General features: G+C 68.5%; 64 protein-coding genes, 1 tRNA gene, 2 other RNA genes and 1 pseudogene. 33 read left to right on the forward strand and 35 right to left on the reverse strand.

The features are described 5' to 3' along the window. Together ACFE71_RS04860 and ACFE71_RS04865 are read right to left on the reverse strand one after the other, a co-directional pair. Positions 1-91 (reverse strand): annotated as a pseudogene (locus ACFE71_RS04860) (ABC transporter); the annotation flags it as partial. Between the two features lie 155 nt (positions 92-246). Next, positions 247-1,491 (reverse strand): lipoprotein-releasing ABC transporter permease subunit, encoded by a 1,245-nt coding sequence (locus ACFE71_RS04865; RefSeq protein ID WP_375427690.1) that lies wholly within the window; start codon positions 1,489-1,491, stop codon positions 247-249. Positions 1,492-1,939: 448 nt separating this feature from the next. On the opposite strand from ACFE71_RS04865, the gene ACFE71_RS04870 reads away from it, so the two are divergent. Further along, the gene (locus ACFE71_RS04870) at positions 1,940-2,404 is read left to right on the forward strand and encodes an Hsp20 family protein (protein WP_375427691.1); all 465 of its coding nucleotides are present in this window, start codon (positions 1,940-1,942) and stop codon (positions 2,402-2,404) included. Between the two features lie 87 nt (positions 2,405-2,491). On the opposite strand, the gene ACFE71_RS04875 is transcribed toward ACFE71_RS04870, so the two are convergent. Both ACFE71_RS04875 and secG read right to left on the reverse strand, forming a co-directional pair. After that, positions 2,492-4,126 (reverse strand): CTP synthase, encoded by a 1,635-nt coding sequence (locus ACFE71_RS04875; protein WP_375427692.1) that lies wholly within the window; start codon positions 4,124-4,126, stop codon positions 2,492-2,494. A 65-nt stretch (positions 4,127-4,191) separates the two neighbouring features. Then, positions 4,192-4,599 carry a preprotein translocase subunit SecG gene (gene secG, locus ACFE71_RS04880; protein WP_375427693.1) on the reverse strand — a complete coding sequence of 136 codons (408 nt, stop codon included), beginning with the start codon at positions 4,597-4,599 and terminating at the stop codon, positions 4,192-4,194. A gap of 260 nt (positions 4,600-4,859) precedes the next feature. On the opposite strand from secG, the gene ACFE71_RS04885 reads away from it, so the two are divergent. The 7 genes from ACFE71_RS04885 to glk all read left to right on the forward strand — a co-directional run bounded on the left by ACFE71_RS04885 (position 4,860) and on the right by glk (position 9,892). Next, on the forward strand, positions 4,860-5,216 hold the full coding sequence (locus ACFE71_RS04885) for a MarR family transcriptional regulator (protein WP_375427748.1): 357 nt from the start codon (positions 4,860-4,862) through the stop codon (positions 5,214-5,216). 25 nt (positions 5,217-5,241) lie between these two features. Continuing rightward, the gene (locus tag ACFE71_RS04890) at positions 5,242-5,523 is read left to right on the forward strand and encodes an SH3 domain-containing protein (RefSeq protein WP_375427694.1); all 282 of its coding nucleotides are present in this window, start codon (positions 5,242-5,244) and stop codon (positions 5,521-5,523) included. Continuing rightward, the gene (argC, locus tag ACFE71_RS04895; protein ID WP_375427695.1) at positions 5,520-6,434 is read left to right on the forward strand and encodes an N-acetyl-gamma-glutamyl-phosphate reductase; all 915 of its coding nucleotides are present in this window, start codon (positions 5,520-5,522) and stop codon (positions 6,432-6,434) included. Before ACFE71_RS04890 ends, argC begins: the two co-directional genes overlap by 4 nt. A 14-nt stretch (positions 6,435-6,448) precedes the next feature. Next, positions 6,449-7,912, forward strand: coding sequence for a glucose-6-phosphate dehydrogenase (gene zwf / locus ACFE71_RS04900; RefSeq protein WP_375427696.1), 1,464 nt, complete (start codon positions 6,449-6,451; stop codon positions 7,910-7,912). A gap of 48 nt (positions 7,913-7,960) precedes the next feature. Beyond that, positions 7,961-8,665: a 6-phosphogluconolactonase gene (gene pgl / locus ACFE71_RS04905; RefSeq protein ID WP_375427697.1), complete on the forward strand. Its 705-nt coding sequence runs from the start codon at positions 7,961-7,963 to the stop codon at positions 8,663-8,665. Positions 8,666-8,780: 115 nt separating this feature from the next. After that, positions 8,781-8,927 carry a hypothetical protein gene (locus ACFE71_RS04910; RefSeq protein ID WP_375427698.1) on the forward strand — a complete coding sequence of 49 codons (147 nt, stop codon included), beginning with the start codon at positions 8,781-8,783 and terminating at the stop codon, positions 8,925-8,927. Further along, the gene (glk, locus tag ACFE71_RS04915; RefSeq protein WP_375427699.1) at positions 8,924-9,892 is read left to right on the forward strand and encodes a glucokinase; all 969 of its coding nucleotides are present in this window, start codon (positions 8,924-8,926) and stop codon (positions 9,890-9,892) included. The genes ACFE71_RS04910 and glk overlap by 4 nt, the downstream gene beginning before the upstream one ends. A 61-nt stretch (positions 9,893-9,953) precedes the next feature. On the opposite strand, the gene mltG is transcribed toward glk, so the two are convergent. The 6 genes from mltG to fabD form a co-directional block, all read right to left on the reverse strand. After that, entirely contained in the window at positions 9,954-10,925 is a 972-nt protein-coding gene (mltG, locus tag ACFE71_RS04920; protein WP_375427700.1) for an endolytic transglycosylase MltG, read from the reverse strand. Next, positions 10,922-12,187, reverse strand: a complete 1,266-nt coding sequence (gene fabF, locus ACFE71_RS04925) for a beta-ketoacyl-ACP synthase II (RefSeq protein ID WP_375427701.1) — start codon at positions 12,185-12,187, stop codon at positions 10,922-10,924. Before fabF ends, mltG begins: the two co-directional genes overlap by 4 nt. Positions 12,188-12,274: 87 nt before the next feature. Continuing rightward, complete coding sequence (locus ACFE71_RS04930) at positions 12,275-12,511, reverse strand: acyl carrier protein (protein WP_375427702.1); 237 nt, start codon at positions 12,509-12,511, stop codon at positions 12,275-12,277. Positions 12,512-12,605: 94 nt separating this feature from the next. Next, positions 12,606-13,346, reverse strand: coding sequence for a 3-oxoacyl-[acyl-carrier-protein] reductase (gene fabG / locus ACFE71_RS04935; protein ID WP_375427703.1), 741 nt, complete (start codon positions 13,344-13,346; stop codon positions 12,606-12,608). A gap of 9 nt (positions 13,347-13,355) precedes the next feature. Beyond that, the gene (locus ACFE71_RS04940) at positions 13,356-13,775 is read right to left on the reverse strand and encodes a GxxExxY protein (RefSeq protein WP_375427704.1); all 420 of its coding nucleotides are present in this window, start codon (positions 13,773-13,775) and stop codon (positions 13,356-13,358) included. A gap of 31 nt (positions 13,776-13,806) precedes the next feature. Beyond that, positions 13,807-14,766, reverse strand: coding sequence for an ACP S-malonyltransferase (gene fabD, locus ACFE71_RS04945; RefSeq protein WP_375427705.1), 960 nt, complete (start codon positions 14,764-14,766; stop codon positions 13,807-13,809). Between the two features lie 300 nt (positions 14,767-15,066). Here fabD and rpsF point away from each other — a divergent pair, with 300 nt between their 5' ends. From rpsF to rplI, 3 genes are read left to right on the forward strand one after another with little or no spacing between them, the layout of a single operon-like run. After that, positions 15,067-15,525 carry a 30S ribosomal protein S6 gene (gene rpsF, locus ACFE71_RS04950; RefSeq protein WP_375402390.1) on the forward strand — a complete coding sequence of 153 codons (459 nt, stop codon included), beginning with the start codon at positions 15,067-15,069 and terminating at the stop codon, positions 15,523-15,525. Then, a complete protein-coding gene (gene rpsR / locus ACFE71_RS04955) occupies positions 15,525-15,749 on the forward strand; it encodes a 30S ribosomal protein S18 (RefSeq protein WP_375402389.1) in 225 nt (74 codons plus the stop codon). Before rpsF ends, rpsR begins: the two co-directional genes overlap by 1 nt. 10 nt (positions 15,750-15,759) lie before the next feature. Then, positions 15,760-16,356, forward strand: coding sequence for a 50S ribosomal protein L9 (rplI, locus tag ACFE71_RS04960; protein WP_375427706.1), 597 nt, complete (start codon positions 15,760-15,762; stop codon positions 16,354-16,356). A gap of 292 nt (positions 16,357-16,648) precedes the next feature. Here rplI and mutL read toward each other — a convergent pair whose 3' ends face one another. Further along, entirely contained in the window at positions 16,649-18,433 is a 1,785-nt protein-coding gene (gene mutL / locus ACFE71_RS04965; RefSeq protein ID WP_375427707.1) for a DNA mismatch repair endonuclease MutL, read from the reverse strand. 160 nt (positions 18,434-18,593) lie between these two features. Between mutL and ACFE71_RS04970 the strand changes: the two genes are divergently transcribed. The 7 genes from ACFE71_RS04970 to ACFE71_RS05000 all read left to right on the forward strand — a co-directional run bounded on the left by ACFE71_RS04970 (position 18,594) and on the right by ACFE71_RS05000 (position 24,854). Next, entirely contained in the window at positions 18,594-19,637 is a 1,044-nt protein-coding gene (locus ACFE71_RS04970) for a rod shape-determining protein (RefSeq protein ID WP_375427708.1), read from the forward strand. Between the two features lie 18 nt (positions 19,638-19,655). Beyond that, positions 19,656-20,531, forward strand: a complete 876-nt coding sequence (mreC, locus tag ACFE71_RS04975) for a rod shape-determining protein MreC (protein WP_375427709.1) — start codon at positions 19,656-19,658, stop codon at positions 20,529-20,531. Continuing rightward, positions 20,528-21,064 carry a rod shape-determining protein MreD gene (gene mreD / locus ACFE71_RS04980; RefSeq protein WP_375427710.1) on the forward strand — a complete coding sequence of 179 codons (537 nt, stop codon included), beginning with the start codon at positions 20,528-20,530 and terminating at the stop codon, positions 21,062-21,064. Before mreC ends, mreD begins: the two co-directional genes overlap by 4 nt. Continuing rightward, positions 21,064-23,124 carry a penicillin-binding protein 2 gene (gene mrdA, locus ACFE71_RS04985; RefSeq protein ID WP_375427711.1) on the forward strand — a complete coding sequence of 687 codons (2,061 nt, stop codon included), beginning with the start codon at positions 21,064-21,066 and terminating at the stop codon, positions 23,122-23,124. The genes mreD and mrdA overlap by 1 nt, the downstream gene beginning before the upstream one ends. Positions 23,125-23,196: 72 nt before the next feature. Beyond that, positions 23,197-23,272 (forward strand) — tRNA-Lys (locus tag ACFE71_RS04990). Positions 23,273-23,315: 43 nt separating this feature from the next. Then, positions 23,316-23,840 (forward strand): gamma carbonic anhydrase family protein, encoded by a 525-nt coding sequence (locus ACFE71_RS04995; protein WP_375427712.1) that lies wholly within the window; start codon positions 23,316-23,318, stop codon positions 23,838-23,840. Positions 23,841-23,888: 48 nt separating this feature from the next. After that, positions 23,889-24,854, forward strand: coding sequence for an NAD(P)H-dependent flavin oxidoreductase (locus tag ACFE71_RS05000; RefSeq protein WP_375427713.1), 966 nt, complete (start codon positions 23,889-23,891; stop codon positions 24,852-24,854). Here ACFE71_RS05000 and ACFE71_RS05005 read toward each other — a convergent pair. Together ACFE71_RS05005 and ACFE71_RS05010 are read right to left on the reverse strand one after the other, a co-directional pair. After that, positions 24,851-25,294: a DUF1465 family protein gene (locus ACFE71_RS05005; protein WP_375427714.1), complete on the reverse strand. Its 444-nt coding sequence runs from the start codon at positions 25,292-25,294 to the stop codon at positions 24,851-24,853. The genes ACFE71_RS05000 and ACFE71_RS05005 overlap by 4 nt on opposite strands. A gap of 64 nt (positions 25,295-25,358) precedes the next feature. Further along, positions 25,359-25,556, reverse strand: a complete 198-nt coding sequence (locus ACFE71_RS05010) for a YdcH family protein (protein WP_375427715.1) — start codon at positions 25,554-25,556, stop codon at positions 25,359-25,361. A 152-nt stretch (positions 25,557-25,708) separates the two neighbouring features. Between ACFE71_RS05010 and ACFE71_RS05015 the strand changes: the two genes are divergently transcribed. Then, positions 25,709-25,864 carry a YdcH family protein gene (locus ACFE71_RS05015; protein ID WP_375427716.1) on the forward strand — a complete coding sequence of 52 codons (156 nt, stop codon included), beginning with the start codon at positions 25,709-25,711 and terminating at the stop codon, positions 25,862-25,864. A gap of 18 nt (positions 25,865-25,882) precedes the next feature. On the opposite strand, the gene ACFE71_RS05020 is transcribed toward ACFE71_RS05015, so the two are convergent. The 3 genes from ACFE71_RS05020 to pspF all read right to left on the reverse strand — a co-directional run bounded on the left by ACFE71_RS05020 (position 25,883) and on the right by pspF (position 28,102). Continuing rightward, positions 25,883-26,254 carry a PilZ domain-containing protein gene (locus ACFE71_RS05020; protein ID WP_375427717.1) on the reverse strand — a complete coding sequence of 124 codons (372 nt, stop codon included), beginning with the start codon at positions 26,252-26,254 and terminating at the stop codon, positions 25,883-25,885. Between the two features lie 50 nt (positions 26,255-26,304). Further along, positions 26,305-26,772: an RNA polymerase-binding protein DksA gene (gene dksA / locus ACFE71_RS05025; protein WP_375427718.1), complete on the reverse strand. Its 468-nt coding sequence runs from the start codon at positions 26,770-26,772 to the stop codon at positions 26,305-26,307. A gap of 292 nt (positions 26,773-27,064) precedes the next feature. Next, complete coding sequence (gene pspF, locus ACFE71_RS05030) at positions 27,065-28,102, reverse strand: phage shock protein operon transcriptional activator (RefSeq protein WP_375427719.1); 1,038 nt, start codon at positions 28,100-28,102, stop codon at positions 27,065-27,067. Positions 28,103-28,334: 232 nt separating this feature from the next. Here pspF and ACFE71_RS05035 point away from each other — a divergent pair, with 232 nt between their 5' ends. The 8 genes from ACFE71_RS05035 to ACFE71_RS05070 all read left to right on the forward strand — a co-directional run bounded on the left by ACFE71_RS05035 (position 28,335) and on the right by ACFE71_RS05070 (position 31,293). Next, positions 28,335-28,475 (forward strand): hypothetical protein, encoded by a 141-nt coding sequence (locus ACFE71_RS05035; protein WP_375427720.1) that lies wholly within the window; start codon positions 28,335-28,337, stop codon positions 28,473-28,475. Positions 28,476-28,499: 24 nt separating this feature from the next. Beyond that, positions 28,500-29,177, forward strand: coding sequence for a phage shock protein PspA (gene pspA / locus ACFE71_RS05040; RefSeq protein ID WP_375402829.1), 678 nt, complete (start codon positions 28,500-28,502; stop codon positions 29,175-29,177). A 2-nt stretch (positions 29,178-29,179) separates the two neighbouring features. Beyond that, positions 29,180-29,479 (forward strand): envelope stress response membrane protein PspB, encoded by a 300-nt coding sequence (gene pspB / locus ACFE71_RS05045; protein WP_375427721.1) that lies wholly within the window; start codon positions 29,180-29,182, stop codon positions 29,477-29,479. A gap of 1 nt (position 29,480) precedes the next feature. Beyond that, complete coding sequence (gene pspC, locus ACFE71_RS05050) at positions 29,481-29,861, forward strand: envelope stress response membrane protein PspC (protein ID WP_375427722.1); 381 nt, start codon at positions 29,481-29,483, stop codon at positions 29,859-29,861. Positions 29,862-29,894: 33 nt separating this feature from the next. Beyond that, a complete protein-coding gene (locus tag ACFE71_RS05055; RefSeq protein WP_375427723.1) occupies positions 29,895-30,161 on the forward strand; it encodes a hypothetical protein in 267 nt (88 codons plus the stop codon). Between the two features lie 51 nt (positions 30,162-30,212). After that, positions 30,213-30,440, forward strand: a complete 228-nt coding sequence (locus ACFE71_RS05060; protein WP_375427724.1) for a hypothetical protein — start codon at positions 30,213-30,215, stop codon at positions 30,438-30,440. Between the two features lie 11 nt (positions 30,441-30,451). Then, the gene (locus ACFE71_RS05065; protein WP_375427725.1) at positions 30,452-30,688 is read left to right on the forward strand and encodes a hypothetical protein; all 237 of its coding nucleotides are present in this window, start codon (positions 30,452-30,454) and stop codon (positions 30,686-30,688) included. A gap of 191 nt (positions 30,689-30,879) precedes the next feature. Further along, positions 30,880-31,293, forward strand: a complete 414-nt coding sequence (locus ACFE71_RS05070; protein ID WP_375427726.1) for a SufE family protein — start codon at positions 30,880-30,882, stop codon at positions 31,291-31,293. Here ACFE71_RS05070 and ACFE71_RS05075 read toward each other — a convergent pair. After that, positions 31,275-31,652, reverse strand: a complete 378-nt coding sequence (locus tag ACFE71_RS05075) for a (2Fe-2S) ferredoxin domain-containing protein (protein ID WP_375427727.1) — start codon at positions 31,650-31,652, stop codon at positions 31,275-31,277. The two genes, ACFE71_RS05070 and ACFE71_RS05075, sit on opposite strands and share 19 nt — an antisense overlap. Continuing rightward, on the reverse strand, positions 31,649-32,191 hold the full coding sequence (locus ACFE71_RS05080) for a J domain-containing protein (RefSeq protein WP_375427728.1): 543 nt from the start codon (positions 32,189-32,191) through the stop codon (positions 31,649-31,651). The genes ACFE71_RS05075 and ACFE71_RS05080 overlap by 4 nt, the downstream gene beginning before the upstream one ends. Positions 32,192-32,393: 202 nt before the next feature. Between ACFE71_RS05080 and ACFE71_RS05085 the strand changes: the two genes are divergently transcribed. Next, complete coding sequence (locus ACFE71_RS05085; RefSeq protein ID WP_375427729.1) at positions 32,394-33,974, forward strand: SulP family inorganic anion transporter; 1,581 nt, start codon at positions 32,394-32,396, stop codon at positions 33,972-33,974. Next, positions 33,971-34,654 carry a carbonic anhydrase gene (locus ACFE71_RS05090; RefSeq protein WP_375427730.1) on the forward strand — a complete coding sequence of 228 codons (684 nt, stop codon included), beginning with the start codon at positions 33,971-33,973 and terminating at the stop codon, positions 34,652-34,654. The genes ACFE71_RS05085 and ACFE71_RS05090 overlap by 4 nt, the downstream gene beginning before the upstream one ends. A gap of 73 nt (positions 34,655-34,727) precedes the next feature. On the opposite strand, the gene rnpB is transcribed toward ACFE71_RS05090, so the two are convergent. The 9 genes from rnpB to ACFE71_RS05135 form a co-directional block, all read right to left on the reverse strand. Then, positions 34,728-35,115: RNase P RNA component class A (gene rnpB / locus ACFE71_RS05095), an RNA gene on the reverse strand. Between the two features lie 87 nt (positions 35,116-35,202). Beyond that, a complete protein-coding gene (locus ACFE71_RS05100; protein WP_375427731.1) occupies positions 35,203-35,892 on the reverse strand; it encodes an N-acetylmuramoyl-L-alanine amidase in 690 nt (229 codons plus the stop codon). Positions 35,893-35,933: 41 nt separating this feature from the next. Continuing rightward, the gene (locus tag ACFE71_RS05105) at positions 35,934-36,758 is read right to left on the reverse strand and encodes a CheR family methyltransferase (protein ID WP_375427732.1); all 825 of its coding nucleotides are present in this window, start codon (positions 36,756-36,758) and stop codon (positions 35,934-35,936) included. After that, the gene (gene cheB, locus ACFE71_RS05110) at positions 36,755-37,867 is read right to left on the reverse strand and encodes a chemotaxis-specific protein-glutamate methyltransferase CheB (RefSeq protein ID WP_375427733.1); all 1,113 of its coding nucleotides are present in this window, start codon (positions 37,865-37,867) and stop codon (positions 36,755-36,757) included. Before cheB ends, ACFE71_RS05105 begins: the two co-directional genes overlap by 4 nt. A gap of 28 nt (positions 37,868-37,895) precedes the next feature. Then, the gene (locus ACFE71_RS05115; RefSeq protein ID WP_375402815.1) at positions 37,896-38,261 is read right to left on the reverse strand and encodes a response regulator; all 366 of its coding nucleotides are present in this window, start codon (positions 38,259-38,261) and stop codon (positions 37,896-37,898) included. Positions 38,262-38,317: 56 nt separating this feature from the next. After that, positions 38,318-38,782: a chemotaxis protein CheW gene (locus ACFE71_RS05120; protein WP_375427734.1), complete on the reverse strand. Its 465-nt coding sequence runs from the start codon at positions 38,780-38,782 to the stop codon at positions 38,318-38,320. Further along, complete coding sequence (locus tag ACFE71_RS05125; protein WP_375427735.1) at positions 38,779-41,121, reverse strand: chemotaxis protein CheA; 2,343 nt, start codon at positions 41,119-41,121, stop codon at positions 38,779-38,781. Before ACFE71_RS05125 ends, ACFE71_RS05120 begins: the two co-directional genes overlap by 4 nt. Before the next feature lie 53 nt (positions 41,122-41,174). Then, positions 41,175-41,828, reverse strand: coding sequence for a histidine phosphotransferase family protein (locus ACFE71_RS05130; protein WP_375427736.1), 654 nt, complete (start codon positions 41,826-41,828; stop codon positions 41,175-41,177). 9 nt (positions 41,829-41,837) lie between these two features. Next, positions 41,838-42,284, reverse strand: coding sequence for a M67 family metallopeptidase (locus ACFE71_RS05135; RefSeq protein WP_375427737.1), 447 nt, complete (start codon positions 42,282-42,284; stop codon positions 41,838-41,840). Between the two features lie 11 nt (positions 42,285-42,295). On the opposite strand from ACFE71_RS05135, the gene ACFE71_RS05140 reads away from it, so the two are divergent. Genes ACFE71_RS05140 through mtgA form a run of 3 tightly spaced genes read left to right on the forward strand, consistent with a single transcriptional unit; the run spans position 42,296 to position 44,933 of the window. Continuing rightward, on the forward strand, positions 42,296-43,237 hold the full coding sequence (locus ACFE71_RS05140; RefSeq protein ID WP_375427738.1) for an RluA family pseudouridine synthase: 942 nt from the start codon (positions 42,296-42,298) through the stop codon (positions 43,235-43,237). 59 nt (positions 43,238-43,296) lie between these two features. Continuing rightward, entirely contained in the window at positions 43,297-44,202 is a 906-nt protein-coding gene (gene rpoH / locus ACFE71_RS05145) for an RNA polymerase sigma factor RpoH (protein ID WP_375403616.1), read from the forward strand. Between the two features lie 53 nt (positions 44,203-44,255). Beyond that, positions 44,256-44,933, forward strand: a complete 678-nt coding sequence (gene mtgA, locus ACFE71_RS05150; RefSeq protein ID WP_375427739.1) for a monofunctional biosynthetic peptidoglycan transglycosylase — start codon at positions 44,256-44,258, stop codon at positions 44,931-44,933. Positions 44,934-44,971: 38 nt separating this feature from the next. Here the strand turns inward: mtgA and ACFE71_RS05155 are convergent, their stop codons facing one another. The 6 genes from ACFE71_RS05155 to ACFE71_RS05180 all read right to left on the reverse strand — a co-directional run bounded on the left by ACFE71_RS05155 (position 44,972) and on the right by ACFE71_RS05180 (position 49,780). Then, a complete protein-coding gene (locus ACFE71_RS05155; RefSeq protein ID WP_375427740.1) occupies positions 44,972-45,295 on the reverse strand; it encodes a YbaB/EbfC family nucleoid-associated protein in 324 nt (107 codons plus the stop codon). After that, positions 45,292-46,938, reverse strand: a complete 1,647-nt coding sequence (locus tag ACFE71_RS05160; RefSeq protein WP_375427741.1) for a DNA polymerase III subunit gamma/tau — start codon at positions 46,936-46,938, stop codon at positions 45,292-45,294. The genes ACFE71_RS05155 and ACFE71_RS05160 overlap by 4 nt, the downstream gene beginning before the upstream one ends. Before the next feature lie 228 nt (positions 46,939-47,166). Continuing rightward, an RNA gene (gene ffs / locus ACFE71_RS05165) (signal recognition particle sRNA small type) lies at positions 47,167-47,259 on the reverse strand. 48 nt (positions 47,260-47,307) lie between these two features. Further along, positions 47,308-47,613, reverse strand: a complete 306-nt coding sequence (locus ACFE71_RS05170) for a 2Fe-2S iron-sulfur cluster-binding protein (RefSeq protein ID WP_375427742.1) — start codon at positions 47,611-47,613, stop codon at positions 47,308-47,310. Continuing rightward, a complete protein-coding gene (locus tag ACFE71_RS05175; protein WP_375427743.1) occupies positions 47,610-48,707 on the reverse strand; it encodes a cysteine desulfurase family protein in 1,098 nt (365 codons plus the stop codon). The genes ACFE71_RS05170 and ACFE71_RS05175 overlap by 4 nt, the downstream gene beginning before the upstream one ends. Then, positions 48,704-49,780, reverse strand: a complete 1,077-nt coding sequence (locus ACFE71_RS05180) for a cysteine desulfurase family protein (RefSeq protein ID WP_375427744.1) — start codon at positions 49,778-49,780, stop codon at positions 48,704-48,706. Before ACFE71_RS05180 ends, ACFE71_RS05175 begins: the two co-directional genes overlap by 4 nt. A gap of 89 nt (positions 49,781-49,869) precedes the next feature. Between ACFE71_RS05180 and ACFE71_RS05185 the strand changes: the two genes are divergently transcribed. After that, the gene (locus ACFE71_RS05185; protein WP_375427745.1) at positions 49,870-50,526 is read left to right on the forward strand and encodes an alpha/beta hydrolase; all 657 of its coding nucleotides are present in this window, start codon (positions 49,870-49,872) and stop codon (positions 50,524-50,526) included. A gap of 117 nt (positions 50,527-50,643) precedes the next feature. Here ACFE71_RS05185 and ACFE71_RS05190 read toward each other — a convergent pair whose 3' ends face one another. Together ACFE71_RS05190 and ACFE71_RS05195 are read right to left on the reverse strand one after the other, a co-directional pair. After that, the gene (locus tag ACFE71_RS05190) at positions 50,644-50,823 is read right to left on the reverse strand and encodes a hypothetical protein (protein WP_375427746.1); all 180 of its coding nucleotides are present in this window, start codon (positions 50,821-50,823) and stop codon (positions 50,644-50,646) included. Continuing rightward, complete coding sequence (locus tag ACFE71_RS05195) at positions 50,820-51,782, reverse strand: threonine/serine dehydratase (protein WP_375427747.1); 963 nt, start codon at positions 51,780-51,782, stop codon at positions 50,820-50,822. Before ACFE71_RS05195 ends, ACFE71_RS05190 begins: the two co-directional genes overlap by 4 nt. Positions 51,783-51,884 lie beyond the last annotated feature (102 nt).

Raw genomic sequence — 51,884 nt, forward strand, 5'->3', positions numbered from 1 at the left:
CCTGGAGGTCGACGCCGCGCAGGACCTCGATCGTCTGGCCGCCCTGGGTGAAGCTACGCGCCAGGCCTGTAGTGTGGAGAACCGGGGTCATATGATATTTTCCTCCCTCGCGCAGCGGGGGAGGGGGACCATGCGAAGCATGGTGGAGGGAGGCGACGGGACGGTGATCATGCTCCCACCCCCTCCACCCCTCGGCTGCGCCGAGCGGTCCCCCTCCCCCGCTGCGCGAGGGAGGAAAAAGCTTCATCACTCATAGCGCAGCACTTGGACCGGATCCGTGCTCGCGGCCTTGAACGCCGGATAAAGCGTCGCGAGGAAGCTGAAGACGAGCGCCATCAGCGTGATCGCCACGATCTCGACGGGGTCGGTCTTGGACGGCAGCTCGGTCAGGTAGCGGATCGACGGGTCCCACAGGTTCTGGCCGGTGACGAGCTGGACGAAGTTCACGACCGCCTGGCGGTAGAAGAGGAAGATCGCGCCGAGCACGAGGCCCGCCAGCGTGCCGAGCGCGCCGATGGTGGTGCCGACCGTCACGAAGATGCGGAGCAGGCTGGTCCGAGTCGCGCCCATGGTGCGCAGGATGGCGATGTCGCGCGTCTTGGCGCGGACCAGCATGATGAGCGACGACAGGATGTTGAACACCGCGACGAGGATGATGATCGACAGCACCACGAACATGGCCACGCGCTCGACCGCCAGCGCCTCGAACAATTGCGCGTTCATGGTGCGCCAGTCCTGGACCACCGCGCGGCCGCCGACGCGCCGGCTTAGCGGGCGCAGGATCTCGCCGACCCGGTCGGGATCGACCGTCTGCACCTCGACCATGCCGACCGCGTCGCCGAGCAGGAGGAGGGTCTGCGCCTCCTCGAGCGGCATGACGACATAGGCCTTGTCGTAGTCATACACGCCGATCTCGAAGATCGCGCCGACGGTGTAGGCGACGATGCGCGGAACGGTGCCGAAAGGCGTAGTCTGCCCCTGCGGGCTGATGAGCGACACCTCCGAGCCGACCTGAGCGCCGAGCGCTTCGGCCAGGCGCGAGCCGATCGCGATGCGGCCGTTGCCGGGAACGACGCCGTTCAGCGTGCCCGACACGACCTGCCCGCCGACCGAACGGCGGATGTCGGCGACCGACTGGCCGCGGACGAGCACGGCCTCGACCCGGCCGTTATAGCTGGACATGAGCGGCTGTTCGATCAGCGGCACCGCGCTCGTCACGCCAGGCGTGGCGCGCGCGTCGCGGACGATGTCGCGCCAGTCCGGCAGGCGTCCGCCGAATCCCTGCACGACGGCGTGGCCGTTCAGCCCGGTGATCTTATCGAACAGTTCGGCGCGAAAGCCGTTCATGACGCTCATGACGATGACGAGGGCCGCGACGCCGAGCATCACCGCGACGAGGCTGATCGAGGCGACGAGGAAGATGAACCCCTCCCCCTTGCCCGGCAGCAGGTAGCGCCGGGCGATCATGCGTTCGTAAGGGGCGAGGATCATGTTCCGGCTCGCCTACCGGGACCAAGGTCGACTGGCAATCGCGCGCCCGCTGTTGCCGCGGGGCCACATAGCGACGCGATTCGTTTCGGAAGCCGCACGATATGCGTGACAAGCGGAGACGATCCGCTTAGCCGCGACGCACTGGCACACAGGCAACGGCCGTGGTTCGGGGACGGGTTCTTCATCGACGCAGCGACTTACGCGCGCGACGAAGGACCAGGAAAATGGGGGCTGACGAGCGATCGTCACGCAGGCGCCCGGGCTGGAAACGGCCCGGGCGTTTGCCGTTCCGCGCACCGAAAAAGTCGTAACTAGGACCGGTCCGGCCTCTTGACGTCGGATGGAGGTTCACCAGATCGGCGATGCGCGACGCCGTCAAGGGTCGCGCGAGGCTTGCACCGCGATGGTGCTCGGCTTCATCATCAACTCGCTTTTCGGAGGTTTTGATATGCGACTCGACCTGACCCCCTATCGCCGTTCGACGATCGGCTTCGACCAACTGTTCGACATGCTCGAGCAGAACACCAAGGCGGCGTCCGCCGAGAATTATCCGCCGTTCAACCTGGAGCGGATCGCCGATGATCGGTACCGCATAACGTTGGCGGTCGCGGGCTTCACGCGCGACGAGATCGAGATCACCGCGCAGCGGAACCTGCTGCTGGTGATCGGCCGGAAGGAGGAGCGCGCGGACGCGCAGTTCCTGCATTTAGGCATCGCGAACCGCAGCTTCGAGCGCCGCTTCGAACTGGCCGATTTCGTGCTGGTCGAGGATGCGCGGCTGAGCGATGGGCTGCTGGTGATCGACCTCGTTCGCGAAATCCCCGAGGCGATGAAGCCCAAGACGATCGCCATCAAAACGGGCGCGCCGCTGGCTGCCGTCGAGAATAGTGCCAACGAGGCGCAGGCCGCTTAAGGTCGTCGCGTAACCGGCTCGGCGTCCTTCCCTCCCTGAGAACGCTGTGGAGCGCCCGGGCCGTGACGGCCCGGGCGCTTCTTCATGTCACACCAACCGGCTTTGCTTCACGGCGGCCTCGATGAAGCTGGCGAAAAGGGGATGCGGGTCGAACGGCCTGGATTTAAGTTCCGGGTGGAACTGGACGCCGACGAACCAAGGATGGTCGGGACGCTCGACGATCTCGGGTAGCGTGCCGTCGGGCGACATGCCGCTGAACACCAGCCCGCCCTTCTCCAGCGCGTCGCGATAGCCGGTATTCACCTCGTAACGGTGGCGGTGGCGTTCGTGGATCGTGGTCGCGCCGTAGATGGCGGCAGCGACGCTGTTCCCGTCGAGCCTGGCCTCGTACGCGCCCAAGCGCATCGTACCGCCCAGATCGCCCTGCTCCTCGCGCTTCTCCAGGCCCTCGCGGCCCATCCATTCGGTTATCAGGCCGACTACGGGCTCGGGCGTGGGGCCGAACTCGGTGGACGAGGCCGCCGCGATCCCGGCGGCGTCGCGCGCCGCATCGATGCAGGCCATCTGCATGCCGAAACAGATGCCGAAATACGGGACGCCCCGCTCGCGCGCGAAGCGGACGGAGGCGATCTTGCCCTCCGCGCCGCGCTCGCCGAACGCGCCGGGGACGAGGATGGCGTCGCACGGCTCGAGGCTGGCGGCGATGTCGGCGGCCGTTTCCTCGAACAGCTCGGCGTCGATCCACCGGATGTTGACGCGCACGCGGTTGGCGATGCCGCCATGCACGAGCGCCTCGTTCAGCGACTTGTACGCATCCTGCAGGCCGACATACTTGCCGACCACGCCGATCGTCACCTCGCCCTCCGGATTGGTGAGCCGGTCGACGATCTCGGCCCAGCGCGACAGGTCGGGCGCGTCTCCCGGATCGATGCCGAAGGCGCGCAGGACCTCGGCGTCCAGTCCTTCGGCATGGTATTGGAGCGGGACGGCGTAGATGCTCCTGGCGTCGAGCGCGGGGATGACCGCGCTTTCGGCGACGTTGCAGAATAGCGCGATCTTGGCGCGCTCGGAGGGCGGGAGCGGTTGTTCGCAGCGGCAGACGAGCACGTCGGGCTGGACGCCGAGCGCGGCGAGCTCGCGGACGGAGTGCTGCGTCGGCTTGGTCTTGAGCTCGCCCGCGGCGGCGATGAAGGGGACGAGGGTGACGTGGATCGATACCGAATTGGATCGGCCGACCTCGTTCCTGAGCTGGCGGATGGCTTCGATGAAGGGGAGCGATTCGATATCGCCGACGGTGCCACCGATCTCGCACAGGACGAAGTCGAGGTCGTCGGTCTCCGCCTTCGCGAACGCCTTGATGGCGTCGGTGACGTGGGGGATGACCTGCACGGTGGCGCCGAGATAGTCGCCGCGGCGTTCGCGCTGGATAATCTGTTGGTAGATGCGGCCGGAGGTGACGTTGTCCGACTGGCGCGCGGAAACGCCGGTGAAGCGTTCGTAATGGCCGAGATCGAGGTCGGTCTCCGCGCCGTCGTCGGTGACGTAGACCTCGCCGTGCTGGTACGGGCTCATCGTGCCCGGGTCGACATTCAGGTAGGGATCGAACTTGCGGATGCGTACGCTGTGCCCGCGCGCCTGGAGCAAGGCCGCGAGCGCGGCCGCCATGAGACCCTTGCCGAGCGACGAGACCACGCCGCCGGTGATGAAGATGTACCGCGCCATGGGAGGAGTCGCCTAGCGTCTAACGGGCTTGCGGGACAAGCACCCGCTTGCGCCGTGCGGCAATCTCAACGGGCGAGCGGAACCGAGCCGTTGTCGGCGGGCATGGCGGGCTGGGCGCGGTCCGCGGCGGCGGCACCCGCCGCGGAGGCGAAGGGCGCGTCGTCGGCCTGGGCGGGGCGGGTCGGACGGATCGGGGGAACAGCCGTCGAACCCGGCGTACGGGCGAGCGAGGTGTCCACCGTCGCGGTCTGGCGAGTCGCGGCGAACACCGCGAGCACCACGGCCATCACCACGAACGCGGTGCCGAGCACGGAGGTGGCGCGCGTCAGAAAGTCCGCCGCGCCGCGCGCCGACATCAACCCCGACGGGCTGCCGCCCATGCCGAGCCCGCCGCCCTCCGATTTCTGCATGAGGATCACGGCGACGAGCGCGGCCGCGATGAGCGCGTGGATGACGAGCAGGAATGCGAACATAGGGTTTGGGACGATCCGCGAGGTAAGGGTCGCGCGGCACATAGGCCGGGAATCCGACCCGATCAACCGAGCCGCCCTACTGGTCGGACGGAACGGGCAGACCGTTTCGGATGCGGCAACCATGCCGATCCCACCGCGTTAAGGATTCAGCAAGCACGATTTCCGGGGCGAGGCTTCGGAACAGCCAAGTGGAACCTTCCGTGGCCACAGCCGCCTACCCTTCGCGCGCCCCCTCCGGCCCTTCCGCCCTGTCGACCTGGATGGCGACGCTGGTCGACTATGTCCGATCGGGCGAACCCGATCTGACCAACCGGCAGATGGCGCTGTTGCTGGTCGTCTACCTCAATCCGGGGCCGCATACGGTGCGGGGCCTGGCGCGGGTGCTGAACGTGTCCAAGCCCGTGGTGACGCGCGCCTTGAACAGGCTGGGCGGGCTCGGCTATCTGCGCCGCCAACGCGACGACAGCGACAAGCGCAACATCTTCGTCGCGCGCACATCCGAAGGGGCGGAATTTCTTGAAGAGTTCGGGCAGTTCATCGGCGATGGGGACTGCGTCGCGGGTGGAGGTCCGGTCCACCCCGCCGGGGCAGCCGGTCGAGCAGTCGGGCGGGCGTAGGCGCTTTGCGCTGACCGGTCGATCCGTGCGGCTGGACCCGACCACCCACGCCGTTCGCGGCGACCTGGCCGACGCGCGGTTGGCGGACCGGGTGTTCGCGCCGCATTACGCGGCCCCCACCCTTCGCATCGTCGTCCGGTCGACACCGCTTCTGGCGGCGCGTCATGGCGACGGCGCCCCGATGACGACGCTGGAGGTCGGGGCAATGTTCGAGGTCGTGGAGTTCGCGGGCGGGCGGGCCTGGGGCGTCGCGCCGGGATGCGGGCTCGTCGGCTATGTCGACGCGCAGGCGCTGGGGTCCGCATGACCACCGTCTTCATCGACGGGGCGGCCGGCACCACCGGGCTGGAAATCCGCGAACGGTTGGCCGGCCGTTCGGAACTGACGATCATCATGCTCGACGAGGCCCGGCGCAAGGACGTGGACGCGCGCGCCGAAGCATTGAACGACGCGGATTTCGTGATCCTCTGCCTACCCGACGAAGCGGCGCGCGAGGCGGTCGGGTTGGTCCGAAACGACCGCACCCGGATCATCGACGCGTCGAGCGCGCACCGGGTCGCCGATGGTTGGACGTACGGCTTTCCCGAACTGGGTTTCGACGTCGCGGGCGCGTCCCGCGTGTCCAACCCCGGATGCTACCCGACCGGCTTCCTGGCGCTCGTCGCGCCGATGGTGCGAGCCGGCCTGATCCCGTCCGATTGGCCCTACACGGTGAACGCCGTGTCCGGCTATTCGGGGGGCGGCAAGGCGCTGATCGAGCGGTTCGAGAACGCCCCCGACCTGGCGTTCCGCGCTTACGGCTTCGCGCTCGCGCACAAGCACGTCCCCGAGATGCAGCGATATGCGGGGCTGTCGCACCCTCCGGTGTTCGCGCCCAGCGTGGCGCGCGCGCATCGCGGCATGATCGTCGAGATCCCGCTCGCGCTGTCGGCCATGCCGGGCGCGCCGACGCGCGACGCGCTCCTGTCCGAACTCGCGACGACGTTCGAGACGCGACCGCTTGTCCGGGTGCACCACGAACAGCCCGACGAACTGCTGCTCGACCGACACGGCGCGCCGTGCGATGCCCTGCAGCTGTATGTTCTCGCGGACCCGGCAAGCCGCCAGGCGCGGCTGGTCGCGACGCTGGACAATTTGGGCAAAGGGGCCGCAGGCGCGGCGATCCAAAGCCTGAACCTGATGGCGGGGCTCGACCCCCTCGCCGGCCTCATCGTCTGATCGGAATTTCGACCATGGCCCGTAATCCAGTCGACAAGCTCCTACTGTTCGGCGCGACCGGCGATCTCGCGCAGCGCATGCTACTGCCGTCGCTGTATGGCCTTCACGCCGACGGACTGTTGGCCGAGGGCGTGACGATCATCGGCGCGGCGCGATCGGAGCATGATGACGAGAGCTATCGCGCGTTCGCGAAGACGGCGCTCGAGAAATACCTGTCCAAGGAGCGCAACGACGCGGACACGATCGCGTCGTTCCTGAAACGCCTGGCCTATCAGGCGATGGACCTGTCCGACGCCGCCGCTTTCGCGCCACTGGCCGACAAGGTCGGCGACGTGTCGGGCGGGCTCGCGATCTTCCTGTCGACCGCGCCGTCGCTGTTCGAGCCCGCGATCAAGGGATTGGCCTCGATCGGGTTGACGGGCGAGACCGTCCGCATCGGCCTGGAGAAGCCGCTCGGTTACGACCTAGAGTCAAGTCGCAAGATCAACGAGGCGGTGTTCGCCGCCTTTCCCGAGCCGCGCACGTTCCGGATCGACCATTATCTGGGCAAGGAAACGGTCCAGAACATCCTGGCTCTCCGTTTCGGGAACTCGTTCTTCGAGCCGATCTGGAACGCGCGCGGGATCGCCAGCGTGCAGATCACGATTTCGGAGACGGTCGGGCTGGAGGACCGGGCGGGCTATTATGACGGCATGGGCGCGCTGCGCGACATGGTGCAGAACCACATGCTGCAACTGCTGGCGCTGATCGCGATGGAACCGCCCGCGCGGTTCGACGGCACGTCGGTGCGCGACGAGAAGTCCAAGCTGTTCCACTCGCTGCGCCAGATCGGCGCGGACGAGGTCGCGCACCATACGGTCGTCGGGCAATATGTCGGCGGCGCGTCGGACGGGAAGATCGTGAAGGGTTACGTCGACGAGCTCGGCCAGCCGTCGGACACCGAGACCTTCGTCGCGATCAAGGCGCATATCGATAATTGGCGGTGGCAGGGCGTCCCGTTCTACCTGCGCACGGGCAAGCGGATGGCGACGCGGCGATCGGAGATCGCGATCGAATTCAAGCCGGTGCCGCATTCGATGTTCGAGTCGCGCGGCGGGCGGTTGCAGCCCAACATGCTCGTGATCCGCTTGCAGCCGGAGGAGTATGTCCAGCTGCTGGTCATGGCCAAGGAGCCGGGGCTCGACCGCGACGGGGTACGCCTGCGCGAGGTGCCGCTCAACCTGAGCATGGACGCCGAGTTCGCGGGGTCCCGGCGACGGATCGCCTATGAACGGCTGCTGCTCGACTTGATCGAGGGCGACCAGACGCTGTTCGTGCGGCGCGACGAGGTGGAGGCGCAATGGCGCTGGATCGACGCGATCCGCCAAGGTTGGGCCGAGACGCGGATGAAGCCGAAAAGCTATCCGACCGGGACCTGGGGTCCGTCGGCGGCGATCGCGCTGACCGAACGCGACGGGGTGACGTGGCACGACGAGTAGGGGCTTTACCCTCTCCCGCGAAAGCGGGAGAGGGGTATGGAGTATGACATGACCGAGATCGAATGGTGGGATTATGACGACGCGGCCGAGATGGCGGGCGCGGTCGCGGGCGACGTGCAGTTCGTCATCGAGAGCGCGATCGAGGCGCGCGGGGCGGCGGTGATCGCGCTGTCCGGCGGCAAGACGCCCGTGCCGATCTACGACAAGCTGGCCGTGGCGAAGCTCGATTGGAAGCGCGTGACGATCGTGCCGACCGATGAGCGCGTCGTGCCACTCGGCGACGCGATGAGCAACGTCACCATGATCGCCAAGGCGTTCCTCCCAAAGGGCGCGCGCGTGATGCCCGTCGTGCCGAACGCCACGGCGGACTACAAGGCGGCGGGGCGATCGGCGGATGCCTTGATGCAGGACCTGCACTGGCCGCTCGATCTGTGCCTGCTGGGCGTGGGCGGCGACGGGCATACCGCATCGATCTTTCCCGGCCCCGATTACGAAGAGGCCCTGAGCGGCCCGCGCGAGCGCCGCGCGCTGGGCGTGATGCCCGACCCGCTACCGCCCGAGGCTCCGGTCGCGCGCGTGTCGCTCAGCCGGCAGGGCATCGTCACCGCGCGCGCGCTGATGATCGCGTGCACGGGAACCGACAAGCGCCGGGTGATCGAGCGCGCGATCGAGCAGGGGCCGTCCTCACCCCACCCGATCGGGCGCGTGCTCGCCGATGTCGAGCTGCCGGTCGACATTCATTGGGCTCCGTGAGCCCATATTCACCTTTCCCATGCTTCCGTCACCCCGGGATTGCCCCGGCATCCCGTTGCGTTTCACTCGCGGGAGAAGAAGCGGGATCCCGGCTCAGGGTGGGGGTGACGAGGTGGTGACGGCGACGATCCACCCTGCTCGCGCCACCTTCATCGGCCGGACGGTGGAGCTGTCCGGGTCGACGCGGCATCGCTATTCAGACCTGATCGAGCGCGAACGGGAGAGCGCCCGCGTCGAGGTGTCGTCGGGGGCCGGGCCGTGACCGAGATCGTCGCGGCCGATATCGGCGGTACGCACGCGCGCTTCGCGATCGCGGAGGTCGAGGGCGGGCGCGTCGTCGGCCTGGGCAAGCCGATCACGCTGAAAGCGGCCGAGTTCGCGAGCCTGCAAACGGCATGGGCCGCATTCGGGGAACGGATCGGCCGCCCCCTGCCCGCCGCCGCCGGGATCGCGGTCGCGTCGCCGATCACGGGCGACGTGATCCGGATGACGAATAATCCCTGGATCATTCGACCGTCGCTGATCCCGGATCGGTTGGGCGTGGACAGCCACGTCCTGATCAACGATTTCGGCGCGGTCGGGCACGCGGTCGCGCAAGCTTCCGACGACGAGCTGGTCCATCTATGCGGCCCGAGCATACCGCTTCCCGTCGAGGGAATGACGACCATCTGCGGTCCGGGCACGGGGCTCGGCGTCGGCGCGGTCCTGAAGCGGCGCGGCGGATACCATGTGATCGAGACCGAGGGCGGGCATATGGATTACGCCCCGCTCGACGGGATCGAGGATGCGATCCTCCAGCGTTTGCGGCGGACCTTCACGCGGGTATCGGCGGAGCGGATCTGCTCGGGACCCGGGATCGTCGCGATCTACGAGATGCTTGCCGAGATCGAGGGCCGTCCGGTGCATCGCCTGGACGACAAGGCGATCTGGGCGGAGGCGTTGGATGGCTCCGACCCGCTCGCGCTCGCCGCGCTCGATCGGTTCTGCCTGGCGCTTGGCGCGGTCGCGGGCGATCTGGCGTTGGCGCAGGGCGGCAAGGGCGTGGTGATCGCGGGCGGGCTGGGGCTTAGGCTCAAGGACAAGCTGCTCCGATCGGGGTTCGAGGGTCGCTTCATCGCGAAGGGACGGTTCCAGGCGATGATGGCGACGATCCCGGTCAAGCTGATCACCCATCCGCAACCGGGCCTGTTCGGGGCCGCGGCGGCGTTCGCTCAAAGGTTCTCATGATCGCCATCGACGATGTCATGTGATCAAGGGTGATGCCGTTTCCGCCCGAGGGGCTGATCGGCTACATCTCACCGCGCGCCTTTCGGATCGCGTACCACCGCCGGACATTCGCGTTATGCTCGGCGAGCGTGTCCGCGAATACGTGGCCGCCCGTCCCGTCCGCGACGAAATACAGCGCCTTGGACGGAGCCGGATCGAGCACCGCGTCGATCGACGCGCGGCCGGGGTTGGCGATCGGGCCGACAGGCAGGCCCGACCGCGCATAGGTGTTGTAACCATTTTCCGAGTCGTCCAGCTCCGACCGTAGGATGCGGCGACCGAGCGGGCGGCCCTTGGTGATGGGATAGATGACGGTCGGGTCGGCCTGGAGCGGCATGCCGATACGCAGGCGGTTCCCGTAGACGGCGGCGATCGTCCGGCGCTCGGACGCCTTGCCCGTCTCCTTTTCGACGATCGATGCGAGCGTGATCGCTTGTGCGGGCGACGCGACCGCAATCCCGGGTTTCCGCTTCCTCCAAGCCTTGGCCAAATAATCGCGCATCGCATGTTGCATGCGCTCGACCACTTCCGCGCGGGTCTGGCCTCGTTCGAACGCGTAGCTGTCGGGGAGGATCGACCCCTCAGCTGGTAGTGGCGCGTCGCCGATCAGGCCGTTTGCGCGCTGGACGGCGTCGTAGACCATGACCGACGGATAGCCCTCCGGTACCGCGACCAGGCGTTGGAGCGCCTTGCCCGCCTGCAGCAGCTCGAGGATCGCGGAAGGGCTCGCCTTTGCGGGAAGGGCGTATTCGCCCGCCTTGATCGACTCGCCCGATCCCAGGACGCGCGCGAACAGGCGAAAGCGCGAGGCGGAGCGGATCGCGCCCACCTGCTCCAGCCGCGTCGCCGCCCCGGCGAGGCTCGACCCCTCGCGGATCTGGACGGTGAGCGGGCGTTCGGCGGGCCCATCGCCGCTCCAGCTTCGCGACAGCCACACGGCGGCGAGCAGCAGAGCCAGGCCGACCGCCCCGCCGAGCCGGCCGAGGCGTCTCACGCCGCCACCGGCCTCATGACCAGGCTCGCGTTGGTGCCGCCGAAACCGAAGCTGTTGTTGAGGATGGCGCGGACGCGACGGTCCTTGGCGACGTGCGGGACCAAGTCGACACCGACGCAATTGTCGCTCGGATTGTCCAGGTTGAGCGTCGGCGGCACGACCTGATCGCGCATCGCCAGGATGCAGAAGATCGACTCGACCGCGCCCGCGCCGCCGAGCAGGTGGCCGATCGCCGATTTGGTCGAGCTCATCGATATGTCGCCCAGCGCATCGCCGAACAAGCGCCGGACCGCGCCCAGTTCCAGCTCGTCGCCGAGCGGGGTCGAAGTGCCGTGGGCGTTGATATAGTCGATATCCTCAAGCGCGAGGCCCGATTTCCGCATCGCCATCTGCATCGACCGGAAGGCGCCCGACCCCTCCGGATGTGGCGCGGTGACGTGGTAGGCATCGCCCGACAGCCCGTAACCGATCACCTCCGCATACATCTTCGCGCCGCGCGCGCGGGCGTGTTCGTACTCCTCCAGCACCAGCACGCCCGCGCCCTCGCCCATGACGAATCCGTCCCGGTCGCGGTCATAGGGACGCGAGGCGCGCTCCGGCTCGTCGTTGAAGTTCGTCGACAGCGCGCGGGCTTGGGCGAACCCGGCGATGCCGAGCGGGCAGATCGCCCCCTCCGCGCCGCCCGCGAGCATCACGTCCGCGTCATCCATCGCGATCATCCGCGCGGCGTCGCCGATCGCGTGCGCGCCCGTCGAGCAGGCGGTGACGACGGCGTGGTTCGGACCCATCAAGCCGTATTTGATCGAGACCTGGCCGGAGATGAGGTTGATCAGCCGCCCGTGGACGAAATGCGGCGAGACGCGGCGCGGACCCTTTTCGTGCCGGACGATCGACTCGCTCTCGATCCCCGGCAGCCCGCCGATGCCCGACCCGATTGTGCAGCCCGCGCGGAAACGCTCCTCCTCCGACATATCGATAAGCCCGGCATCCTCGAGCGCCTGGCCGGCGGCGTCGATGCCGAAGATGATGAAGGGGTCGACCTGGCGCTGGACCTTGTGGTCGACGCGCAAGGCCGGGTCGAAGCCGTATTCGTGACCGGCGGGCTTCACCTCGCAGGCGATCCGGCAGGCATAGCCGGTCGGGTCGAAGCGGGTGATCGGCCCCGCCCCGGACTTGCCGGCGAGCAGGTTGCTCCAGGCGCGCTCGACCTCCGCGCCGAGCGGCGTCACGAGGCCCAATCCGGTTACGACGACACGCCGCATGTCACTATCCTTACGTCAGACACGAAAACGGCTCCCGGCCGGCGATCCGGGCGGGAGCCGCTGATACTTGCTCGCGAGCGGTTGGGCTCAGGCCTGATGCTCGTCGATGTAGGTGATCGCGTCCTTGACGGTCGTGATCTTCTCGGCCGCGTCGTCGGGGATCTCGACGCCGAACTCCTCCTCGAACGCCATGACCAGCTCGACGATGTCGAGGCTGTCCGCGCCCAGGTCGTCGATGAAGCTGGCGTCCTCGGTCACCTTGTCGGCCTCGACGCCGAGGTGCTCGACGACGATCTTCTTCACGCGGTCGGCGGTCTCGCTCATGCTTCTTCCCTTTGGCCGTGAGTTTGGGTGTTCCTGAACGCACGTAGAACGGGGTCTTGCCCTACGCAAGCTTCAGATCCCCTTAGCGGAGCGATCAGATCATCGCCATGCCGCCGTTCACATGGATCGTCTGGCCGGTGACGTAGCCCGCCTCGCGGCTGGCGAGATAAACGACCGCGGCGGCGACGTCCTCCCCCGCCCCCAGCACGCCCGCCGGGATGCGTGCGGACAGTTGCGCCTTCTGCGCTTCGGGCAAGGCGTCGGTCATCGCCGAGCGGATGAAGCCGGGAGCGACGCAGTTGACGGTGACGCCCCGCGTCGCGAGCTCCTGCGCGACCGCCTTGGACAGGCCGACCAGACCCGCCTTGGACGCGGCGTAATTCGCCTGGCCGGGGTTGCCCGTCGCGCCGACGACGGAAGTGACGGAGACGATCCGCCCGAAGCGCGCCTTCATCATCGGCTTGGACGCGGCGCGGATCAGGCGGAACGCGGCCTCCAGGTTGACGCCGATCACGTCGCTCCACTCGGCGTCCTTCATCCGCATGACGAGGTTGTCGCGCGTCACCCCGGCGTTGTTGACCAGGATGTCGAGCCGCCCGCCCAGCGCCTCGACGGCCCGCGGCACGAGCGCGTCCACGGCGGCCGGGTCGGACAGGTCGCAGGCGAGCGCGACATGCTCCCCACCCACGCTGTCGCGGAAGGCCCCGAGCTTCCCAGCGTTGGAGCCCGACACCGCCAGCCGAGCCCCCCGCCCCGCCAACGCCCGCGCGATCGCCGACCCGATACCGCCCGATGCGCCCGTGACGAGGGCGGTCATGCCCGTGAGATCGAACATTCGACTTCCTTAAGTTTGGTTCACGCGAAGGCGCGAAGGCGCAAAGGAAGGGTGGTCATTGACGATGCGTCGCAGACCTTCCTTGAGCGTCTCTCCACCGAAGTTGATGAGCAGGCCAAGCGAACGTTTCGTAAGTCGCAAGTAGGTCAGAAGCTGCTTCGCATGAGCGGCGTTGAGTCGCTCAACCGACTTGATCTCGATGAGGAGCTGGTCTTCGATCATTAGGTCAATTCGAAACGCGCCGTCGAAACGTAATCCTTCAAACTCTATGTCAATCGACCGTTGGCGCGCGACGGAATAGCCAAGCTTGCTCAGCTTGGCTGCGAGCACGGTCTCGTAAACGCTCTCCAGCAACCCCGGTCCGAGATCACGATGCAACCGGAGCGAAACATCAATCACGTTGGTGGCGATCGCTTCAACGTTCTTCATATTTTTGCGCCTTTGCGCCTTTGCGTGAACGTCAAATTCTACTCACCAGCGCGTCGAGGTCGTCCATCGACACGACGCTGACCGCGTTCGCGTCGGGGACGATGCGCTTGACCATCGGGCTGAGGACCTTGCCGCCGAACTCGACGAAGTCGGTCACGCCCGCCGCGACCATGCGCTCGATCGACTCGCGCCAGCGGACCATGCCGGTGACCTGCGCGACGAGCAGGCGCCGGATCGTGACCGGATCGGCGACGGGCGCGGCATCGACGTTGACATAGACGGGGACCAACGGCCCGCGCAGGTCGGCGTCGGCGAGCGCCGCCTCCATCTCGCGCGCGGCGGGCTCCATCAGGCTGCAATGGAAGGGCGCGGAGACGGGAAGCAGCACGCCGCGCCTGGCCCCGAACCCCTTGGCGAGCGACACCGCGCGCTCGACGGCGGCACGGTGGCCGGAGATGACGACCTGGCCCGGATCATTGTCGTTGGCGACCGTGCAGACGAGCGCCGGCCCGCCCTCCGCCGTCAGCTGGTCGATCGCCGCGCCCGCGATCGCGCCCGCCAGCTCGACATCCGCGCCGAGCAGCGCGGCCATCGCCCCCTCGCCAACCGCGACCGCGCGCTGCATCGCCTGGCCGCGCAGTTTCAGCAGCCGCGCGGTGGTGGACAGGTCGAGCGCGTCGGCGGCGCAGAGCGCGCTATATTCGCCCAGGCTGTGGCCCGCGACGTAGTCGGCCTTGTCGGCGAGGCTGACGCCCGCGTCGCGCTCCAGCACGCGCAAGGTGGCGATGGAGTTCGCCATGATCGCGGGCTGCGCGTTCTCCGTCAGCTGGAGCTCGTCGGCGGGGCCGTCGCCCATCAGGCGAAGCAGGCCTTGGCCGAGCGCCTCGTCGACCTCGCCGAACACGTCGCGCGCGGCGGCACTGGCGTCGGCGAGCGCGCGACCCATGCCGACCGCCTGGCTGCCCTGGCCGGGAAAGATGAATGCGCGCATCGAGGCTCCTTACGGCTGACCGCCGTTCGACTAGGCGAGCAGCCCGGCGGGGGTCAACCGACGCGGACGGGGCGCATCCCCTGGTTGGAGCGGATGCAGGCGTCGCTCGATCGGCCATATGTTGCCCGACGGATATTCGATGTGCCAGCCGAGCCTTGCCTTTCGCGCGCAGGTCGTTAAGGTGCGCGGATCGCGATCGCGGGAGCAGGCTCCCGTCGCGCGGTCACGGAACGAAAGAAAGCCGGAGGGGCGTCACGCATGGTGCGGGCGTCAGCGATCGGTGTAAGACGAAGGAAGACCATGGCTCTGTACGAGCATGTGTTCCTTGCGCGCCAGGATCTGGCACAGGCGCAAGTGGACGCGCTGGCGGAAAACGCCACGCGCATCATCACCGAAAATAATGGCCGCGTGGTCAAGACCGAGAACTGGGGCCTGCGTACGCTCGCTTACCGGATCGCGAAGAACCGCAAGGCGCATTACGTGATGCTCGAGATCGACGCGCCCGGCGATGTGGTCGCGGAACTCGAGCGCCAGACGCAGATCAGCGAGGACGTGATCCGCTACATGACCGTCCGCGTCGACGGCCTGGAAGAGGGCCCGACCGTGATGATGCGCAAGCAGGAGCGCGATCGCGAGCGCCGCGGCGACCGTGAAGGTGGTCGCGAGGGTCGGGGCGATCGCCCGGACCGTGGTGATCGCGGAGACCGGGGCGATCGCCCCGACCGCCCCCGTCGTGATGTGCAAGAGGAGGCCGCATAATGGCACGCCCGTTTTTCCGCCGCCGCAAGAGCTGCCCCTTTTCCGCCAAGGATGCCCCGCGGATCGACTATAAGGACGTGCGGCTGCTGCAGGGCTTCGTCTCGGAGCGCGGCAAGATCGTCCCCAGCCGGATCACCTCGGTGGCCGGCAAGAAGCAGCGCGAGCTGGCGGTCGCGATCAAGCGCGCCCGCCATCTGGGCCTGCTGCCCTATGTCGTGAAGTGAGGACCGACCGATGGATGTGATTCTGCTGGAGCGCGTCGAGAAGCTCGGCGCCATCGGCGATGTCGTGACCGTCAAGGACGGTTTCGCGCGCAACTTCCTTCTGCCACGCAAGAAGGCGCTGCGGGCGAACGAGGCCAACCGGAAGGTGTTCGAGTCGAACCGTACGCGGATCGAGTCGGACAACGCCAACCGCCGCGGCGAGGCCGAGGCCGAGGCCAAGACCTTCGACAACGTCAAGGTCATGCTGATCCGCCAGGCGTCGAACACCGGCCAGCTCTATGGTTCGGTCGCGGTGCGCGACCTGGTCGAAATGCTGGTCGCGGACGGCCACAAGGTCGCCAAGTCGGCGATCGTGCTCGACAAGCCGATCAAGGCGATCGGCGTGTACGACGTTAAGGTCGCGCTGCACCCCGAAGTGTCGGTGACGATCAAGGTCAACGTCGCGCGATCGCCCGAGGAGGCCGCGATGCAGGCGGAGGGCGTCGACGTCATGGCGTCGATGTTCGAGCGTGACGAGGCGGGCTTCGTCGAGGATTACGATCCCAACGCCGAACCGGGCGCGACCGCCGAGGTCACCCCGACTGCGGAGCAGCAGCCGCAGGACTGACGCCCACCCCACGCCAACCGATCGAGGGGGCCGCCCGGAGTTGATCCCGGCGGCCTTTTTCATGTCTCCATGCACGGGGTTCGCAACCCGGTAAGCCTCAGGGGCAAAGTACGCAGGCGCTGACGACCGCGGCGAGCGGGATGATTGCGAAGACGACGGGGAGAAGGTGCTTCATGACGCGTGACCTGGATGTTGCGTGGCGGGTTCACCTGCATCAATGCGCGCGCGCGTTGGAAGGTTGCGGCAGGATGGATGGCCCAGGGAAACGTTCCGTTTCGTTTCGGGACTAGGTTCAACGTCGCCCGAACAGCTTCTCGATATCGGCATGCGCCAACTTGACCCAGGTCGGGCGCCCGTGATTGCACTGTCCCGAATGCGGGGTGGCCTCCATCTCGCGGAGAAGCGCGTTCATCTCGGCGACGCTCAGCACACGCCCCGCCCGCACCGACCCGTGACAGGCGATCGTGGCCGCGACGTGGTCCAGCCGTTCCCGCAGCGACAGTGCCTCGTCATAGGCCGCGAGCTCGTCCGCCAGGTCGGCGAGCAGCGCGGCCGCATCCGGCTTGCCTAGCGGTGCGGGCGTCGCGCGCACCAGCATGGCCCGCGGGCCGAACCGTTCGAGCTCGAGGCCGAAGTCGGACAGCTCCCCCGCCCTCGCCTCCAGCCGGTCACAGGCGGGCTCGTCCAATTCCACCACCTCGGGCAGCAGCAGCGCCTGCGCCGGTATGCGCCCGCCGGCCGCCGCGGCGCGCAGGCGTTCTAGGACGATACGCTCGTGCGCGGCGTGCTGGTCGACGAGCACCAGCCCATCCTCCGCTTCAGCGACGATGTAGGTGGTCGCGACCTGGCCGCGCGCGACCCCTAGCGGGTGCCGGACGGGCGGTGTGGGCGACCAGGCGGGCTCGGCGCGAGCTTGCGGCGGTCCGGTGAAGAAGGTCCGGCGCGCCTCGTTGACCGCCGGACGATCGAGGACGAGCGTATCGAACTCGCGGTCGGCACCGGAAAAGGCGGAAGGCGCGATCGGCTCGGCCCGCCACATGTCCACCGGCGCCTCTGGCGCACGCCGGACCGCGCGGTGTCCGGCGGCGTCGAGCGCGCGGCGCAGGCCCGAGACGATCAGCCCGCGCACCAGCACCGCGTCGCTGAAGCGTACCTCCGCCTTGGCCGGGTGGACGTTGACGTCGACCAGCTCGGGGGGCAGATCGAGGAATAGCGCGACGATCGCATGCCTGTCGCGCGGCAGCATCTCGGCATATGCGCCCCTGATCGCGCCGAGCAGCAGCCGGTCGCGCACGGGCCGCGCGTTGACGAACAGATATTGATGATCGGCGACGCCGCGGTTGAAGGTCGGCAGGCTCGCGACGCCGCCGAGGCGATAGGCGTCGCGCTCGGCGTCGATCGGCACCGCGTTCTCGCCGAGCATGCGGTCGGTGAGCGCGGCGACGCGGGACGGGCGATCGTCGCCCGCATCGGCGGTGAGCACGCGACGGCCGTCATGCTCGACCGTCATGGCGATGTCCGGCCGCGCCATCGCCAAGCGGCGGACGACGTCTAGGCAGGCGGCGTATTCCGAGCGTGCGGATCGGAGGAACTTGCGCCGCGCGGGCACCTTGGCGAACAATTCCTCGACGATCACGCGGGTTCCAGGCGGGAGCGCGGCGGGACCTTCGCGCACCACACGGCCGTTATCGACCACGCGCGCCCAACCGTCCGCGCCGCGCGGCCGCGACTCGATCGTGCAGCGCGAGACGCTGGCGATCGAGGGTAGCGCCTCGCCGCGGAAGCCGAGTGTGGTGACGGCCTCGATCGCACCGTCTTCGCCGGAGGGACCTTCCGGCAGCTTGGAAGTGGCGTGTCGTTCCAGAGCCAGCGCCATGTCGGCGGGCGTCATCCCGCAACCGTCGTCGGCGACCTCGATCCGGCCGACGCCTCCTTCGCGCAAGGAGACCGCGATGCGCGTCGCGCCCGCGTCGATCGCGTTCTCCGCCAGTTCCTTCAGCGCGCTGGCGGGTCTCTCGACCACTTCACCGGCGGCGATCCGGTTGACCAGCCGTTCGGGCAGGCGTCGTATTGACATGCGTCATGGCCTAGCGCACCGGGCGGCGTTCCGCGACCCGCAAACGCGAGCATCCGGCGCCAAGTTACGTGCGACGGGCACGCGGGGGCCGGCGGGATCGTGTGCGTAGCGCCTGTGCCCGTGGGGGGCCGCCGGCGACAAACGGGATTGAACCGGTTCGATGGCATTTTCGCGTTTCTTCCGGTTCATGTCACACGACATGGCGATCGACCTCGGTACCGCCAACACCGTCGTCTATGTCCGCGGGCGGGGCATAGTCCTCAACGAGCCGTCCGTGGTCGCGGTCGAGACGATCAACGGCGTCAAGCGCGTCAAGGCCGTCGGCGACGACGCCAAGCTTATGATGGGCAAGACGCCCGGTTCGATCGAAGCCATTCGCCCGCTTCGCGACGGCGTGATCGCCGACATCGACGTCGCCGAGCAGATGATCAAGCATTTCATCCACAAGGTGCACGGCGGCAAGATGCGCGCCTGGCGTTTTCCCGAGATCGTCATTTGCGTGCCGTCGGGATCGACCAAGGTCGAGCGTCGCGCGATCCGCGACGCGGCGTCGAACGCCGGCGCCAGCCAGGTATGGCTGATCGAGGAGCCGATGGCGGCCGCGATCGGAGCCGACATGCCCGTGACCGAGCCGATCGGGTCGATGGTGGTCGATATCGGCGGCGGGACGACCGAAGTGGCGGTGCTGTCGCTGCGCGGGCTCGCCTATACCACGTCGGTGCGGGTCGGCGGGGACAAGATGGACGAGGCAATCGTCTCGTATGTCCGGCGCAACCACAACCTCCTGATTGGCGAAGCGACCGCCGAGCGGATCAAGCAGGAGATCGGGATCGCCCGACCGCCCGCCGACGGCATCGGCAAGGTCGTCGCGATCAAGGGTCGCGACCTCGTCAACGGCGTGCCCAAGGAAATCCAGATCAATCAGGGCATGATCGCCGAAGCCTTGTCCGAGCCGGTCGCGACGATCGTGGAGGGCGTTCGCGTCGCGCTGGAGAACACCGCGCCCGAACTCGCCGCCGACATCGTCGACCAGGGCATCGTGCTGACGGGCGGCGGGGCGCTTCTCGAAGGATTGGACGAGGTGCTGCGCGACGAGACGGGCCTGCCCGTCACCATCGCGGAGGACCCCCTCACCTGCGTGGCGCTGGGCACCGGCCGCGCGCTCGAGGATCCGATGTACCGCGGCGTCCTCCAGAGCGGCTGATCCGGCGGGAGCAAGCGGGTGGTGGTCGGCGACGACCGGCGGACAGGGTTTTCCCGGCGTCGTCAATACAGGGTCCTGATCAGCTACGTCGTCGCGATCGGCGGTGCGGCGGCCGGTGGAGTGCTGCTGCTGCTGTCGACGCTCAATCCCCCGCTATTCTCCGCGCTGCGGATGGCCGTCGCCGACGTGACCACCCCCGTCGCATCGCTGGTGTCGGGCGGGGCTCAGTTCCTGATGGCGGGACCGCGCGCGGTCGGGACCTATCTCGGCGTCCACGGCGAGAACGCCCGGCTGACGCGCGAAGTCGCGGCGACGCGCGATCTCCTGATCCGTGCGCGCGCGATCAATTACGACAATCGCCGGCTGCGGTCGCTGCTCGCGATCCGCGACCGTAGCCCGGCGGCGGTGGTCAGCGCGCGCGTGGTGAGTTCGACGGCGGGGAGCACGCGCCGGTTCGCGCTTCTGAACGCGGGTCGCCTGTCCGGCGTCCGGCCAGGCATGCCCGTGCGCGGTCCCGATGGGCTGGTCGGCCGCATCGTCGAGACCGGGCTGAACGCGGCGCGCGTGCTCCTCCTGGTCGATCCGGACAGCATCGTTCCCGTGCGCCGGACGCGCGACGGCCTGCCCGCGATCGTCGCGGGGCGCGGCGACGGCGCGGTCGATATCCGTTCGGTCGACGATCTGGGCGTGCGCTTTCGGGCGGGCGACCTGTTCGTGACGTCGGGCACAGGCGGCCTGTACGCGCCGGGCGTGCCCGTCGCGCGCGTGGTCGCGGCCGGTCGCGATACGGTGATCGGGCGTACGGTGGCGCGACCCGACACGCTCGATTTCGCGCTGGTCGAGCAGCCCTTCCTGCCGCTTCCGCCGCCATCGAATCCGCCGGTCGCACGATGAGCGACGCGCTCGACTTCCGGCCTTTCGCCCCCGTGCTGCCGCCGCGACGCGCGCGCGCGCTGCCGTGGGTCACGGTGATCGGCGCGTCGGCCTTGACGGCGGCGCCCGTCGTGGCGACGTTGCCGCTCATGCCCCCGCTCGGGCTGTTGATGCTGCTGACCTGGCGGCTGCTCGCCCGCTTCGCGCTCCGGCGCTGGGCGGCGGCGCCGCTAGGTTTCTTCGATGACCTGGTGAGCGGTCAGCCGCTGGGCAGCGCGGTGCTGTCGTGGAGTTTGTGCTTTCTGGTGATCGACATGGTCGAGCGGCGGTCCGGCGACCGCGATTTCGGGCGGGACTGGCTGATCGCCGCCGGCCTGATCGCGGGCGTGCTGGTGCTCGGGCGGGTCGTCGCCACACCACTATACGCACCACTCTCCCCCGCCCTCGCCACCCAAATCACAGTGTCGGTGCTGCTGTTCCCGATCTTCGCGCGGATCGTCGCCTGGATCGACCGACGCCGTACCCAGGGCCAGATACCCGGAGTTCCGGCCTGATGCGCCATCGACCGATCCTGAGCGAGGCGACGCAAGCATATAGCTTCACGCGCCGGGCCGGGTTGCTGGGTGCGATCCAGGGGCTGTTCGGGGTCGCGCTGGCGGCGCGGATGGGGTGGCTCGCGGTGGCGGAGAACGAGCGGTACAACCTGCTATCGGAAAGCAACCGCGTCGATATGACGCTAATGCCGCCCAGGCGGGGATGGCTTGTGGATCGCAATGGCCTGCCGATCGCGAACAACCGCACCGATTTCCGCGTCGACATCATCCCCGACCGGTTCCACGAGCCGGATCGCGTGCTGCCGCTGCTCGGTCGGCTGTTGCGAATTCCGGGGGCGGAGATGGCGAGGCTCCGGATCGATCTGGAGCGCGCGGCCGGGTTCCAGCCGGTGCAGGTGGCCGAGCGCCTGGATTGGGAGCGGTTCGCCGCCGTCAGCGTGCGCCTGCCCGAGCTCCCCGGCGTGGTTCCGACACGTGGTTTCGCGCGCCATTACCCGGCGGGCGCGGCGGTGGCGCACCTGACCGGCTATGTCGGCGCGGCCACTGCGGAGCAGTTTCGGGAGACGCGCGACCAGCTGTTCGTCACGCCGGGCTTCAAGCTGGGCAAGGACGGATTGGAAAAGACCCTGGAGCCGGTGCTGCGCGGGAAGGCCGGGGCCAAGCGGATCGAGGTCACGGCCTCGGGCAAGCTCGTCCAGCCGCTCGAGACCAAGCTCGACGAGCCCGGGCGCAACGTCCGCCTGACGATCGACGCCGGCCTGCAGGAATATGCGGCGCGGCGGCTGGGCCCGCATTCGGGATCGGCGGTGGTGATGGACTGTCGCACGGGCGAGTTGCTGGCGATGGTGTCGATGCCCGCCTACGACCCGAACAGTTTTTCCGACGGCATCAGCCAGTTGGAATGGAAGATGCTGTCGGACGACGATCACGTCCCGCTCATGAACAAGATCGCGCAAGGGCTATATCCGCCGGGATCGACCGTGAAGCCGATGAACTCGCTCGCGCTGTTGAAGGCCGGGGTGAGCCCGGCGGACCGCGTGTCGTGCTCGGGCGCGCTTCGGGTCGGCGGCGGTGTGTTCCACTGCCACAAGCGCCGGGGTCACGGATCGGTCGACATGCGCCAGGCGGTCGCGCAGAGTTGCGATATCTATTTCTACGAGATGGCCAGGCGGATCGGTTACGACGCGTTCGCGCCGGTCGCGAGGTCGCTGGGCATGGGCGAGCGATTCGATCTGCCGTTCGGGACGCAGCGTTACGGCACTGTCCCCGACAGCGCATGGAAGCTGCGGAAATATAAGGACAAGTGGACGGTCGCGGACACGCTCAATTCGTCGATTGGTCAGGGTTATGTGCTGTCCAATCCGCTCCAGCTGTGCGTCATGGCGGCGCGGATCGCGAGCGGGCGCGTGGTCCAGCCGACGCTGCTCGCGCGCAGGGTGGACCGGAACCCGCCCGTCCTGGATGCCACTCCCGAACATCTGGCCGTAGTGCGCGACGCGATGTGGGCGGTGGTGAACGGCGGCGGCACCGCCGGGCGCGCGCGGCTGAAGGTGCCCGGCGTCGAACTGGCGGGCAAGACGGGCACCGCGCAGGTCCGCCGCATCACGATGGCCGAACGGCGGTCGGGTGTGCTCGGCGATACGTCGCTGCCGTTCAAACTGCGCGACCATTCGCTGTTCATGGGGTTCGCGCCCGCCGCAGAGCCGCGCTATGCCGTCGCGGTAGTGCTCGAGCATTCGGGGCATATCGTCACGGCCGCGCCGATGGCGAGCGACATCGTCACCTACCTCTACGACCGCGAACGCGCGTTGAGATCGCTCGAACCGCTGGAGAAAGACTGGGGCGGCGACATCGCTACCCGCCTTGCCGCGCAATCCGCCGCCTACAAGGCGGCGCGCGACGCCGAGGCGGGCGTGGCGACCAAGATCGATGGCGTCGTGCCGAGCGACGCTCCCGCCGTCGAGGCCGCGACCGCGCTCGCGAACGAGACCCAGGCCGCGCTCGCGGCGCTCGGCGACGGCGGCGTGGCGCGGGTCGGGACGACAGAACAGGCGCAATAGGGGTTTGCAAGCCCTGGCTCGACTGCTACCGGCATCCGTGCGATCGCATCGGCCTGGCCGACCGCCGGTCACGGACGCATAGCTCAGTTGGTAGAGCAGCTGACTCTTAATCAGCGGGTCCTTGGTTCGAGCCCAAGTGCGTCCACCATCCTACTTTTCATCGTGGGTCACCATGCTACGGTCGTGCGTGGATGGCTATCTATGAACTTGGAGGCTTGCGCCCCGCCCTGCACCCGACCGCCTGGATCGCGCCAACTGCGGAGCTGATCGCCGACGTCGTGCTCGGCGCGGAGGCGAGTGTCTGGTTCGGGGCGGTGGTGCGGGCGGACAACACGCCGATCACGATCGGGGCGCGGACGAACGTGCAGGAGGGGGCGATGCTCCATTCCGATCCGGACGCGCCGCTGACGGTCGGAAAGGATTGCACGATTGGGCATCACGCGATCCTGCATGGCTGCACCGTCGGCGACGGCGCGTTGATCGGGATGGGGGCGATCGTGCTCAACCGCGCGGTCATCGGGGACGGGTGCATCGTCGGCGCAGGCGCGCTGGTGACGGAGGGGAAGGTCTTCCCGCCCGGCAGCTTGATCATCGGCAGTCCTGCGCGCGCTGTGCGCGAACTGGACGAAGCCGCGCGCGCTGCGCTTATCATGTCGGCCGCACATTATGTGGCCAAGGCGCGGGCCTGCGCTGCGGGGCTGCGCCGGATCGACTGACGCCGATAGGCTAGACAAGCAGGTCCGTTGCCGTACAAAACCGATGGCATGACCCTGCCCGCCATCCTCGACCGTCTGCGCCTGCCCGTGATTGGTTCACCACTGTTCATCATCTCCGGGCCGGAGCTGGTGATCGCGCAATGCAAGGCGGGGATCGTCGGTTCGTTTCCGGCTCTCAACGCCCGGCCGCAGACGCTGCTCGACGAATGGCTGCATCGCATCACCGAGGAACTGGCGGCGCACAACCGTGACCATCCGGAGCGCCCGGCCGCGCCGTACGCGGTCAACCAGATCGTTCACAAATCAAACGACCGTTTGGAGCAGGATCTGGACACTTGCGCCAAATGGCAGGTGCCGATCGTCATCACCTCGCTCGGCGCGCGCGAGGACCTGAACACCGCAGTTCACGGTTGGGGCGGAATCGCGTTGCACGACGTGATCGACGACCGTTACGCGCGCAAGGCGATCGAGAAGGGCGCGGATGGCCTGATCGCCGTCGCGGCCGGCGCGGGCGGGCATGCGGGCCGACTGTCGCCCTTCGCGCTGATCGGCGAGATCCGCGCCTGGTTCGACGGGCCGCTCGCATTGTCCGGATCGATCGCGTCGGGCGACGCGATACTTGCCACGCAGGCGATCGGCGCGGATTTCGCTTATATCGGTTCGCCCTTCATCGCCACGACGGAGGCGAACGCCGATCCCGATTACAAGCAGGGGATCGTCGACGGGCGCGCGGCGGACATCGTCTATTCAGACCTGTTCACCGGCGTCCACGGCAACTACCTGCGCGGTTCGATCGAGCGCGCGGGACTCGATCCCGACAACCTGCCTCAGGGTGACCTGAAGACGATGGATTTCGGCGGGGGCAACTCCGCCAAGCCCAAGGCGTGGCGTGACATCTGGGGATCGGGTCAGGGCATCGGTGCCGTCGTCGCCATCGAGGACGTGGCCGACCGCATCGACCGGCTGGAGCGCGAATACCGTGCTGCGCGCGAAAGGCTGCGGCTCGCCGCCTAAAACTCGCGGGCAAGCCGTTCTTGGATCAGGCGGGCGGGACCCGGCCCGATCGCCTCCGCCGCTTCATCGAGCATCACCGCGCGGCGGTGGAGATCAAGGCTGGCCGCCGCGAGTTCGCGCGCACGCTCCGGCATGAGCGCGAGCGCCTCCTTACTGCAAGCGGGGGACGATCCGAGGCCGCGTGCCGGAAGCCGTAGTTCGAGCGGCGCGATTTCGCCTGCGTCCACGGCGCGCCAGTGCAGCAGCCAGGCGACGACGTGAAGAAGTCGGGTCGTCACCTTCAGCGACTCGCACGATGTCTGGACCCGCGCGAGTGGATCGAGGTCGAAAGCCTCCCGACGAAGCGCATCGTCGAAATAGGCGCGCGCCTCGTCCGCGAGCAGCATCGCATCTTGGTACAACGAGTCCCGCAGGCGACGGTGGATGGGATCGGAAATCACCGAGTCGTTCTGCCACGATCAGAAGCCGTCGCCCAGCGCCGGGCGCGTCCCGATCCGGAACCGTTCAGGCGATGATATCGGGGATAAGCCGATCGCAGAGCTGCGCGATCTCGTCTCGCAAGCGCAGCTTGCGCTTCTTGAGCCGCGCCATCCGCATCTGATCGGTCGAGGCACCCTCGACGAGCGCCTCGATCGCCGCATCCAGATCCCGGTGTTCGGTCCGGAGCTGCTCCAGCCGCATCGCGATCGCCGCCTCGTCCATTCGCCGCCTCCCCAACCCGCCTTTACCGAATGGCGCATCGGGCCGTCGCTGAAAAGCGCGGTTACGTCGAATCACGCCCGTCGACGCACGCGACTTTCCGCAAGCCGTGTGTTCTACTGGATCCTCCACACCAACCAGGAGGTTTCGGCAACATGCAGTCATCGCACCAATCGGCCCTGGAGTTCAAGCACGCGGCGCTCGATCAGCGGCTCGAGCAGGAGATCCACAGGCCGGCCCCCGACAGCATCGTGATCGCCGAATTGAAGAAGCGGAAGCTGCGATTGAAACAAGAAATGGCGCAGCCCTGATCCGCCAGCCGTCACGGATCAGCCGCGAGAGGGGCCAGGTTCCACAGGCCGCGTCGCGACCGGCTTGCGCGCCCTGATGGGATCGATCGGGTCGTCGAAGGCGATACCGGCGCGCCCTTCCGTGTACCAGGCCACCTTGCCGGAGACCGCGCCTATATGTCGCAGTTCGACGATAAGCGCGGCGCCGATCGTCACCGGAGGCGCGTTATCGATCATCAGGCCACCTGCCGACAGGTTGCGAACGCGGATGTCGGTCGCTTCCTCGTCGCCGATGCGAAGTCGGGCGGCGAGGAAAAGGCTGTCGCGCCCGCGGCTGCGCTGTCCGGCGGCGAGATTGTCGCCGATCGCCGATGACGCACCACGCGGCTTCATGTTGATCGGGTCCGACATGTCCAAACGGGTACGGCGCGCAGGTTAGCGAAGCGTTAACGGCAGACCGGTCAATCCTCGCGCGAGATCTTCTCGTTGCGTTCGTGACGCTCCTGAGCCTCGACGGTCATCGTCGCGATCGGTCGCGCCTCCAGCCGCCCAAGACTGATCGGTTCGCCCGAGACCTCGCAATAGCCGTACTCGCCCTCGTCGATGCGGCGGAGCGCCGCTTCGATCTTGTTGACCAGCTTGCGCTGGCGATCGCGGGTACGCAGCTCGATCGACCAGTCGGTCTCCGTCGATGCGCGATCGTTCAGATCCGCCTCGCGCAGCGAATCAACCTGAAGCTGGCTTAGCGTCCCTTGCGACTCCAGTCGGATCGCATCGCGCCACCGGATCAGCTTGCGCCGGAAATAGGCCTGCTGACGCAGGCTCATGAAGGGTTCGTCGACGTACGGAAGATACTCCGGCTCGCCGTCGTTGGCGGCGGCCAGAGCCAACACGTCGGACCGGTCCGCACGATCGAACGCGCTTGCCATCAATGTATCTCCCCACCGCGCTCGACCCTACCTGTTCGGTTTGAGTCGCATCGCAGAACCGCCCCGTTGGCGACCGGGCCTATAATCGCGCGCGATCCGCCCTACAAGCGACGGAATGAACCCGTTGGCCACGCGCGACGCAACATTCGTGCAGGTTTGGGATCGGCCGTCGCAAAATGGATCGAGCAGCACCTCGAGCACCGGCGATATGGCGGCTCGTCCTGCAGCTTGATTTCGTTCAAATCCCCATCGTCGGGCTTTGGGCGAAATTCAGGCGCGTCTGGCCGACCGATCAGCCTGTCGCCACCAGCTCATGGCGGCGCAGGGCGTGGCGGAGCTGGTCGTAGGTGAGGCCGAGCGCCAGGGCGGTGGCCCGTTGATTGAAGCGGTGCTCGGCGAGCGCGCGGGAGAGCAGGTCGGATTCGAACCGAGCGACCTGGGACTTGAAGTCGGACGGTCCGGTCTCGCATGCGACGATCGGGGCATCGTCGCGTGCTGTCTCGCCCACCGCATCCGGCTGGGTCGGCGTCGCACCAGTGCGCGCTCCAGCCCCTGGGCGATATGGCGAATCGAAAGGATCGATCTCGATCCGATCGATCGGCTCCTCACGGTCCCAGCGATAGGTCGCCCGCTCGACGACGTTGCGGAGCTCGCGGACGTTGCCCGGCCAGTCATGCCCGCCGAGCGTCCGGATCGCGTCCGGACCAAAGCCGGGCCAAGTGCCCCAGCCAAGTTCCGCGGCCATCCGTCGCCCGAAATGATCGGCCAGCACAAGGATATCGCCCTTGCGAGCGCGGAGCGGCGGTAAGGTCACGACCTCGAAGGAAAGCCGGTCGAGCAAATCGGCGCGGAACTCGTGCGCCTCGACCTTGTCCGGCAGGTGCTCGTTCGTCGCGGCGACGATACGGACATCGACGCGGATCGGGCGCGACGAGCCGATGCGGTTGATCTCGCCATACTCGACCGCGCGCAGCAAACGGTCCTGCGCGGCCATCGACAGCGTGCCCAGCTCATCCAGGAACAAGGTGCCGCCGTCCGCCTCCTCGAAACGTCCCGCCCGCGCCTTGGTGGCCCCGGTGAACGACCCCGCCTCATGTCCGAATAGTTCGGCCTCGATCAGCGTCTCGGGAAGCGCGGCGCAGTTCATGACGACCAGCGGCTGGTCCCAACGCGGGCTGAGGCGGTGAAGCCGCTCGGCGACGAGTTCCTTGCCCGTGCCGCGTTCACCGATGACGAGCACGGGTCGATCAAGCGCGGCCGCGCGACTCGCGCGCTCCAATACATCCAGGAAAACGCCTGATTGGCCAATGACCTGCGACGCGCGTTCCACGCCAAGTATCTGGCGCGAAATCCCAAGTCTTGGCAAGCCCCTATACGACCCGTCACTCCGACGAGAGCTGGGTTCTGGGGCTGGGATGCGACTAAGCGGTTGTTAACAAACGAATTATGATCTCAGCTTACGTGGGAATGACGACCTGGAAGCGAGTTGGCACAAGCCATGCAAAACTCTCGCCGTACCACGAACAACGGCGCGGATGACGCCAGCCAAGGGAGCCTACACCATGTTCAACACCGACCTCACCCGCCGCTTCGCCGCCGTCGTCTGCACGATGGTGATGAGCGTCACCTGCATCCTCGGCGCGGTCGGCCCCGCGCAGGCCCGGCTGGAGCGGGTGTCCGCGCCGATCGTCCTCACCGCCTGATCCCATCACCGGAGTAACAGTTCCATGGGCATATTCTCCCGCACACGCGACATCGTCGCCGCCAATTTCGCCGATCTGGTCGAGAAGGCCGAGGACCCCGCCAAGATGATCCGCATGATCATCCTGGAGATGGAGGAGACGCTGGTGGAAGTCCGCGCCTCCGCCGCGCGCACCATCGCCGATCAGAAGGAGATGCGCCGGCACATCGCCAAGCTGGAGGGCCTGCAGGCGAGCTGGACCGAGAAGGCCGAGCTGGCGCTGAGCAAGGACCGCGAGGACCTGGCCAAGGCGGCGCTGGTCGAGCGCCAGAAGGCGACGGACATGGCCGATCAGCTGAAGGCGGAGGTCGGCGTGCTCGACGACGCGCTCAGGGCGTCGGAGGAGGATATCGCCAAGCTCCAGACGCGGCTGCGCGAGGCCCGGACAAAGCAGAGTTCGGTCCAGACGCGGCTGGAGAGTGCCAACAACCGGGTGCGCCTGCGCGAGATGTATGCCGGCGCGAAGACGGAGGACGCGTTCAGCCGCTTCGACGTGCTGGAGCGCAGGGTCGACGACGCCGAGGGCCGCGCGGAGGCGATGGGCCTGGGCGTGCAGAAGACGCTGGAGGAGGAGATATCCGACCTGCGAGCGTCCGACCGGGTCGACGCGGAACTTGCCGAGCTCAAGCGCCGCCTGAACGCCAACAGCAACCGGGAGGGTTGAGCATGGACGACATCCTGGTTCCCCTCATCGTCATCCCGGCCATCTTCATCGGCATGCCGTGGATCATCATGCACTACATAACCAAGTGGAAGCAGCTGCCGCGCATCACCAACGAGGACGAGAAGCTGCTCGACGAGATGCATGTCCTCGCGCGGCGGCTGGAGGATCGGCTGAACACGATCGAGCGGATCGTGGCGGCCGACAATCCCGACTTCCGGCCCGGCCTGAGTACCTCGGCTCCCGAGTGGAAATCCGGTCTCATCTCTTCCCAGCAGTCCCATTCCATTGATCGGAGGAACTGACATGTCCGGCAGCCGTACCAAGTTCTATCTCGATCGGCAGAACCGCAAATGGAAGGGCGTGTGCTCCGGGATGGCCGACTATACGGGCCTGGAGGTCATGTGGGTCCGCATCGGCGTGATCCTGCTGACGCTGGCCGGGGGCTTTCCCTGGACGCTGGTCGCCTATCTCCTGGTCGCCTGGATGGCGAACGAGCGGCCGAGCGGGCTGTATGACACGCCGGAGGATGCGAAGTTCTGGCAGGGCGTGCGCACCAACCCGACCCGCTCGACGACCGAGGTCCGGTCCAAGCTGCGCGAGATAGATCGCCGCCTGGCTGACATGGAAACCTTCTACACCAGCCGAAACACGCAGCTGGCGAGCGAGATCGAGAGCCTGCGCTAAGCTGCGCGACCGCGCCAACCGAGGACCGTTCCCATGAGCCCATTGCTGATCCCGATCGTTGGGATGCTGATCCCGATCACCGCGATAATCGCCAAGCTGATCGTCGCGCCCTGGATCGCGTTGAAAGAGCGCAGGCTGGAATACGAGGCGACGATGATCGCCGAAAAGGCGGCCCAATACGCCGCGCAGACCGAGCGGCTGGAGCAGCGGGTCCGGGTGCTGGAGCGGATCATCACCGACCGCGGCGCGGACCTGGCGGGCGAGATCGAGCAGCTGCGCGACGCCCTGCCATTGAACTGATCGGCCGCTCAACGAGGAACAGGGAGAACAACCATGACCGGTGGACAATGGATGGTGGTCCTGATCGTGTTGATCGGCGTCATCGGCGGGATCGTGAAGAACCGGCACCGCCACGAACACAAGGCGCCCCGGGTCGGCGGCGGAGACGCGGAGACGCTGCGTCTCCAGGATGAGGTCAGGCAGATGAAGGATCGCATCCAGGTGCTCGAACGGGTCATCACCGACACCCATGGCACGGTCGGTCTCGATCACGAGATCGAGCGGCTGCGTGACCGTTGAAGGAGGAAGCGATGCAGGACGTGAACCTCTATGTGACCTGCGCGGTATCCGGCCTGACCGGGCTGGCGATGCTGGTCGGCGCGGGCCTTTGGGGCTGGCGCGACTGGGTAGCGCTTAAATGCCGCGAGATCGAGGCGCGGAGCGGGCCGGCGATGCCGTCCGGCCAAGCCGGCGCCAGGATCGAGATCGCGGATCTGCGTGAGCGAATCAGGAAGCTGGAGGCGATCGCCGCGGGGGTGGAGTTGTGATCCATCCCTCGCCCGCTTCCGAGAGAGGGACGGGTGCGATGCGCGCCGGGGTGAGGAGCGGGTCTTTCCCGGACAGGTCCGGCCCTCATCCTCGCCGTGGCTACGCCACGTCTTTCCCCCTCCCGCGAAGGCGGGAGAGGGTTTGAGGGGCGGCGGTTGCCCGCCCTCCTCCGCTCTCCTACCTTTCATTCATGCCCAATCTCACCGACATCCGCGAGGAATACGAGTTCCTCGATCCCGACGATCGTTACCGCCTGCTGATCGATCTTGGGCGCGAATTGGAGCCGATGCCGGTCGCGCTGAAGACCGAGGCGACGTTGGTGCGCGGGTGTTCGGCCTCCGTTTGGGTCTATCCCATGCCCGTGGAGGGAGGCCGACTGCATTTCCTGGCGGACTCGAACGCCTCGATCACCAAGGGCATCATCGCGCTGATCTTGCTGACGGTTCAGGACCGGGCTGCGGGAGAGATCCTGGCGACCGACATCACGGAGGCGCTCGCGCCTTTCGACCTGAAGCGTCAGCTGAGTTCGAGCAGGACGCAAGGCGTTCCGAACATGATCGCGCTGATCCGCGAAACGGCGGAGCGTTACGCCGCGGTCGCCTGATCGGGGAAGACGAGGTTCGTCACCGCAAGCGCCACCCGACCAGGTGGTTCGGGACCGACCGCGTCGCCGAGCAGTGTCCGGGCGACTTCCGCGATGTCGGCACCGGCCGGGATCATGTGCCAGGTCCGGACATCGGCGGAGTCGATCGCCATCACCGCGCGCTTGGGGCACACGCCAAGGCACTTCACTTCGGTCGCGCCGATCCGGGCCTTGCGGCCCTTGCCGATGCCGAGTTCCGTGCGGAGCGCCTTGGCGAGCGGGGTGCGGCCTTTCGGACCGAAGCCGCCACCCAATTTCCCCGAGCACTTGCCGCAGACCAGGAACGCGCGTTCCCAATTCGACCGGATGATCGTCTTCACGCGGTCGGCTTCCATTGGCGTCGGTCCTCGGCGGTGCGCAGCACCTCGTAGGACGCCTGCACCGCGCGGAAGCGTGCGGCGGCGGCCTCGTCGCCAGGCTTGACGTCGGGGTGGCTGGCCTTCGCGAGGCGGCGCCAGGCGGCGCGCACCGCCTCGAAATCGGCGTCGGGATCGAGGCCGAGGACCTCCAGCGCGCGCATCTCGTCGCGCGAGCGGCTGCCATCGCCCGATCCGCCCCAGCCATAATGGCCGGCCTGCTTGTACGCCTCCCCCTCCCCGCTCTCCTTCTTCTCACGCGCGGCGGCTTCCTCGGCGCTCAGGCCCTCGAAGTAATTCCAGCCGCGATTATACTCGCCCGCATGCGTCTCGCAGAAATACCAACGATCGGGGCTGTTGGGCGATTTGGGCGCGGGGCGGTCGCCGGGCTCGGTGCAGCCGTGGCGGTCGCACAGCCGCACCTGGGTCGCGCCGCGGTCGACGCCGTAGCCACGCCAACGGGGAAAACCCCAATCACTCGATCTGCCGGAGGTGCGCGCCATCGAGGTCGACATAGACACCCGCCCGGTTCGCGCAACCGCGCCGACTCCACCGATCGCGGCGGCTTCGCCATGTCGTGCGGGAAGCACGGTTCGTCGATTGCGCGAGGCTTGCCGACGACCGGTGCGGCAAGCGTTCATCTCTGATACGGCCCGACCCGGCGAGGGCGGCGTATCGCCTCGCGACCGCGGAGCTGGAGTCCCGATGCCGACAAGTTTTTCGCCGCTCCGCACTTGGCGGGCAGACCTGCCCGCGTCGATCGTGGTCGCGCTGGTGGCGCTGCCGCTGTGCCTGGGCGTGGCGCTCGCGTCGGGGGCGCCGCTGTTCTCGGGCCTGATCGCGGGCATCGTCGGCGGCATCGTGGTAGGCGCGCTGTCCAAGTCGCCGCTGTCGGTCAGCGGCCCGGCGGCCGGCCTGACGGTCATCGTCTTCGCGGCGATCGAGCGGATGCCGAGTTTCGAGGCGTTCCTGCTGGCCGTGATGCTGGCGGGGGTCATGCAGGTCGCGTTCGGCCTGACGCGCGGCGGCGTGCTGGCGGAATTCGTGCCGTCGTCGGTCATCACGGGGATGCTGGCGGCGATCGGGCTGATCCTGATCCTGAAGCAAATCCCCCACGCTTTGGGGTATGACGGCGATTACGGGGGCGATTTCGAGTTCTTTCAAGCCGACGGGTACAACACCTTCTCCTCCATCTGGCGCGCGGCGCGTGAGAGCACGACGACGGGCGCGGTGCTGATCGCGGGCGTTAGCCTGGCGTTCCTGTTCTGGTGGGACAAGGCGCGGCCCAAGGAAGGTCCGCTCCGGTTCCTGCCCGGGCCGCTCGTGGTGGTGATCATCGGGGTGGTGGGCAATTGGCTGCTCGGGCTGCTCGCGCCGACGAGCCGGCTCGGGCGCGATCACCTGGTCGAGGTACCCGTCGCGGGAAGTTTCGGCGAGTTCACCGGGTTGTTCTCGCTCCCCGATTTCGGGCAGGTCGGCAACCTCGCCGTCTGGACGACGGCGTTGACGTTGGCGATCGTCGCCAGCCTGGAATCGCTCCTGAGCGTCAAGGCGGTCGACGAGCTGGACCCCAAACGCCGCACCACCGACAAGAACCGCGAGCTGTTCGCGCAAGGATCGGGGAATATCGTGTCCGGGCTGCTCGGCGGGCTGCCGCTGACGTCCGTGATCGTCCGGTCATCCGCCAACGTCGATTCGGGCGCGGAGTCCAAGCTGTCGACGATGCTGCACGGCGCCTGGCTGCTGTTGAGCGTCGCGCTGATCCCGGCGGTCCTGAACCTGATCCCGCTGGCGGCGCTGGCGGCGGTGCTGATCGCGACGGGGTACAAGCTGACCAAACCGGCGCTGTTCGTCGCGCGGTACAAACAGGGATGGACGCAGTTCGTCCCATTCGTCGTCACGATCTTGGCGATCCTGTTCACCGATTTGCTGATCGGCATCGGCATCGGACTGGCGGTCGGGTTCGCCTTCGTGATCGCGCGCAATTTCCGCACCGCGATCACGTTCGCGTGCGACGGCAACGACTGCCTGATCCGCGCGCGGCGCAACCTGTATTTCATCCATAAATACGAGCTGCAACGCGAACTGGGACGCGTGACCGACGGGGCCGACCTGCTGATCGACCTGTCGTCGACCAGTTACGTCGATCTGGACAACGTCGAGATCATCAACGCCTTCATCAAGGGCGCAGGGTACCGGGGCATCACCGTCAAGGTGCGCGGAGATATCGGCAAGCGCACGGCTCCCTTGATCCAGGCCCCATCGTCGGAGGCGAGCTTCGCATGAAGGACAACAAGCAGCTCCTGTTGTCCAACAAGGCCTGGGCGGCGGAACTACTGGACGAGGACCCCCAGTACTTCACCCGGCAGGTCATGGGTCAGCAGCCCAAATTCCTGTGGATCGGCTGTTCCGACAGCCGCGTCTCGCCCGAACAGATGACGCAGACGTCGCCCGGCCGGATGTTCATCCATCGCAACATCGCCAACCTGATCGACCGTGACGACATGAACCTGATGTCCGTCGTCCAGTTCGCGGTCGACGAGCTGAAGGTGCCCAACGTCATCGTGTGCGGGCATCACGGCTGCGGCGGCATCAAGGCGACAATGGCGGGCGGGACAACCGGGCCGATCGACCGCTGGCTGGACAATGCGCGCGCGGTACGTCTGGCGCATGCCGACGAGATCGACACGTTGCCGGACGACGAGGCCCGGGTAAATCGCTTTGTCGAGGTGAACGTGCGCGACCAGCTGCTCAACCTGGCGCGCACCAGGACCGTTCAGGACGCCTTCGCGCGGGAACAGCCGCTGATCCTTTACGGCTGGGTGTACGACATCCGCGATGGGCTGCTGAAACCGTTGATGGAGATCGACCGCGACACGCCGCTCGATACAGTCGGGAAGCCCGGGCGGGTGCTGGTGCCGACGGCGGAATTGCAGGCGTCGGCGGCGGTCGTCGACGCGGATTGACCATATCGCCGATCGACCCGCCAACCGGGCGGCTGTTGATCGCGGCACCCCGCCCCTGTGCCTGTTCGCGCGTGATGTCAGAGGGTCTGTAAGCCGGGTTCTGTCCCGCCCATGAGGACGGGGGCGACCATTCCTCTCGGACGACGCTTACGCGCCGCCTCCAGCGACCAACCCGGACGGCGGGCGGGAACACGCCCCGAGGCCGAAACCCCATGCCATCCCTATTCGGTCTTGCTCCCGGTGGGGTTTGCCGTGCCGTCGCCGTCGCCGGAGACGCGGTGCGCTTTTACCGCACCCTTTCACCCTGACGTGGCCGAAGCCGTCGCCGTCTGCTCTCTGTGGCACTTTCCCTGACCCCGGATCAACTCCGGGGCCGCCGGGCGTTACCCGGCACCGTCGTTCCGCGGAGCCCGGACTTTCCTCGACGCGCTCGCGCGCGACGCGGCCGCCCGACCCTCTGACGCGACGGCCCTAGCCCCAATGAGGTCGATCGCGAAAGTGGATTTCGCCTCTCCGGCAGGCTTTGCGCGGATGCGCCACGCGGCGGCCTAATCGTCGCCCTGCGGTTTGGGAAGGAGGAGGGCGAGGAGGATCATCCGGCATTCCGCATCGACCTCGCCGTCCACGAGTTCGGGGCGAAAGCGGCGCTGGAACGCCATGACCGCCGCCATCCGGTCGGTGACGTCGTAGCCGAACCGTTCGAGCGCCAGGAGGAAGCCCGCCTCCGTCCAGTTCGGGTCCATGAGGTTCCTGGTCGGGCGCGGCAACGCCAGGCGGAGCCGGGCCAGACTGTGCCAGGGAAACAATTCCCCGGGATCGCGCTTGCGGGCGGGGGCGATGTCGGAATGGCCGACGATGTTGCCCCGCGTTATCCCATGGCGGTCCTTGATCGCGGCGACGAGCCGGATGACGGAGGCCACCTGTTCGTCGGGGAACGGGCGGTAGCCGAATTCGTGGCCCGGATTGACGATCTCGATGCCGACGCTCGCCGAATTGACGTCGTCGACGTCGCGCCAATGCGACGCGCCCGCGTGCCAAGCCCGCCGCGCCTCGTCGACCATGCGCAGCGTCGTGCCGTCCTCCGCGACGAGATAGTGAGCGGAGACCTTGGCGACGGGATCGCGCAGGCGGGCGATGGCGGACTCGGCGTCGGCCATGCCGGTATAGTGGAGCACGATCATCGTGACCGGCCCCGGGCGTTCGTCGTGGTTGGGCGAGGGCGTATCGATGATCGTCATGCGTCCGCGAGCTTGGCGGGCGCTCGCGCGGTTGTAAACCGTCAGGCGGCGACGTCGCTCCTTTGCGACGCGGTCGTCTCGTACAGCCCGCGGAACCGGGCGCTGGGCGCGAAGGCGTGGGTCTGGCCGATGACGGTCTCGCCCGCGCCGAGCACGAGCAGGCCGCCGGGGCGAAGCGCCCGGGCCAGGCGGTCGAACACCGCGGCGCGTCCGGCGGGCGTTAGATAAAGCAGGACGTTGCGGCACATGACCAGGTCGAAGCGGCCGGGCGGCGGTTCGTCGGCGACGAGGTTGGCGCGGCGGAAGGACAGGGCGCGCATCAGTTCGGGCTTGGCGACCCAATCGGGATCGGCCGCGTCGAACCAGCGGATCATGCGGCGGATGGGTAGCCCGCGCTGGATCTCGAACTGGGTGTAGCGGCCGGCGCGCGCGCGGGCGAGCGCGCCCTCGGAAACATCGGTGGCGACGATCTCGAAGGCGGGAGCGTCGGCGCGTTCGGCCACGAGCATGGCGAGCGACAGCGGCTCCTGGCCCGTCGAGCATCCCGCGCTCCAGATGCGCGCGCGGCGGTCGGAGCACAGGTCCGCCAACGCCCCGCCGATCAGGTCGAACGCGGCCGCGTCGCGGAAGAAGGACGATTCCTGGTTGAGCAACCGATCGACGATGCGGTCGCCGAGCGACGGGTCGGCCCCGGCCAGGAGGCGTTGCACGAGCTGGTCGAGGGTGCCGAGCCCAAGCTCGCGTAGGAGTGGCCCGAGCGAGGTGTCCATGCGCCAGGCGCGGTCGTCGGAGAGCTGCTGGCCGGTGCGCGCCTCAAGCAGCGCCGACAGGACGGCCGGTCCGTTCGGGCGGACGGCGGCGGTCACGCCGCGGTCACGGGGGGCGGTAACAGCGGGCGCCTGCGCGAGGCGATCAACGCGCCGAGGGCGGCCGGGTCCAGCAGCGCGCTGGTCAGGCCGGCGGCCGCGACCGCGCCGGGCATGCCCCAGACGACCGAGCTCGCCTCGTCCTGCGCGACGAGGCAGCCGCCCGCGGCCGTGAGCCGTCGCGCGCCGGCCACGCCGTCGCGACCCATGCCGCTCAGCACGACACCGAGCGCGCGCGCGCCGAAACAGTCGGCGACCGAATCGAACATCGGATCGACCGAGGGCAGGCAACCGCTCGCCGCCGGATCGGTCGACAGGCGGACCGCGCCGCTGCCATTGCCGAGCGACACGCAACGCAGATGCGCGTCGCCCGGCGCGACCACGATCCGCCCGGGCCGCAGGCGCATCCGGTCGGCGGCGACCTCGCAGGGCCGCCCGGCGAGAAGCGCCAGCTGCGCCGCGAAATAGGGCATGAACGACGCCGGGAGATGCTGGGTCACCATGATGGGCGTCGACATGGCGGCTGGTAGCGCGCGGAGCAGGTGCGAGAGCGCGTGGATGCCGCCGGTCGACGCGCCGATCGCGACCACGTCGAACGCGTCGATCGAAGGGCCGAGCGCGACGGTCGCGGCGGGCGTCGGCGCGACGGGCCCGGGCGCGACCGGCGGCGTGGACGACCGCCGGCCGGGAACGAGCAGGTGTTCCAGTTTCTCGATCAGCCCGGTTTCGAAGCCGCGCGACCGTTCGCCCGGCGACGGCTTAACCAAGGTGTCGGCCGCGCCGAGCGCCAGCGCCTGGATGGCGCCCGCGGCACCCTCGCCGGCCGACGACGACACGATCAACACCTTGGCGCCCCGCCCGGCGGCGAGGAGGCCGGGCAAGGCGGTCAGTCCGTCGATGCCGGGCATGTGGATGTCGAGGATGACCAGATCGACCTGCGCGGCCTGCAGGAAGGCGAGCGCGGCGGTCGCGGTCGGAACCGATCCGACGACTCGGAGCCCGTCGGACCCGTCGACGACGCGCGCCAGCACCGCCCTTGCCACCGCCGAATCGTCGACGATCAGGACCCGGCCGAGCCTGGACGCGGCGGAAGGTGCGGCGGCGGGCACCAAAATGGCCTGGCGTCGGCTCTGACGCTCAGGCGACGCCGACGATCTGAAGCTTGGATTCAAGCGTGTCGCGGTCGAACGGCTTCATGACGTATTCGTCGGCCCCCGCCTCGATCGCGGCCCGGATGTAGGCCATGCCATTCTCCGTCGTGCAGAACACGACCTTGGGCCGCGTCGGCACGTCCGAGGTGCGCAGCGCGCGTAGGAAGTCCATCCCGCTCATCACGGGCATGTTCCAATCGAGCAGGATCACGTCGGGCGGCGAAGCAAGGCAGCGGTCGAGCGCCTCGCGTCCGTCCGCCGCCTCCGAGACGGTGAAGTCGAGCGTTTCGAGGATGTGACGCGCGACCTTGCGGATCACCTTGGAGTCGTCGACGACGAGGCACGTCTTCATGAGCAATCTTTCGCTTGAGCGCACCCGGTCCTAGCCGGGAAGAGGTAACGGGCGGGTTAAGCCGCCTGGGTCGACGAAGCCGAGGATAGCGAGGCGGGGGCCGGGGATAGCGCGGCGGGGACGAGCGCCGCCGGATCGATGATCAGCAGCGGTTCGCCGTCGCGCTCGAGGACGCCGGTCGCGGCGACGCGCCAGCCGGGACCAAGCGCGACGCCGAACGATAGGGGCCTCCGATCGAGAGCGCACGCATCCTCCAGCGTGTCGACGAGTATGGCGTAGCCATGGCCGTCGACCAGGGTGATGACCGCGCGCGCGGTGCGGCCGAGGGGTGCCAGGCCCAGGGCCAGCCCGGTGTCGATGACCGTCACTACCCGGCTGCGGAGCGCGGCCAGGCCCTTCACGCACGCATCCGCGCGCGGAACCGCGACGATCTCACCGATATCCACGACCGAATCGACCTGGTCGGCGGGAATGGCGACGCCGCGCCCGGCGATTTGGGCGACGAGGAACAGTTCGGTCATGAGGCGATCCTGGTGGCATTGACCTGTAGCGGCGCGATCCGCGCCGCGATGGCGGCGAGCAGGCCGTCGCGGTCGTAACGGTGGACCGTACGCGCGCCGTCGGCCCCGGCGCGGTCGGTGGTGAGGCGGACGACTGGAGTGGCCCCCTCCCCCGCGACCCCGCCGACATCGGCGGCGGTGTCGAAGGCGAGTGCGATGGCGGCGCGCTCGCCCGGGGCGAGCCGGCTCACGCAACGATACCCCGCGGCTTCCAAGGTCGGCTTGAGGAAAATGTTCATCCAGCCACCCTGGTCGGCATCGAGCAGGCACAGCGGACCGGTGGGCGCGGCGGTCCCGGCCTGGGCGAACAGCGTGAGCGGGTCGACGACCTCGACCTGCTCGCCATCGATCATCGCGACGCCCAGGCAGTGGCCGACGGCGGCGGGCGCGAGCTCGGGCGGGAGCCGGACGATCTCGATCGCCTCGTGTATGCGGTAGGCGATCAGGGTGTCGCCGTCAGTCAGGCGGAGCACCGTGGCGGTGGCCGCGTCCGACCCGTCCTGCGCGTCGATTACCGCATGGAGCGGGACGATGCGGCCGTCGACCGCCAGCCTGAGCCGCCCGGCGGTCAAGCGGATCGCGTTGGCGGAAACGGTCTCGACCCGGTCGACGCAGGCGAGCGCGATCGCGCGGCGACGACCGTCGAGATCCCGGAACAGCAGCGCGGAGACGCCGGGATCCTTTTCGGCCTCCGCCTCCCTGACGGGATCGGCGAGGCCGAAGCGCAGGCCGGCGACCGCGGCCATGCCCGCGCCGTCGAGCAGCAGCATCGGCGACCCCGAGTCGGGCAACGTCTGGCCGGCATACAGACCGGTGGCCATGACGGCGGGTGCGGCGGGTTTCACCACCAGCTCCTCCGTGTCGATCACGCTGTCGACCGCGAGCGCGAACGACCCGTCGCGCGTCGAGACCACGACGATCGTGTCGATGTTAAAGAACAGGCCGGTGCGCAGGTTCAGGAGCGCGGCGAGGTCGACGAGGGGTAGCCTGGTCCCGCGCACCGTCACGATCGGCGAGTCCCCCAGCAGGTCGACGCGCACGGCGTCGCCGCGTAGTGTCACGATCTCCTCGACCGACTGGCGCGGGAGCGCGAATCGCTGGTCGGCCGCCCCGACGACGATCGTCGACAGGATCGATAGGGTCAGCGGCACCTCCATGACGACGGTCAGCCCCGCGCCTGGCGCGTTCAGGAGCGACACGCGCCCGCCGATCTGTTCGACGTTGGCGCGCACCACATCCATGCCGACGCCGCGGCCCGATATGTCGGACACGGCGTCGCGGCTGGACAGGCCGGGCGAAAAGATCAGGTCGAGGCGGGCGGCGTCGCCCATCGCCGCCAGCGTGGGCGCGTCGTGGAGACCCACCGCGCCCGCCTTCGCGACCAGGCGGGCGACGTCGATGCCCGCGCCGTCGTCGGCGACCTCGATGATGATGCGGTTGCCCGACTGGCGCGCCGAGACGGTCAGGCGTCCGGTCTCGCGCTTGCCCGCCGCGCGGCGTCGCGCGGGCGCTTCGATCCCGTGGTCGACCGCGTTCCTGATGATGTGGACGAGCGGATCGCGCATGACCTCGATCATCTCGCGGTCGAGTTCGACGTCGGACCCCTCGATATGAAGCGTCACCGCCTTGCCGAGCGAGGCGGCCGTGTCGCGGACCATGCGGGGCAACGCGGAGAAGAGCGCCTCGATCCGCTGCATGCGGGTGCGGGTCACCGTGTCGCGCATCTCGGCGACCGTGGCGGATAGGCGTTCGAGTGCGGCGTCGGCGCGCGGATCGCCGTCACCGTCGCGCATGCGCCGGGCGAGCTCGTTGCGTGCGAGCACCATGTCCGACATGCCGCTCATCATGCGGTCGAGCAGGTCGACGTTCAGGCGGACGCTGCGCATGGGCGCGCGAAGCGGCGCGGGCCCGGCGTTCCGCGCGGGCGGCTGCGCATCTTCGGCGAGCGCGGCGAGCAGCAGGTCCTCCGCCGAGTCGTCCAGCGAGTGGCCCGCGTCGATCGCCTCCACGATCTCGCCGATGCGGTCGACGATCGCCAGTACCGCGTTCACGAGCGCGGTGTCCGGCCGGCGCTCGCCGTCGCGCACCGCGGCCAGCACATCCTCGGCGGCATGGCTAAGGCGCGCGAGGCGCGGCAGGTCCAGGAACCCGCAACTGCCCTTGACCGTGTGGACGAAGCGGAAGATCGCGTCCAGACGCGCGCGGTCGGTCGGGTTCGCCTCCCACGCGACCACCTCACCCGCGAGCGCTTCGAGCGTTTCGCGGGTTTCGGCGATGAATTCCTGAAGCAGCTCGTCCATGCGGTCCCCGCCTTGATGACACAAGCCATGGACGCGCGAGGTTAAATCCGGGTTTACCCGTTCCGGAGCGCCGCACCCAGGATCATCACGCCGTCGGTGGGTTCGGACACCTGGATCGAACCGCCGGTGCGCGTCACGAGTTCGTGGGTCACGTAGGCCGGGGCCGAGCGGGCGGTCACCGCCTCACCCTCGTCCGGGCCCTCGCCATCCACCAGCATGCGGCGGAGCGCGGGGTCGAGGATGATTCGCGGGCCCTCGAGCTTGATCACGATCTCCGCGCCGCGCGCGGTCTCTTCCGCGCCGACGTCCAGGCTGCCGCCGCGCACCAGCGCGTCGGCTGCGACGAGGACGAGGTTCAGGAGCACCTTGGTCGCGGGCTTGGACAGCGTGGGCTCGTCGACGTACCAGCCAAGCTCCAGGCGCTTGTTGTCGGCGACGAGGCCACGCACGGCCCCTTGCGTCTCGCGCGCGTCGATCGCGTCGCCGAAGCCGCCGCCCGCGCCGAACGCCAACCGGAAGAATTTGAGCTTGTTCGCCGACACGCGCGCGCTTTCGCCGAGCAATTCCATGCAGCGGTCGCGCATCGCGGGATCGGTCTCGTCGGCGAGCAGCTCAAGGCCGTTATTGAGCGCGCCCACGGGCGACAGCAGGTCGTGACACAAGCGCGAGCATAGGAGGCTCGCGAGATCGACCGGCGTGACGCTCATGGATAATCCTTAACGACGAACGGGGTCCTCTGGCGAAGGGGGGGCGTCGATGCAAGTCAGCGTCACCGGATCGAAGCGGCCGTGGCGATCGCCTGTGGCGGTCGCGCGCCAGAGCCGCGCTTCGCCCACCGCGACGATGAGCCATAGCAAGCCGTCGGCCCGTGCGTTGGCAGCGTCGCGCGGCGACGGTGCGGGCGCGCCGGACGGGTGCGAATGGTAGCAGCCGACGATCGCCGGACCGCCGCCGCGCTGCTCGCGATGCGCGGCGAGGAGCGCGGCGGGGTCGATCTCGAAGGCCGTCCGGGGGTCGGCGGCGACGTTGCGGGCGGACCGGCGCGCGGTGATCGCGTGGGCGGTCCCGAACAGGAGGCCGCACACCTCGCGTGTCGGCGAGGCGCCCGCCTCCGCCGCGATCACCTCGAGCAGCGCCGTTGATATGCGGACGTCCGACGTCATATCGGGACACGGTGGAACGGGGGTCGATCATCGAGGCGCGCATTGGCGCGGAAAGTGCGGGCGTGCGGCTCGACCGGGCGCTGGCCGACGCCATTCCCGCTTTGTCGCGCGAGCGGATCAGGGCGTTGATCGACGGGGGCGCGGTGAGCAGCGGCGGCACGGTCCTGTCCCAACCGTCGCGTAAAGTGCAGGCGGGCGACGCGTTCGCCATTGCCATGCCCGAGGTGGCGCCGGCTACGAACGCGGCGCAGGCGATCCCGCTGGTCGTCGCCTATGAGGACGAGCATCTGATCGTCGTCGACAAGCCCGCCGGGCTGGTGGTGCATCCCGCGGCGGGGAATCTGGACGGGACGCTCGTCAATGCGCTGCTCCACCATTGCGCGGGGCGGCTGTCGGGGATCGGCGGCGTGGTCCGGCCGGGGATCGTCCATCGGATCGACAAGGACACGTCCGGGCTGATGGTCGCCGCCAAGACCGACCAGGCGCATGAAGGGCTGGCGCGGCAGTTCGCGGCGCACGGTATCGACCGGCGGTATCGTGCGATCGTGGGCGGCGCGCCCCGCCCGGCCGAGGGAACGATCGACGCGCCGCTCGCGCGGTCGCCGACCAACCGCAAGAAGATCGCCATCGTCCCCGGCGGTAGGCGCGCCGTCACGCATTACCGCACGCTGGAGCGACTGCGCGGCGCGGCGGTCGTCGAATGTCGGCTCGAAACCGGGCGGACGCACCAGATCCGCGTGCATTTCGCCTCGATCGGTCATGCGTTGCTCGGGGACCCGGTATATGGATCCAAAGGCGGTTTCGACGGGGTGCTTCGACAACTTGGGTTTCATCGACAAGCGCTTCACGCTGCCTTATTGGGGTTCGAGCACCCGGTGACGGGCGTGTCCATGGCCTGGGAGAGCGGTTGGCCGGACGACATGCAGGAACTGTTCACCCACCTTCACGTATAGACTAGCGATCGCACGCGCGGATGCGCGCGGACGTTCCTCCAGAAGCGGGAGATAAGATCATGGCGGCGAGAAGCAATGTACCGGCGACGATCCCGGCGCTCGGCACCGAGCAGAGCCTCAACCGCTACCTGGCGGAGATCAAGAAATTCCCGATTTTGCAACCCGAGCAGGAATATATGCTCGCCAAGCGGTTCGCGGAGCATGGTGACACCGACGCGGCCGCGCAGCTGGTCACGTCGCACCTGCGGCTCGTGGCCAAGATCGCGATGGGCTATCGCGGCTACGGCCTGCCGACGTCCGAGCTGATCTCGGAGGGCAATATCGGCCTGATGCAGGGCGTGAAGAAGTTCGAGCCCGATCGCGGCTTCCGCCTGGCGACCTACGCCATGTGGTGGATCCGCGCGTCGATCCAGGAATATATCCTGCGGTCGTGGAGCCTCGTGAAGATGGGCACCACCGCGGCGCAGAAGAAGCTGTTCTTCAACTTGCGTCGGATGAAGTCCAAGCTCGACGCGTTCGAGGACGGCGATCTGCGCCCGGCCGACGTGACCAAGATCGCGACCGATCTGGGCGTGGCCGAGAGCGACGTGGTGTCGATGAACCGGCGCATGGCGATGGGCGGCGACACGTCGCTCAACGTCTCGATGCGCGAGGACGGCGAGGGTCAGTGGCAGGATTGGCTGCAGGACGACGCGCCGCTCCAGGACAAGGTCGTCGCCGATGCGCAGGAGGCCGACGTTCGCCACGGGATGCTCGTCGACGCGATGGGCGACCTGAATGACCGGGAGAAGCACATCCTGACCGAGCGCCGTCTGACCGACGACCCCAAGACGCTGGAAGAGCTGAGCCAGGTATACGGCGTCAGCCGCGAGCGCGTCCGCCAGATCGAGGTGCGCGCGTTCGAAAAGCTGCAGAAGGGCATGATGCGGCTCGCGGGCGAGAAGCGGATGCTGGCGCTGGCGTGATCCGTCCGACGACGCGGGCTGTCCTTTCGGGCGGCCCGCGCTAAGCCGGGCGGATGTTCGGTCCCATCCGCCTGTTGCTCAAAGTCGCATTCTGGTTCGTCGCGGTCTCGCTGCTGTGGGTGCTCGCCTACCGGTTCGTGCCGGTGCCGATCACCGCGACCATGGCGGGCGACCTGTTCGCCGGGCGCGAGATCGACAAGGACTGGATATCGCTCGACCGGACCGACCCCGACATGGCGCGCGCCGCGATCGCCGGGGAGGACTCGCGCTTTTGCGCGCATGGCGGCTTCGACTATCGCGCGATCGTGGGAGCAGCGGCGGCCAACGCGCGCGGCGGGCGCATCCGGGGCGGATCGACGATCAGCCAGCAGACCGCGAAGAACGCCTTCCTATGGCAAGGGGGCGGGTTCGTCCGCAAGGGCTTCGAGGCGTGGTTCACCTTGCTGATCGAGGCCATGTGGCCCAAGCGGCGGATCATGGAGGTTTACCTCAATATCGCCGAGACCGGGATCGGCACCTACGGCGTGGAGGCAGGCGCGCGACGGTATTTCCGGCACTCGGCTGCAAGCCTGACGCCGACCGAGGCGGGGCGGATCGCGGCGGTGCTGCCGCTGCCCAAGAAGCGCGCGGCGGTCGCGCCGAACGGGTTCACGCGGCGGCATGGGGACCGGTTGGCGCGGCAGGTCGGTGTCGTGCGACGTGAGGGGCTGGATGGGTGTCTGCGGGAGTGAACCCTCCCTCTCCCGCGAGAGCGGGAGAGGGTTGGAATTCAGAAAGGCAATTTGAACCCCGGCGGCAGGGGAATACCCGCGCTCATCTTGCTCATCTCCTCGCCGGACTTGGCGTCGGCCTTGGCGCGGGTGTCGTTGAAGGCGGCGACGATCAGGTCCTCCGCCATCTGCTTTTCGGAGGGCTGGAGCAGCGAGGGATCGATGTCGATCGCGATGATGCGACCCTTGGCGGACGCGCGCATCTTGACCAGGCCGCCGCCGGACTGGCCCTCGACCTCGATCGTGTCGAGATTCTCCTGCGCCTTGGTCAGTTCGGCCTGGACGTTCTGCGCCATGGCCATGATCTCGTCGAGGTTCTTCACTGTGCTACTCCGTTTCTGGTCCAATCGATCAGCTCGGCCTCCGGGAACGCCTCGAACGCCGCCTTGACGAGAGGACTATCGAGGACCGCGCGGCGTTCCGCCTCCTCGGCGTCTTTGGCCTGTTCGCGCAAGGTGGGTCGTCCGGCCACGTCTTCCACCAGCACGCGCCAGGTTCGGTCGGTGACGCGGCGAAGCGCCTCGCCCAACTCCTTCGACAAGTCGGGCGGCAGCGGGCGGGCACTGCTCAGCACCAGCTCGGGCGGGACGTAGCGTACCACGCTGGCGCTATGCGTCAGTCGGGCGGCGAGCGCGTGTTCTCCCGCTCCCTCCAGCAACGCGACCAGACCGGCGAAGTCGGCGGGCGCGGTCGGCCCGGAAACCTTGGGCGGGACCGAAGGTGATGATGTCGCCACGTTAGCGGGCCGTGTTCCATCACCTTCGCCGCCCGATGCCAGCCGCCGAGCGAGGTCACCCGGGTCGGGTAGCGTCGAGGCGTGGACGACGCGGAGCAGCGCCATCTCCGCCGCCTCGATGGGCAGCACGGCGCGCGCGACCTCGTCGTGACCCTTGAGCATGAGCTGCCAGAGCCGGTGGAGCACGGGGAAGGACAGCCGCGTCGACCAGTCGGCATAGGCGGCGGCCTCCTCGGCGGGCTGCGCCAGGTCGGGCGCGGCGCCGACCTTGGCGAGCGTGACGCCGTGCACGGTCTCGAGCAGCGAGCGGAGCACGCCCTGCGGGTCGACCCCCAGATCGTACTGGCGGCGGAGCAGCGCGAGCGCGCCCGGGCCATCGCCGCCGAGCACGAGCCCGAGCAGGTCGCGCACCGCGCCGCGGTCGGACAGCCCCAGCATCTCGCGCACCGCATCGGCGGTGACGTTGCTCCCCTCCAGATCGGCGTGGGCGATCGCCTGGTCGAGGATCGACAGCCCGTCGCGCGCGGAACCCTCCGCCGCGCGGGCGATGAGCGCCAGCGCCTCGGGGTCGGCGGACACGCCCTCCTTGCGGCATACCTCGGCGAAGTGGTTCGCGAGCAGTTCGGCCGAGATGCGGCGCAGGTCGAAACGCTGGCAGCGCGACAGGACGGTGATCGGGACCTTGTTCACCTCGGTCGTGGCGAACAGGAACTTGACGTGCGCGGGAGGCTCCTCGAGCGTTTTGAGGAGGGCGTTGAAGGCGTTCTTGGAAAGCATGTGGACCTCGTCCACGATGTAGATCTTGTAGCGCGCGGTGACGGCCGAATAGCGCGACGCCTCGATGATCTCACGAACGTCGTCGACGCCGGTATGCGACGCGGCGTCCATCTCGATCACGTCGATATGGCGGCCCTCCGCGATCGCGCGGCAGGGCTCGCACGTGCCGCAGGGGTCGATCGTCGGGCCACCCTGCCCATCCGGGCCGATGCAGTTCAGCGCCTTGGCGATCAGCCGCGCGGTCGAGGTCTTGCCCACCCCGCGCACGCCGGTCATCAGGAAGGCATGGGCGAGCCGGTCGCGCTTGATGGCGTTGCCGAGCGTGCGGACCATAGCGTCCTGGCCGATGAGTTCGGAGAAGGTCCGGGGGCGGTATTTGCGCGCGAGGACACGGTAGGGAGTGGGGGCGGTCGCGGGCTGGGGCGGGTCGCCGAGGTCGAACGTGGTGGCCATCAGCGGGCGCGAACCTGAACAAGTTTAGGGAAGTATAGGCGTGGAGAGCGGTTCGGCGTCACGCGGCCGGGGTGATTCGACGGGAGCATGAACGCGACCCTGGCGGATGCGGAAGGTGTAGGACAGGGCTAATCTGGGCTGCGTCGCGGCAAAGCCGCGTCGTCGAACGTGGCTGGGCCACGTCGGCCGCGCTTGCGGCGTCTCGCGCTTGGCGCGTGCGCCGCCGCGCGGTGAGAGCCGGACGACCCGCGACGAAATCGTTGCGGCTGCTTCCTTCCGGACCTGACCGGGTTGGCGACGGCCACGCCCGCCCGACTCTCGGCCGCGCCTATGCCGAGCGAGCGGCTGATTTGCAAGCGAGGCGGGCCATCAGGGCACCCGGACGGTCAATCCGTCAAGCGCGGCGTTCAGCCTGATCTGGCAGGCAAGGCGGCTGGTGCGCGTGGCATCGTACGCGAGGTCGAGCAGTTCCTCCTCCTCCTCACTCGCCTTGGACAGACGGTTGAAGTCGGCGGGGTCGACGATGACGTGGCATGTGGCGCAGGCCATGTCGCCGTCGCAGGTACCCTCCAGCGGCTGGCCGTCCGCTTGGGCGATATCGAGCAGGCGCGCCCCCTCGATCCCTCTCGCCTCGCGGACGGAGCCGTCCGGGGCGACGAAGCGGACGCGGATCATGCCGCGATGCGCTGTATGTCGGCCGCCGCGCGGATGCGGTCGATCGCGGCGAGCAGCTCGTGCTCGGTCGTGTAACGGCCGAAGCCGAGCCGGATCGACGAGCGCGCGTCGGTGTCGGACAGTCCGATGGCGCGGAGCACGTGGCTGGGGCGGCCCGACCCACTCGCGCAGGCTGAGCCGGACGAGAAGGCAAGGTCGCGCTGGTCCGACATCACGCGCGCGACATCGAGACCGGCGCGGCGGATGTTGAGGTTGCCCCGGTAACGTAGGTCCGACGAGCCGTTGAGGATCCAGTCGGGGCCGAGCCGATCTCGCGCGGCGGCGAACAGGCGCGCGATGTGCGAGGCGTCGTCATCGGCCCGCTCGGCCATGAGACGGGCGGCGATGCCGAACCCGGCGCATAGTGCGGGGCTCAACGTCCCCGATCGACCCGGCTCCTCCTGCCCGCCGCCATGTAGAAGCGGAGCGAGCTTCACGCCGTCCCTGATCCAGAGCCCGCCGACGCCCTTGGGGCCATGGACCTTGTGCGCGGAGATGGCGACGAGGTCGCACCCGTCCGGAATGGGCACGCGACCGTACCCCTGGACGGCGTCGCACAGGAGCAGCGCGCCCGCTTCGTGCGCCAGTGCGGCGAGTTCGGCGATCGGCTGGATCACGCCGATCTCGTTATTGACGAGCATCGCCGCGACAAGGCCCGTGCCGGGGCGGATCGCCGTCGCTGCCTGGGCGAGGTCGACCAGCCCATCCGCGCCGATCGGCAGGACCGTGGCCGGTCGCCCACTCGCGGCGACCGTGTCGAGCACGGCGGCGTGCTCGGTGGCAAGGGTGACGATCGGGCCGCCCCATCTACTTTCAGGCGCGCCCTTGATCGCCCAGTTGAGCGCCTCGGTCGCGCCGCTGGTGAAGGCGAGGCGGCCGCCGGGCGGGAGCAGCGCGGCGACCTGATCGCGCGCGACCTCGACGGCGGCGCGGGCGCGGCGGCCCTCGCGATGCGGCGAATGCGGGTTGGCGTGCTGGTCGCGAAGCCAGGGAAGCATCGCCTCGAACGCCTCGGGCGCGAGCGGGGTGGTCGATTGGTAATCGAGGTAGGTCACGCGGCGATCCGCCGCACCGCGCGGGCGATGTCGCGCCAGGCGGCGATGGCGACGTCGACCTCCGCCTCGGTCGTGTCGCGGCCGAAGCTGATGCGGACGACCTCGCGGCCCGCCACCTCGCTCCAATCCATCGCGCCGAGCACGTGGCTGGGCTTCATGCTGCCGCTCGAACAGGCGCTGCCGGCCGACACGGCGATCCCGGCCAAGTCGAAGCGGATCAGCTGCGCGGCGCTCGCGACTCCGGGCATGCGGTAGCCGCCGATCGCGGGATGGCGCGGCGAGCCTTCGCCGACGACCTCCCCGCCCGACCGGCGGACCCCGTCATCGAGACGATCGCGGAGCGCAGCCCATCGGTCGACCGGCTCGGGCTCCGCGAGCGCGGCGGCGTAGCCGAGCGCGGCGGGGAGGTTCTCGGTCCCCGCGCGATAGCCGAACTCCTGCCCGCCGGTGGGGGTCAGCATGCCGAGATCGCGGACGAGCAGCGCCCCCATGCCGGGCGGACCGCCGCGCTTGTGCGCCGACAGCGCGACGAAATCGGCATGCTCGGAGACGTGAGGATCGATGCCTGCGGGCATCTGAGCGGCGTCGACAAGCAGCAGGTGACCGGCGGCATGAACCAGTTCGGCGATCGCAGCGATGGGCTGGCGCACGCCGGTCTCGCTGTTGGCCCACTGCACCGCGACGAGCGCCCGGCCGGGTCCGGCGAGCACCGCCCCCAGCGCGGCGGCGTCGACTTGGCCCGCGCGATCGACGCCCACCGTCCGGGCCCGGCCCGCGACACGGAGCACGGCGTCGTGCTCCACCGTCGTGACGACGATGCGGTCGGCGACGGACCGGGTCAGTGCGACCGCGAGCGCCTCGCTCGCGCCGCTGGTGAACAGGGTCGAGCCGCGCCAGCCATAAGCCCCGGCGACCGCCGCGCGCGCATCTTCCAGCGCCCGCCTCGCCGCCCTGCCCTCGCGATGCGGCGAGCTCGGATTCGCCCAGCACGACAGGCCCTCCGCCATGGCGCGGACCGCCTGCGGCAGGACGGGCGTGCTCGCGGCGTGATCCAGATAGATGCGGGAGGCCAAGCGCGCGGTTCCAAAATGATCGATAGCAAGTATATAGCGCGTCATCTGCGGCGGTTCACCCGCCCGTTCCGACATAGTCAGGTTCACCGATGCCCGAAGTCATCTTTCCCGGTCCCGAAGGCCGCCTTGAAGGCCGTTTCGCCCCCGCCCCCCGCCCACGCGCTCCGGTCGCGATGATCCTCCACCCGCACCCGTCGAGCGGCGGGACGATGAACAACCGCATCGTCCAGGAGCTGTACAAGACGTTCCAGCGGCGCGGGTTCGCGGTGTTGCGCTTCAATTTTCGCGGCGTGGGCAAAAGCCAGGGCGTGTTCGACAACGGCGTCGGCGAACTGTCCGACGCGGCTTCCGCGCTCGATTGGGTGCAGAGCTTCCATCCCGAGGCGCAGACGACCTGGGTGGGCGGGTTCGGCTTCGGCGCGTGGATCGGAATGCAGTTGCTGATGCGGCGGCCGGAGATCCGGGGCTTCATCTCGATCGCGCCGCCCGCGAACCTATTCGACTTCACTTTCCTGGCGCCCTGCCCGGCGTCGGGCATCATCATCCAGGGGGAGCAGGACGAGGTGGTGACGGCGGGGCCGGTGCAGAAGCTGGTCGACAAGCTCCGGACGCAGCGGCACATCACGATCCATCACGACACGATCCCCAAGGCGAACCATTTCTTCGAGCAGGAAATGCCGCAGTTGATGGGGAGCGTGGATAAATACCTCGATATGAGGCTCGCGCCGGACAGCCCGATCCGGTGAGGAGCGCCGGGCGACGATCTAGCGCCTGCTAGATCGCGCAAAAGGCGGCGCGACCGGCCGGCGGTGCCTCAAGCACCGTCCGACGGCATGGGCTTTGCCCATGCCCGCTCCGCCTAGTCACAACGTCCAGATCAGCACGTTCGCGAACAGCACCACCGCCATCACCAGCATCAGCGCGCCCTTCCTGACATCGCGGCGCTTGGCGATCAGCACCCCACCCCCGATCAGGAACGCGAAGCACGCCAGCATCGCTATCGCGGGCGCGGCGGCGGCGATGCCGGTCAGCGCGTCGGTCATCCGGCCAGCACCCGCGCATAGGCCGCCGGGTCGACGTTGCCGCCCGACAGCAGCACGAGCATCCCCGGCTCCAGCGCGATCCGGCCCCCGAGCAAGGCGGCGAGCGCGACCGCGCCGCCGGGCTCGATCACCAATCTGAGCCGCTCGACCGCCCAGCGTTGCGCGGCCGCCGTCTCCGCCTCCGACACCGCGACGCCCTGCACGCCCTGGCGCGAGAGCACGTCGAATGTGAGCGGGGACACGCGCTGCGTCTGGAGCGAGTCGCAGGCGGTTGGCGGGGCATCGAGACCGACCGACTCGATCCAACCCGCCTCGAGCGAGCGCGCCATGTCGTCCCAGCCCTCGGGCTCGACGACGGTCATCAGCGTATCGGGCAGCGCGAGTGCGAGGCCCGCCGCGAGGCCGCCGCCACCGCACGGAACGACGACATGAGTCGGCTCGCCAGATCCGGCCCGCGCCATCTGCGCCGCCGCCTCCACGCCCGCCGATCCTTGCCCCTCGATGATCCATGGATCGTCGAAGCTCGGCACCAGCGTGGCGCCGCGCGCCTCGGCCAGCCGCGCCGCGATCCCCTCGCGGCTCTCGGTCGCGCGGTCATAGCCGACGACCTCCGCTCCCAGCGCGAGCGTGGCGTCGCGCTTCACCGCAGGCGCGTCGTGCGGCATCACGATCGTGGCGGCCATGCCCAGCTTGCGCGCGGCCCAGGCGATCCCTTGCGCGTGATTGCCCGACGAGAACGCCACCACGCCCCGCGCCCGCGCCGCGTCGTCGAGCGCGGTCAGTCGGTGCCACGCGCCACGGATCTTGAACGCGCCGACCGGTTGCAGCGACTCGGCCTTGAAGGCGACGGCCATGCCCTTGATCTCGCTCTTGAAAAGGGGCGTCGGGGGCAGGATCGCGGCGATCTTGGCGGCGGCGTCGCGAACACCGGCGCGAGTCGGTTGTCGCAAAAACGTCACTATTCGTGCCCTTCGTGCGATCGCCACTTTACATGGGGGCCCACCCACCATATTTCGCATCCCGCTGCCCCATGGGACTTCCAACCGCAAGGCAGTTTTCGA

This window comes from uncultured Sphingomonas sp. (assembly GCF_964237155.1).
GTDB lineage: Bacteria > Pseudomonadota > Alphaproteobacteria > Sphingomonadales > Sphingomonadaceae > Sphingomonas.

Excerpts from the sequence above, each read along its gene's own strand:
- ACFE71_RS04930 (WP_375427702.1), bottom strand. The coding sequence starts at position 12,511 with ATGAGCGAGACCGCCGACCGCGTGAAGAAGATCGTCGTCGAGCACCTC.
- mutL (WP_375427707.1), bottom strand. The coding sequence starts at position 18,433 with ATGTCAATACGACGCCTGCCCGAACGGCTGGTCAACCGGATCGCCGCC.
- ACFE71_RS05135 (WP_375427737.1), bottom strand. The coding sequence starts at position 42,284 with ATGACGTCGGACGTCCGCATATCAACGGCGCTGCTCGAGGTGATCGCG.
- rpsF (WP_375402390.1), top strand. The coding sequence starts at position 15,067 with ATGGCTCTGTACGAGCATGTGTTCCTTGCGCGCCAGGATCTGGCACAG.
- ACFE71_RS05160 (WP_375427741.1), bottom strand. The coding sequence starts at position 46,938 with ATGGCCACCACGTTCGACCTCGGCGACCCGCCCCAGCCCGCGACCGCC.
- ACFE71_RS04885 (WP_375427748.1), top strand. The coding sequence starts at position 4,860 with ATGGCGACGCTGGTCGACTATGTCCGATCGGGCGAACCCGATCTGACC.
- pgl (WP_375427697.1), top strand. The coding sequence starts at position 7,961 with ATGACCGAGATCGAATGGTGGGATTATGACGACGCGGCCGAGATGGCG.
- ACFE71_RS04875 (WP_375427692.1), bottom strand. The coding sequence starts at position 4,126 with ATGGCGCGGTACATCTTCATCACCGGCGGCGTGGTCTCGTCGCTCGGC.
- ACFE71_RS05090 (WP_375427730.1), top strand. The coding sequence starts at position 33,971 with ATGAAGGACAACAAGCAGCTCCTGTTGTCCAACAAGGCCTGGGCGGCG.
- fabF (WP_375427701.1), bottom strand. The coding sequence starts at position 12,187 with ATGCGGCGTGTCGTCGTAACCGGATTGGGCCTCGTGACGCCGCTCGGC.
- secG (WP_375427693.1), bottom strand. The coding sequence starts at position 4,599 with ATGTTCGCATTCCTGCTCGTCATCCACGCGCTCATCGCGGCCGCGCTC.
- rpoH (WP_375403616.1), top strand. The coding sequence starts at position 43,297 with ATGGCGGCGAGAAGCAATGTACCGGCGACGATCCCGGCGCTCGGCACC.
- pspC (WP_375427722.1), top strand. The coding sequence starts at position 29,481 with ATGTCCGGCAGCCGTACCAAGTTCTATCTCGATCGGCAGAACCGCAAA.
- rpsR (WP_375402389.1), top strand. The coding sequence starts at position 15,525 with ATGGCACGCCCGTTTTTCCGCCGCCGCAAGAGCTGCCCCTTTTCCGCC.
- mrdA (WP_375427711.1), top strand. The coding sequence starts at position 21,064 with ATGCGCCATCGACCGATCCTGAGCGAGGCGACGCAAGCATATAGCTTC.
- ACFE71_RS05120 (WP_375427734.1), bottom strand. The coding sequence starts at position 38,782 with ATGACCGAACTGTTCCTCGTCGCCCAAATCGCCGGGCGCGGCGTCGCC.
- ACFE71_RS05190 (WP_375427746.1), bottom strand. The coding sequence starts at position 50,823 with ATGACCGACGCGCTGACCGGCATCGCCGCCGCCGCGCCCGCGATAGCG.
- fabD (WP_375427705.1), bottom strand. The coding sequence starts at position 14,766 with ATGCGCGCATTCATCTTTCCCGGCCAGGGCAGCCAGGCGGTCGGCATG.
- ACFE71_RS04995 (WP_375427712.1), top strand. The coding sequence starts at position 23,316 with ATGGCTATCTATGAACTTGGAGGCTTGCGCCCCGCCCTGCACCCGACC.
- ACFE71_RS05015 (WP_375427716.1), top strand. The coding sequence starts at position 25,709 with ATGCAGTCATCGCACCAATCGGCCCTGGAGTTCAAGCACGCGGCGCTC.
- pspB (WP_375427721.1), top strand. The coding sequence starts at position 29,180 with ATGGACGACATCCTGGTTCCCCTCATCGTCATCCCGGCCATCTTCATC.
- rplI (WP_375427706.1), top strand. The coding sequence starts at position 15,760 with ATGGATGTGATTCTGCTGGAGCGCGTCGAGAAGCTCGGCGCCATCGGC.
- ACFE71_RS05170 (WP_375427742.1), bottom strand. The coding sequence starts at position 47,613 with ATGATCCGCGTCCGCTTCGTCGCCCCGGACGGCTCCGTCCGCGAGGCG.
- ACFE71_RS04940 (WP_375427704.1), bottom strand. The coding sequence starts at position 13,775 with ATGAAGAACGTTGAAGCGATCGCCACCAACGTGATTGATGTTTCGCTC.
- ACFE71_RS04870 (WP_375427691.1), top strand. The coding sequence starts at position 1,940 with ATGCGACTCGACCTGACCCCCTATCGCCGTTCGACGATCGGCTTCGAC.
- argC (WP_375427695.1), top strand. The coding sequence starts at position 5,520 with ATGACCACCGTCTTCATCGACGGGGCGGCCGGCACCACCGGGCTGGAA.
- ACFE71_RS05115 (WP_375402815.1), bottom strand. The coding sequence starts at position 38,261 with ATGAAGACGTGCCTCGTCGTCGACGACTCCAAGGTGATCCGCAAGGTC.
- ACFE71_RS05130 (WP_375427736.1), bottom strand. The coding sequence starts at position 41,828 with ATGAGCGTCACGCCGGTCGATCTCGCGAGCCTCCTATGCTCGCGCTTG.
- ACFE71_RS05060 (WP_375427724.1), top strand. The coding sequence starts at position 30,213 with ATGGTGGTCCTGATCGTGTTGATCGGCGTCATCGGCGGGATCGTGAAG.
- ACFE71_RS05185 (WP_375427745.1), top strand. The coding sequence starts at position 49,870 with ATGCCCGAAGTCATCTTTCCCGGTCCCGAAGGCCGCCTTGAAGGCCGT.
- ACFE71_RS05055 (WP_375427723.1), top strand. The coding sequence starts at position 29,895 with ATGAGCCCATTGCTGATCCCGATCGTTGGGATGCTGATCCCGATCACC.
- ACFE71_RS05010 (WP_375427715.1), bottom strand. The coding sequence starts at position 25,556 with ATGGACGAGGCGGCGATCGCGATGCGGCTGGAGCAGCTCCGGACCGAA.
- mtgA (WP_375427739.1), top strand. The coding sequence starts at position 44,256 with ATGTTCGGTCCCATCCGCCTGTTGCTCAAAGTCGCATTCTGGTTCGTC.
- ACFE71_RS05070 (WP_375427726.1), top strand. The coding sequence starts at position 30,880 with ATGCCCAATCTCACCGACATCCGCGAGGAATACGAGTTCCTCGATCCC.
- ACFE71_RS05085 (WP_375427729.1), top strand. The coding sequence starts at position 32,394 with ATGCCGACAAGTTTTTCGCCGCTCCGCACTTGGCGGGCAGACCTGCCC.
- ACFE71_RS05080 (WP_375427728.1), bottom strand. The coding sequence starts at position 32,191 with ATGGCGCGCACCTCCGGCAGATCGAGTGATTGGGGTTTTCCCCGTTGG.
- ACFE71_RS05000 (WP_375427713.1), top strand. The coding sequence starts at position 23,889 with ATGACCCTGCCCGCCATCCTCGACCGTCTGCGCCTGCCCGTGATTGGT.
- pspA (WP_375402829.1), top strand. The coding sequence starts at position 28,500 with ATGGGCATATTCTCCCGCACACGCGACATCGTCGCCGCCAATTTCGCC.
- ACFE71_RS05125 (WP_375427735.1), bottom strand. The coding sequence starts at position 41,121 with ATGGACGAGCTGCTTCAGGAATTCATCGCCGAAACCCGCGAAACGCTC.
- ACFE71_RS04865 (WP_375427690.1), bottom strand. The coding sequence starts at position 1,491 with ATGATCCTCGCCCCTTACGAACGCATGATCGCCCGGCGCTACCTGCTG.
- ACFE71_RS05035 (WP_375427720.1), top strand. The coding sequence starts at position 28,335 with ATGTTCAACACCGACCTCACCCGCCGCTTCGCCGCCGTCGTCTGCACG.
- zwf (WP_375427696.1), top strand. The coding sequence starts at position 6,449 with ATGGCCCGTAATCCAGTCGACAAGCTCCTACTGTTCGGCGCGACCGGC.
- ACFE71_RS05020 (WP_375427717.1), bottom strand. The coding sequence starts at position 26,254 with ATGTCGGACCCGATCAACATGAAGCCGCGTGGTGCGTCATCGGCGATC.
- mreD (WP_375427710.1), top strand. The coding sequence starts at position 20,528 with ATGAGCGACGCGCTCGACTTCCGGCCTTTCGCCCCCGTGCTGCCGCCG.
- ACFE71_RS04970 (WP_375427708.1), top strand. The coding sequence starts at position 18,594 with ATGGCATTTTCGCGTTTCTTCCGGTTCATGTCACACGACATGGCGATC.
- dksA (WP_375427718.1), bottom strand. The coding sequence starts at position 26,772 with ATGGCAAGCGCGTTCGATCGTGCGGACCGGTCCGACGTGTTGGCTCTG.
- ACFE71_RS05065 (WP_375427725.1), top strand. The coding sequence starts at position 30,452 with ATGCAGGACGTGAACCTCTATGTGACCTGCGCGGTATCCGGCCTGACC.
- ACFE71_RS05100 (WP_375427731.1), bottom strand. The coding sequence starts at position 35,892 with ATGACGATCATCGATACGCCCTCGCCCAACCACGACGAACGCCCGGGG.
- fabG (WP_375427703.1), bottom strand. The coding sequence starts at position 13,346 with ATGTTCGATCTCACGGGCATGACCGCCCTCGTCACGGGCGCATCGGGC.